Origin of the sequence: Kitasatospora sp. NPDC091276 (assembly GCF_040684355.1) — a bacterium.
In the GTDB taxonomy this organism is placed as follows: domain Bacteria; phylum Actinomycetota; class Actinomycetes; order Streptomycetales; family Streptomycetaceae; genus Kitasatospora.
Map to the genome: position 1 here is coordinate 1 of NZ_JBFBFU010000035.1, position 57,671 is coordinate 57,671.

A 57,671-nucleotide genomic window follows, 5' to 3' on the forward strand; every position below is an offset into this window, starting at 1 on the left:
TACCCCCAAACCCACTTCCCCTACACCACGCACCTCCTAACCCACCCCCGCCCCCCCCCCCCCGCCGCCCCGCACCCCCGGCGGGCCCGCCGCGTCGCGGCTGCGGCCGGCCGCAGCCGCGACACGGTCACCCCGCCTCCTCGCGCACCGCCACGCCCACATGCACCCGGCCCGTCCACGCCGACGGCCCGCCCCCACCCACCTCCGCTCGATCGGAGCCACCGCATGTCACGACGGATACCCCTGCTGCTCAGCGCCGCCCTCGCGGCCGCCGTGCTGGGTGCCGCCCCCGCCGCCCACGCCGGGCCGCAGGCGCCCACCACCCCGGCCGCCGGCACCCCGGGCACCCAGCCCTACGCCTCGTACTGGTACCCCTCCACCATCCTCAACTGGGACCCGGCCACCGACCCGGACGCCCGCTTCAACCGCTCCCGCGTCCCGCTCCAGCCGCGCACCAGCGACCCCGCCCTCAAGGCCAACCCCAACGCCCGCACCGGTGAAGGGAAGATCGCCTCCCTGGTCTCCTTCGGGCCCACCTCCAACAACCCCTCCCAGGGCTCCGCCGACCCCAACTACTACGCCTTCGGCTACTGGCAGTACGTCGACAAGCTGGTCTTCTGGGGCGGCTCGGCCGGCGAGGGCCTGATCCTCGCCCCCAACCCGACCGTCATCGACGCCGCCCACCGCAACGGCGTCAAGGTCTACGGCACCGTCTTCTTCCCGCCCGCCGCCTACGGCGGCCAGCTCCAGTGGCTCCGCGACTTCGTCCAGAAGTCCGGCAACACGTACCCCGTCGCCGACAAACTCGCCCAGGCCGCCCAGTACTACGGCTTCGACGGCTGGTTCATCAACCAGGAGACCGGCGGCGGCGATTCGGCCCTCGCCACCGAAGTGCGCAACCTCATGCAGTACAGCAAGGCCAAGAGCGGCACCGAGTTCATGTGGTACGACGCCATGACCACCTCCGGCTCGGTCAACTGGCAGAACGCCCTCACCTCCGCCAACTCCCCGTTCCTCCAGGACGGTTCGAAGCGCACCTCGGACTCGATGTTCCTGAACTTCAACTGGAGCTCCGGCGGCCTGAACTCCTCCCGTGCGCTGGCCCGGCAACTCGGCCGCAGCGAGTACGACCTCTACTCCGGCATCGACACCGAGGCCAACGGCTACAACACCGGCGTCGACTGGAAGTCCCTCTTCCCGACCGGCCAGCCGCACACCACCTCGCTCGGCCTCTACCGGCCCGAATGGACCTGGAAGTCCGCCACCGACCGGGCCGACTTCTACGCCAAGGACGCCCGCTACTGGGTCGGCGCCGACAACGACCCGTCCAAGGCCAACCCCTCCGACAACTGGCCCGGCCTGGCCGGCTACGTCGCCGAGTCCTCGCCGATCACCGCCAAGCCCTTCGTCACCAACTTCAACACCGGGCAGGGGGACTTCTACAACTCCGCCGGCACCCGGGTCGCCACCGGCGGCTGGAACAACCTGTCCCTCCAGGACGTCCCGCCGACGTACCGGTGGATGGTCGACTCCAGCGGCAGCAAGCTCACCCCGTCCGTCGACTTCACCGACGCCTACCAGGGCGGCTCCTCGCTGCGCCTCACCGGCACCCTGGACGCCGCCAACACCGTGCGGCTGTACGAGACCAAACTGCCCGTCGCCGCGAACACCAAGCTGGACCTGGTGGTCAGGACCCCGGCCGCCGGGCCCACCAAGCTCAAGGCCGCGGTCTCCTTCACCGACGCGCCGAACAGCTTCACGACGATCGACGTCGGTGCCAACTCCGGTACCGGCTGGGAGCGGCACACCCTCGACCTCGCCCCGTACGCGGGCCGTACCATCGCCCAGCTCGCCCTCCGGGCCGACGGCTCCGACCCCGCCTACGACGTGCGGATCGGCCAGATCTCCGTCCACGACGGCGACGTGGGCGCCCCGGCGGCGCCCAGCGGCCTCACCGTCCTCGGCGCGAGCGACGTGACGGCGGGCTCCAGCCAGTCGCTGCGGCTCTCCTGGACGGCCGCGCCCGGCGGCGACGTCCACCACTACGAGGTGTACCGGCGCAACGCCGACGGCAGCCGGACCTTCCTCGGTGCGACCCCCAACGACGCGTACTACGTCGGGCGGCTCGACCGGGCCGGCACCGAGGACGCCACCACCCTCGACGTCGAGGCCGTCTCCACCACCTACGGCCGCTCCACCGCCGCCTCCACCACCGTCGGCTGGACGGGCACGCCGCCCGCGACCGGCGGCAACCTGGCGCTGAACCGCCCGGCCACCGCCTCCGGCCAGTGCAACGCCAACGAGGGCCCGGCCAAGGCCGTCAACGGCAGCGTCAACGGCGGCACCGGCGACAAGTGGTGCAGCCTGAACAGCTCCAAGTGGCTTGAGGTGGACCTCGGTTCGGCCAAGCAGCTGTCGAAGTTCGTGGTCAAGCACGCGGGCGCGGGCGGTGAGAGCGCGGCCTTCAACACCCGCGACTTCTCGATCCAGGTCCGCTCGAACACCACCGACCCCTGGACGACGGTCGCCGACGTCACCGGCAACACCGCGGGCACCACCACCCACCCGGTGACCACCACCGCCCGCTACGTCCGGCTGGTCGTCACCAAGCCCACCCAGAACACCGACCCGGCCACCCGCATCTACGAGTTCGAGGCCTGGGGCCAGTAACCGGGCACGTCAGCACCTCCCGCCGGGCGCGGCACCCAACCCCGCGCCCGGCCCCCGCACCTGCACCGAAAGGACCCTCCCCGTGCCGGTCACCATCACCGCCGTCGAGAACACCGACCTCTTCACCGGTCCCGAGGAAGCCCCGCGCCAACTGCTGCGGGTCACCCTCGACGGCCCGGCCGCCCGGATCACCGTCAGCGGTCCGGGCGTGCGCGGCGAGGCGACCGGCACGGGGCTGGTCGAAGTCCCGTTGGAGCTCACCGGCGCCCCCGAGCCGGGCACCGAACTCCCCGTCACCGTCGAGGCGGAGGGCGCCTCCGTGGACGCCCTGGTGGAGGTAGCCGAACCCGGCTGGACGATGTTCCTGGTCTCGCACTTCCACTACGACCCGGTCTGGTGGAACACCCAGGCCGCCTACACCTCCCCCTGGGAACTGCTCTCCGCCGACGCCACCACCCGGCCGCTCTGGGAGCGCAACGGCTTCGCGCTCGTCGACGCGCACATGGACCTCGCGCTGCGGGACCCGGTGTACAAGTTCGTCCTCGCCGAAGTCGACTACCTCAAGCCGTACTTCGACCAGCACCCCGAGCGCCGCGAGACCCTGCGCACGCTGCTGGAGCGCGGCCAGGTCGAACTCGTCGGCGGCACCTACAACGAGCCCAACACCAACCTGACCGGCGCCGAGACCACCATCCGCAACCTCGTCTACGGCATCGGCTACCAGCGCGACATCCTCGGCGGCGACCCGCAAACCGCCTGGCAGCTCGACGTGTTCGGGCACGACCCGCAGTTCCCCGGCCACCTCGCCGCGGCCGGCCTCACCGGCAGCGCCTGGGCCCGCGGCCCCTTCCACCAGTGGGGCCCGATCCAGAAGAACTTCCGCGAGGCCAAGGACGACGCCCGGGTGATGCAGTTCCCGAGCGAGTTCGAGTGGATCGCCCCCTCCGGCGAGGGCGTGCTCACCCACTACATGCCGCACCACTACTCGGCCGGCTGGTGGATGGACTCCTCCCCGGACCTCGCCACCGCCGAACAGGCCGTCTACGAGCTGTACCGCAAGCTCAAGCCCGTCGGCGCGACCAGGAACCTGCTGCTGCCCGTCGGCACCGACTACACCCCGCCCAACAAGTGGGTCACCGAGATCCACCGCTCCTGGGCCGCCAAGTACCTCTGGCCGCGCTTCGTCTGCGCCACCCCGCGCGACTTCCTCGACGCCGTCCGGGCCGAGCTCGCCGCCACCGGCCGCCGGCCCAGCCCGCAGACCCGCGACATGAACCCGGTCTACACCGGCAAGGACGTCTCGTACATCGACACCAAGCAGGCCCAGCGGGCCGGCGAGGTCGCGGCCGCCGACGCCGAGAAGCTCGCCACCCTCGCCGCCGTCCACGGCCTGGGGCAGTACCCCACCGCCGCCCTCGACAAGGTCTGGCGCCAACTCGCCTACGGCGCCCACCACGACGCCATCACCGGCTCCGAGTCCGACCAGGTCTACCTCGACCTGCTCGGCGGCTGGCGAGAGGCGCACGACCTCGCGGCCGCCGTCCGGGACCAGGCGCTGGACGCGCTGACCGCGCGGATCTCCACCGCCGGCGTCGGTCCGGAGGGGGCCGGCGGGTCGGCGGTGGCCGCCGGTTCGGCCGTGGTCGTCACCAACACGCTCTCCTTCGACCGGACCGACCTGGTCGTCGTCCAACTGCCCCCGCAGACCGGGGCGGTACGGGTGCTCGACGACCGGGGCGAGCCCGTGCCGAGCACCGTCGACCGGGGGGCCCTGCGCTTCCTCGCCGCCGACGTCCCCGCGCTCGGATGGCGCACCTGGCGGCTGGTGGAGGGCCCGGCGGCGGAGCCCTGGACGGCGGCCGAGGGGGTGGTGATCACCAACGACCGCTACCGGGTGAGCGCCGACCCCGTCCGTGGCGGCGGCCTGTCCTCCGTCCACGACCTCCTGCACGACCGGGAGTTGATCCAGGGCGGCCGGATCGGCAACGAACTGCGGGTCTACGAGGAGTACCCGCAGCACCCCGACTTCGGCGAGGGCCCCTGGCACCTGGTGCCCAGCGGACCGGTGCGCGGCTCCGGCACGGCCCCGGCCGACGTGCGCCGCGAGACCGGCCCGCTCGGCGAGCGGCTGGTGATCGGCGGCACCGTCGACGGGATCCGCTACGAGCAGACCGTCACCCTGTGGCGCGGCCTCGACCGGGTCGACTGCCGCACCCGGGTCGTCGACTACTCCGGCGCCGACCGGCTGCTGCGGCTGCGCTTCCCCGTCGACCTGCCCGGCGCGCTGCCGGTCAGCGAGGTCGCCGGCGCCGTCGTCGGGCGCGGCTTCGCCCTGCCCGACGTCGACTCCGCCGAGGCGCCGTGGACCTTGGACAACCCGGCCAACACCTGGTTCGGCCTCGGCGCCACCGCGCGCGCCGTGCTGTCTGATCCGGCCGGATCGCCGCTGGGGGAGCGGGCGTTGGGCGTCGCCGAGGTGGTCGTGCCGAGCCTGGACGACGCCGCCGACGCCCGCCCGCTGGTGGTCGCCCTCGCCCGGGTCGGCGTCACCGCCACCACCTCCGGCGCCGACTGGGCCCGGTACGGCTGGCTGGACGTCGACTCCAACCTGCCCGACTTCCGGATCGTCCTCGGCGGGCCGGAAGAGAACGACGCCGCCCGGGAGTTGATCGAGCGGGCCGGCGAGGAGTACGCGAGCGTCCTCAAGACGCACGGCGCGGTGTGGGTGCCCGCACTCACCCCGCTCGCCGAGGTCTGGCAGCCCGGCGCCGACCTGCGGGACCTGCGGGCGCTGCCCGCACTGGTCGTCACGGACGCCGCCGCGCTCGTCGCGGACCTCGCCGACGCCCGGATCGGAGCCGTCTGCCCGTCCGAGGTCGTGGACCAACTCGCCGACCACACCGTCGCGTTGCTCAGCTTCGGCCTGCCCGGCTTCGCGGTCGACACCACCGGAGCCCTGCACCTCTCCCTGATGCGCTCCTGCACCGGCTGGCCCTCCGGCGTCTGGATCGACCCGCCCCGGCGCACCCTGCCCGACGGCGCCTCCTTCCAACTCCAGCACTGGACCCACGAGTTCAGTTACGCACTGGTCGGCGGCCCGGGCGACTGGCGGAGCCAGACCCTGCCCGCCCAGGGCCAGGAGTTCAACCACCCGCTCTACGCCCGGATCGCGCCGCCGCAGGACGGCCCGCTGCCGGCCACCCTCTCCTGGCTGCGGATCGAGCCGCAGCGCGAAGTCCTGCTCGGCGCGCTCAAGCCCGCCGGCAACCCCATCGCGCACGGCTCGGCGGCGGCCGTCGGGCGCGAACTCGCCGTCCGGCTGGTCGAGTCGACCGGCCTCGGACGCACGGCGGAACTCGGCGGCGCACTCGGGCTGAGCCACCTGCGACCCGCCGACCTGCTGGAACGCCCCCTCGGCGAGGCCGTCGAACGCGTCGACCTCGCCGGCTCGCAGATCGCCACCCTGCTCGCCGCCCCGGGCGTCGCCGCCGAGCCCGGCGGCCCGGTCCTCGGCCCGGTCGCCGAACCCGCGCAGCCCGTCCACGCCCGCTACTGGCTGCACAACCGGGGCCCGGCGCCGCTCGGCTACCTGCCGGTCTCCGTCGGCGCCTCGCCCGGCCTGCTGCGGACGGACGGCGAGGCGGTCGAACTCTCCGTCGCCCTGTCCTCGCAACTGCGCGACGCGGCGGTCGAGGGCACGGCCGTCGTCCTGCCGCCCGAGGGCTGGCAGACCAGCCTCGGCAGCCGCCCCTACCGGCTGGAGCCCGGCGGCCACCTGCGCTTCCCGGTCACCCTCACCCCGCCCGCCGAAGTCCTGCCCGGCCTGCACTTCGCCGCCGTCCGGATCGTGCACGACGGCCAGGAGATCGAGGACGTCGTGACCATCGCCGTCGGCGACCTCCCCAACCTGCTGCCCGTCCCCGGCGACACCCCCGAGGACTGGACGATCGCCCAGGGCACCAAGGCCACCACCGGCCGCGACACCGGCCTGGACGTCGCCGTCTCCGAGGAGGCCCTGCGCGTCACCGTGGGCGGCCGCACCACCCTCGGCCTCACCCTCACCAACCGCACCCGCGGCGAGATCCGCGGCGAACTCCAACTCGTCTCCCCCTGGGGCACCTGGGACGCCATCGCCGACCCGGTCCGCGGCTTCACCGTCCCGGCCGGATCGTCCTCGACCGTGGCCTTCGAGATCGCCGCCCCCGAATCCACCGACCCCGGCGCGTACTGGGCGCTGGCCAAGGTCATGTGGTTCGGCCGCTGCCAGTACGCCCCGACCGTCGCCCTGGAGGTGGAGGCATGACCCTCGGTCTGCTCGACGGAAAGCCCCTCCCGCGCGCCGCCCTCGACCACCGCCTCGCCGCCCTCCGCACCGGCCTGCGCTCCACTGCCCTGCCCCAGCCCGGCAGTTCGGAGGACCGCCAGCTCAGCCGCTGGGTCGCCCAGGTGCTGCTGACCGAGGCGCTGTGCGAGGCGGTCGCCACCGAGCGCGCCCTGCCCGTACGGTCCACCGGCCCGGCCCGCCTGGATCAGCAGGCCGCCGTCGAACTCGGCTCCATCACCGCCGCCGCCTACGAGGGCAGCCCAGCCGTCCGGGCCGTCTACGCGGCGGTCACCGCCGACGTCGAACCCTCCGCCGCCGACGTCGCCCACTACCGCACCCTGACCACCCGCGCGCCGTCGGCCGTCTGGCACCTGGCCCTGCCCGACGGCGAACTCGACGCCGACCCCGACACCCTCCCGGCCGCCCTCGCCGAAGCCCTCCGCGAGGCTCCGCCCGGCACCTGGGTCACCGCCGGCCCCTGGAGGGCCGCACTCCGCTCCGTGCACACCGTCACCGAGGAGCACGACCCCACCGCCGACCTCACCGAGGCCGCCCGCCGCGCCGCCTTCGTCCGCTGGCTCGACCACGAGCGCGCCCGACGCCTCACCCTCGTCGAGGGATTGGAACACCCCGGCGACCCGGCCCAACCCGACAACCACCACCGCCACTGAGACGTCACCGCTGCCGACCTCGCCGGGATCACCAGCGAGGTCGGCAGCGGGACGGGCGGTCAGACGATCTTGCAGGGCGCGTACGCGGCGCCCAGCTGAACGGCCGCGCCCAGGCGGTGGTTCCCGTCCTGGATGCTGATGCCGCCCCCGTCGACCCGGATCTTGATCGGTTCGAGCGCGGCGCTGTTCTTCATGCCGGTGACGGCGGCGCTGAGCCGCTTCTCGTCGAGCCCGCCCGCCACCGTCTGCGCACGACCGCTGGCCTGCCGCAGCAACGCGACGCTCACTTCGACCAGTTGGCCGGTACGCACGCCCTGCGCGGCGAAGTCCTGCAACTGGTCGATCTGCGCGCCCTGGAAGGTCCCGGCGCCGGCCCGGACGTGGTAGCTGGAGTCCCGCTGCCGGTTGACGTGGCCGCTCAGGTCCGCCTGGGCCTGCTCGGGGCCGATCTCCATGTTGACGAGCTTGTAGTAGGTCTCCAGGTCGTCGTCGGCCTTGATGTACCCGTAGCTGCCGTCCTCGTCGAAGATCACGCGTTCCTCGGTGCCCGCGAGCTGGTAGATCTTCTCGTAGTGCTCGTCGGTCAGCTTCTGGTCCAGGATGAGCCGCAAGCCCGGATAGTCGGCGTCGACGTGGGTGTGGTCGCCCTCCTCCTCGGCGGGCTTCGCCGTGGGGCGCCGCTGCACCGAGGGCTCGCCGGCCTGCGTGCCGTGCGCGTGGGCCGCGTGCTCCGCTTCGGACTCCCGGGCGAGCGGCTGGGACAGCACCCGGGAGGCGTTCGCCTCGGCCTCGCGCTCGAAGCGGTCCGAGGGGTCGCTGACCCGTAGCCCGCTCCCGTTGTCGGTGCCCGCGACGGGGCCGCTGCGCTGCTGGATGACGTGGGTCAACTCGTGCGCGAGCGTGTGCTTGTCGCCCCCTCCGGCGCCGAGCACGATGTGGCTGCCCGAGGTGTACGCGCGGGCGCCGATCCCGGCGGCCGACTCCCGGGCGGTCGCACCCGTGTGCAGCCGGACATCGGAGAAGTCCGCGCCGAGCCGGGTCTCCATCTCGGCCCGGATCCCGTCGGCCATCGGCGTGCCGGGGCTCCGCAGCACCTCGTGGACGGCCGAGCGCTGCACGTCGGCCACGGCGTGCTGTTCCTGCTCCAGCATCCGGCTCACCGTGGCGTTACCCACGGCCCGCTGCATGGCGGTGAGCGCCGCCGGCGTCACGACCCCGGCACCGGACGGGCGCCGCACAGGAGTCATCGGCCGACTGCTACGGCCCGGTCGTCGGTCGGCGGCAAACGCACTACCGGAGTCATGGGCACGCACAGGAAAGGCCCCTTCGTGGGATCGGCGACAGTCCCTCCCAGTCTGTTCGACCCCGCACCTCCGGCGGAAGGTACGCCAGGGCAACGTCCGATGTCCCCCGGGGCCACCTCCCCCGTCAGCCCGCCGAGCTGGGTGCTCGGCGGGCCGGGTTCACGACGTGGTGTGCGACGGATCGCGGCGATGGGATGTGTCGGGGCAGCTCAGGGCAGCAGCGAGACCTGGTAGTGGGCGATGGACCAGCCGTCGTCGGAGCGCCGCAGCAGGACGCCGAGGTTGACGGTGAGGGTGGGGCGGTCGGGGAAGGCGAAGTCGACGCTGTGGTAGCCGAGGAGGAGGGTCGGGGTGAGCCGCCGGGACTCCAGGATGCGGTAGTCGGCCGTCATGCCGGGGGGCTGGGAGGCGTAGTAGGCACTGATGCCGGCCCGCCCGACGGTGTACGGGTGGAGGCCCTGGAAGATCGCGTCCTCGGTGAAGCAGTCGGCTGCCTGCTCGGGTTGGTGGGCGTCGACGGCGGCCTTCCAACGGTTGAGGACGCCGCGCAGCACGGCTTCGTCGCTCATCGGGCGCCTCCCGTGCCGGGGTCGTTGGGGTGCGGGGAGAGCGGGGTGACGGTGTCCTGGCGCCATACCCGCAGGGGCATGGAGGCGAGCGCCTGTTCCAGCCGCGTCTCGTCGGGGGCGCTGAACAGACCCCAGGTGCGCCATTCGCCGGGCGCGAGCGGCGGGCGCCAGAGCCGCAACAGGGCGCCCTGGGCGGCGAGTTCGTGCGACCGCCGGGCCTCGCGGGCCCGGATGTCGGCGACCGCGTCCTCGGTGGTTCCGTCCGGGACGGTGGTCACCATGTCGACCAGGAATTCCATCGGTGTCCTCTCGTACGGGGCTTACCGGAGTATCGAGGGACGGCGCGGTCGCCAGTGCGGAGGCACGCCGGTCACGGCCGGGCGTCGTGGCCGGCGCGCAGACTGAGGACGGAGCCGGCCAGGAGCAGGCCGACCAGGGTCAGCAGCGGGGCCGTCCAGGAGCCGGTGGCGGTGTGGAGGGCGGCGGTGAGGGCGGGGCCGGTGGCGGCGAGGAGGTAGCCGCAGGTCTGGGCCATGGTGGAGAGCGCGGCGACGTGGTCGTGGTCGGTGCCCCGGCGGGCGAAGAGCACGGCGGCCAGGGCCTGGCCGCCGCCCATGCCGATGCCGAGGATGCCGGCCCAGAGCGGAGCGCCGGTGGCGGGGGCGAGCACGACGCCGAGCAGGCCGAGGACGCAGACGGCCACCACGGCGAGCAGGTGCGGCCGCTGGTCGGCGCGGGCGGCGGCGAGGACGGGCGCGAGAAAGCCGCCGACGGCGAGGCCGAGGATGAGGACGGCCTGGTCGGTGCCGGCGGCGGTGCGGCTGAGGCCCGCGTCGACCAGGATCGAGGGCAGCCAGGCGAGGGTGGCGTAGAAGACCAGGGTCTGGATGCCGAAGAAGGCGGTCAGGCTCCAGGCGAGCGCGGTGCGGCCGACGGGCCGGCGGTGCACCGGCACGGCGGCGGCCGGTATCCGCCGTTCCACCCGCAGCTGCGGCGCCATGCCCGCCGCCGCGAGGACGGCCGGGAGGACGGCGAGGCCGATCGCGGCCTGCCAGGACCACGCGTCGGCGACCGGCGCGACCAGGGCGGCGACCACGGCCGACCCGGCGCCCATCGCGAGGGCGTAGACGCCCATCATGGTGCCGATCCGCCGGGGCGCGAAGCGGGCCCGGACGAACACCGGGATCAGTACGTTGACGACCGCCACCGCGATGCCCACCAGCACCGTCCCCGCGTAGAGCCCGGGCAGGCCCGCCGTGCGCAGCAGCGCCCCGGCGACGAGCAGCACGCTCGCCCAGAACAGCCCGCGCTCCTCGCCGATCCGCCGCCGGGCGAGGGCGCCGAGCGGCGCGAACAGGCCCATGCACAGCGGGGGCAGCAGCCCGAGCACGGTGACGGTGCCCTGGCCCCAGCCGGCGACCGGCGCGAGCGGTCCGACCTGTCCGAACGCGACTCGGGTGTTGAGGCTGAGCAGGACGAAGCCGACGACGAGCAGCGCGCCGGAGGCGGGGGCGGCACGGCCGGGTGAGGTCCGGCTGGGGGCGGAGGCGGTGCTGAGCGGCATGAGTGGCGAACCCTTCGCTGCGGCAGGAAGTTAGGCTTGCCTGAGCTTTCACGCTCAAGTGCGCTTGAGTGCAACCCGCCGGCCGTGAAGGAGACGACGCGTGGAGCAGCTCTACTCGATCACCGAGGTCGCGAAGGCCTTCGGCCTCTCCGTCCCCGCCCTGCGCTACTACGAGGACTGCGGCCTGATCACCCCCGCCGCCCGCCGCGGCCGGGTGCGCCAGTACGACCGGGCGGCCCTGGAACGCCTCGCCCTGGTCCAGCTCTGGCACGTGGACGGCATGATCCCGCTCGCCGGGACGGCCGCCGTGATGGCCAGCGAGCAGGCGGCGGAGCGGAAGGCGCTGCTGGCGGCGCAGCGGGACGAGATGACGGCCCGCGCCCGCCGTCTGGAGCGCGCCGCGGCCGTCCTGACCCACATGCTCGACTGCCACCGCGACCGCCCACTGGACTGCCCGGTCACCCACGCGCACATCGACGCCCGCGTCGACGCCGCCCTCGCCGGCGAGGAACTGGCCGACGACTTCCTCCCGCCGGCGACCGGGACCGCGACCGGGATCGGTCAGCCCAGCACCGCCGGCGTCGGCCCGTCGGGTCGCACGGTGATGCTGTAGGCGGAGCCGGTCGGGACGGAGCGGAACCGCACGGTGTGGGCGGGCAGCAGGAGTTCGAGCAGCGCGGTGGTCTCGCGGACGGCGAACTGGGTGCCGAGACAGGCGCGGGCGCCGAGGCCGAAGGGGAGGTACGCGCCGAGCTGGGCGGGGCGGGCGCCCGTGGCGGTGAAGCGGGCGGGGTCGAAGCGTTCGGGGTCGGGCCACAGGGCCGGGTCGCGGTGGGTGAGGTAGGGGCAGACCAGGACGTCGGTGCCGGCGGCGATGCGGTGGCCGTCGATCACGTCGTCCTCGACGGCGTGCCGGGGGAGCAGCCAGGCCGGGGGGTAGAGCCGCAGGGCCTCGCTGACCAGGGCCTGCGGGTCCGCGCCGCGCGCCTCGGGGTGGCGGTCGAGGAGGAGGAAGAGCCAGGTCAGGGTGGTGGCGGTGGTCTCGTGCCCGGCGACGAGCAGGGTGACGAGTTCGTCGCGGATCAACCGGTCGGTGTACTCGGGGTGTTGGGCCGCGGCGTCGAGCAGGGCCCGCAGCACGCCGGGCTCCTCGGCGTCGGTCGCCGAGCGCGCCGCGTCGATGGCGGCCAGCGCGACGGCGTCGATCCGGGCGAGGTCGGCGGCGACGGCGTCCCGGGCGTCCCCGGCGTCCGTGGGCAGGGTCGGCATGGCCGCCACCACCCTTTCCACGGAGCGGAGTTCATGGTCGGTGCGGTCGTCCAGCGGCAGCCCGGTGAGGGCCCGCCAGACGGTGTCGAGGGCGAATCCGCGCATCTCCTCGCCGAGGTCGAAGGTCTCGCCGCTGCGCGCGTACCCCTCCCAGCGGTCGGCCGTCCGGCGGGCGGCGGCGGCGATCCGCTGCTCGTAGCGGCGCATCCCGGTGCCGGTGAACTGGGACTGCAGCAGCCGCCGTTGGCGCTTCCAGGCGTCCCCGGTGGCGGAGAGCACGCCGTCGCCGACCAGCATCCGCGCGCGGTGCGAGCGCTTGACGTAGCGGTCGGGGTGGCGGCCGAGCACGTGCTGCACGGCGGCCGGGTCGGTGACCAGCACGGTGGGCGTGGGGCCGAGCCGGAAGGCGGCGATGCCGCCGATGCCCCGCTGCGCCCGGGCGAGCAGGTCGACGAGGTCGGCCTCCTCGCCGCGCCACTGCTCGACGGCCTCGGCGGCCAGCTCCGGTACGGGGCGGGTGTCGGTGGTCACCAGGAGTCTCCTCGGGGGTCGGCCGTCGTGGGCGGGCGGCCCGCCCCGCAGCCGACTGTACGTCAGCCGAGTGGCGGTCCGGTTACGCCCGGTGACCCGGGGGTGCGCCCGGCACACGGCTGCGCCGCGATCCGTCCCCCTCGACGGACCGCGGCGCAGCGGCTTACGGGGTGTCAGGCGGGTGCCCTGCGGGTCACACGGCCTGCCACAGGGCGGGGACGATCGGCGGCTCCCAGCCGACCTGGGCGGTGTGACCCTGGAGGCAGCGGTAGCTGACCCCGTTGTAGGTCACGACGTCGCCCGCCTGGTAGGTGGTGCCGGGCGTCCAGGTGCCGCCGGGGTTGGTCGGGCCGTTGCCCACGACCAGCGAGAAGCTGGTGCTGTGGGTGGCGGAGCCGGTGCCGGTGAGCGTGATGCTGTAGGTGCCGGCCGCCGTGTTCGCGGCGGTCGCGATGGTCAGCGAGGCCGAGGCGCCGGACTGCACCGAGGACGGGCTGAAGGAGACCGTGACGCCCGCCGGGGCGCCGGAGGCGGTCAGGTTGACCGTCTGGGCGGAGCCGGAGGTGGTGGCGGTGGAGACCGTCGCGGTGGCCGAGTCGCCGGGGTTGACGGTGGCGGTGGCCGGGTTCACCGCGAGGGAGAAGTCGTTGGCGGGGGTGGTGCCGCCGACAGAGGTCTTCCAGATGGTGTAGGCCACGCCGTCGGCGCTGCGGTTCAGCGCGGTCGGGTCGATGTTGCTGGTGGTGTCGCAGGACTGGTGGTAGCAGGAGTCGTACGAACGGCCCGCGCTGCCGCCCCACTTGGTCGCCTGGCCGGAGGTCTTGACGGCGTCGGCGCCGGCCGCGTAGCCGGAGGTGGGGATGCCGGCCTGCTGGAAGGAGTAGTCGTCCGAGCGGCCCTGGCCCTCGACGTTCTCCTCCGGCTGGAGGTTGAGGGAGTCCCAGTAGGCCTTCATCGGCGCGGCGGCGGCGGAGGTGATGTTGTTGATGAAGTAGCCGGCGTTGGGCGATCCGACCATGTCGAAGTTGTAGTAGGACTTGATCGCGGAGCGCTGGGTGGAGCTGAGCTGGCCGACGTAGGACTGCGAGCCCTGGAGGCCCTGCTCCTCACCGGTCCACCAGGCGAACCGGACGTGCCGGGTCAGGGTGGGGTTCTGCTGGGCGAGGACGAGGGCGTTCTCCAGCAGGGTGGCCGAGCCGGAGCCGTTGTCGTTGATGCCGGGGCCGGCCGAGACGCTGTCCAGGTGGGCGCCGAACATGGTGACCTGGTCGGCGGGGCCGCCGGGCCAGTCGGCGATCAGGTTGTTGGACTGGTAGGTGCAGGAGGTGCAGGTCTGCTCGGTCACGGTGTAGCCGGCGGCCTGCAGCTTGCCCTTGATGTACGCCACGGACTGGCTGTGCCCGGCGCTGCCGGCCCGGCGGTTGCCGCCGTTCTGGCTGGCGATGGTGTTCAGCTGGGTCAGGTGGGCCTGGACCTTGGCGACGTCGATGTCGGGCGCGGGCCCGCCGGGGGTGCCCCCGCCGCCGACGGTCAGGGTGTACTGGGCGGTGTGGGTGGCCGCGCCGGCGGTGCCGGTGACGGTGATCACGTACGTCCCGGCCGGGGCGCCCGAGGAGGCCGACAGGGTCAGCGTCGCGGACGAACCCGTCTGCACGGAGGAGGGGTTGAGCGTCGCGGTGACCCCGGTCGGGGCGCCCGAGGCGGTCAGGTTGACGGTCTGCGCGGTGCCCGAGGTGACGGCGGTGGAGACCGTAGCCGTGGTCGAGGCGCCGGGCTGGACCGAGCCGGAGGCCGGGCCGAGCGCGAGCGAGAAGTCGTTGTTGCCGGACGGGGTGCAGGTCGGGTCGCCGCTCTGCGCGGGCACGCTGATCGCGTCCCAGGCGGCCTTGGTCCGGTTGAAGTAGTTGCAGGTCGGGTCGAGGTTCTTGGCGGCGGTCAGGGTGGTGGTGCGGTACCGCTTGTAGGTCATGCCGCTGGTCTTGAGCAGCATGCCGCCGTAGAAGACCTGGCCGGCCTGCTTGACGCCGATGCCGGTGACCGAGGAGTTGTTGCAGGTGGGGCTGGACGGCTTGCCGCCGCCCGGGTTGGAGCCCATCGACAGGAGGTAGAACCAGTGGTTCAGCGGGCCGGCCGCCGCGTGCACCTCGGTGCTGGGGATGGAGGAGGAGTAGCAGTTCGGGTCGTTGTTGACCAGTGAGGGCTGGTAGAGGTTGCGGATCGGCCCCTGGCCGACCAGGTTGACCTGCCGGCCGACCTGGTAGTCGGGGTAGTCGTAGGGCGCGGGCTGGTTGGCGTACTCCTTGGTGAGCGCGCCGAAGATGTCGCCGGTGCCCTCGCCCAGGCCGTTCTCGTTGTTGGCGCCGCCGGGGGTGTACTGGTCGATGCCGTGGCCGAACTCGTGGCCGACGACGTCCTGGGCGGCGATCCACTCGTTGTTCTGGTTGTGGCCGATGGAGACGGAGCTGCCGTCCCAGTAGGCGTTGACGTCGTTGAGGCCGACCTTGACCGGCCAGCTGCCGCCGTTGCCGTTGTGGCCGTTGCGACCGAGCCAGTCGCGGAGCATGTCCCATTCCTTCTGGGCCGCCCACATGGCGTCGGCGCAACCGGTCTCCTTGCTGGAGGGGTTGCCGGTGCCCCAGGAGTCCGAGGACTTGCTGAACACCTGGCCGCTGCTGTAGTCGGAACAGGTCAGGCCGGGCCGGTTCGGGTCGCGCAGCGAGTACGAGCCGCCGGAGTTGGTGGTGCTGATGGTCAGCGGGCCGGGGCCGTTCCACTTGCTGTTGATGGTGCCGGCGCGGACATCGTCGTAGCTGTCGATCACCTCGCCGCTGGCGGCGTCCACGAAGACGTGCAACGTGCTCGGCGCGCTCTCGGTACGGCCCTTGAGGACGGTCTCCCAGGCGAGCCGGCTCGCACCGTCCTTGACCCGGACGACCAGGCGGCGCTCGGCCACCGAGTCCACCGCGGCCAGCTTGGTGCGCGCGGTCTTCTCCGCGTTCGCCGCGCTGACCTGCGGGGTTATCGAGCCGCCGACCGGCCCGGTGGCGGCCGACTGGAGGCCGCGGACCTTGCCCTGGCCGTCGGCGAGCACCACGGCGTCGCCACCGACCACCGGCAGGCCGCGGTAGCTGCGGTCGTACGCGACGGAGTAGAGGCCGCCGAGCCAGGGGGTGACGGCCCGGCGCTCGTAGGTCTCGCCGGGGCCCTTGGCCAGTGCGTCCAGGCCGGCGGCCGCAGCCGCGTCGGCGGCGTTGACGGCTGCCGCGAGGGCGCTGGGTGGTGCGGGAGAGGGGGTGGGCGCGGCGGTGGCCGGCCCGGCCGTGGCGGCGATCATGCCGGCCAGCACGGTCAGGGTGGTCGCCGCGGTCAGCAACCGTCCTGTGGAAACTCTGCGTTGCATCGAGGCTCCTCGCATGTGGGGGTCCTCGACCGCGGACGGCAGGGCTGGTGGCCCACCGCAGGGCCGTGTCTGGGGGACGGCCGTGCGGGCCGTCCGCGCTCGGGTGCCGGAACCCTCACACGGCGTCATGCTCTGGTCAATGGCTGGTGCACGCGATGCATAGGGTTGGCAAATTCCGTCAAGCTGGGCTTTTGCCCGAGTGGTTGAGACCACCTCATGTACGGACCGGGTGTCATCGAGTACCGTCCTGATGGTCGGAAGGTTGGCGAGGGGCCCGGGGGAAGCGACCGGAGGAGGCAGCCGTGCACCGGAACCGCGTGGCCGTGGCACCGACGTCCGCACCTCCGTCCCCACCCGTCGCCCCGCCCGCCCAGGAGTTGGGCGCCTGGCGGGACTTCGGCGCCCGGCTGCGCCACTGGCGGCGCCGGGCCGGCCTCACCCAGGCCCAACTCGGCGCCGGAATCGGCTACGACCACACCGCGGTGAGCAAGATCGAGCACGGCGCCCGCCGGGTCACCCCTCGGATAGCCGACCGGATCGACGAACTCCTCGGCGCGGGAGGTGAGTTGCGGGCCGCCTGCCAGCGGGCCGAGACCGCCGAACTGCCCTCCCTGGCGCCCCTCGCGCCCGCCCTGCTGCGGCCCCCGCTGCCCACCGCGGCCGCGAACGGGCCCGGCGGCCCGGCCCGCTGGAGCGCCCCCGCCCAGCCGCCGCCCCGGCTGCCCGACTACGGCCTGCTCTGCCCGCTGCACGGCGCCGACGGCTGCGACGTCCCCGACCCGGTCGAACTCGCCGCGCTGCACGCCGAGTTCTGTGCCGCGAACCCGGCCGGCGCGCCACCCCTGGACGCCGCCACCGCACACGCCCTCACCGGGCTGCTCGCCGCCCACCTGCGCTCCGGCGAGGCCGGCGGCCTGCCCGGCCTGGCCGCCGCCGTCGAACGCACCTTGCAGGCCGTGCTCGCCCGGCTCGCCGCCGCCCCCGCCGCGCAGCGCCGTCCGCTCGCCCGACTGGCCGCCGAGCACGCGCACGCCGCGGGCGCGCTGCGGATGCAGGACGGCCGCAACGCCACCGCGATGGCCTGCTTCGACCGCGCGCTCGCCTGGGCGGAGCTCGCCGGGGACCAGGCCACCCAGGTGGCCGCGCTGAGCGACATGAGCACCCTCGCCCGGATGGACGGTGACCCGGCCGCCGCCCTCGGCTACGCCCGGGAGACCGGCCGCGCCGCCCCCGGCCGGCACTGGGCCGGCGCGATGGGCCAGATCGGCCAGGCCCGTGCGCACGCCCTCACCGGCGACGTCCGGGCCACCATTCGCCACCTCGGCCGCGCCCGGCTGCACCTGGACCACATCGGCGCCCGGGACGAGGACGACGCGCCCTGGCTCTCCATCGCCTCGATGCGGCTGCGGGTGGAGTCCGGCGCGGCCGCCGCGCTGCGCGACCTCGCCGCGGTCGTCGGCGACCCCCGGCTGGCCCGCCGGGCGCTGACCGCGGCCGAGACCGCGCTCGGCCTGCTCGGCCCGGCCCAGCTCCCCTCCAGCCGTCTCCTCTTCACCGTCCGGGTGGCGGACTGCCACGCCTGCGCGCACGACCCGCAGACGGCCGTCCAGCTGCTCGGGCCCGCCCTGGAGACCGCCCCGGCGGCGGCCCTGCCGGCCCTGGTCGGGTACGAGCTGCGCGGCCTGCGCGACCGCCTCGCGGCGTACCGGCCGGAGGCGGCGTGGCGGCTGGCGGAGCTGGCGGGATCCTGACGGGCGGCGCCACCCGCACGGCCCGCGCCCTCGCGCCCGGCTCGCGCTCGCCCGGTGCCACCCGCGCCGCCCTCGCTGGACCGGGGGGCCGGATCCGGGTCCGGACCGCCCCCTGTGTCAGGGGGCGTGCGACCTCGCCCGGCGTGGGCCCGACCCCGCTGCGCTCCGGTTTCTCCAGCGCCTGCGAACAAACGCGCCCCTTTCACGCCGGTCTGGTGTCAACTTCGTGCGCAGATCTTCCTCCGATCGGGTTATTTATGGCGTTAACACGTCGAATGACTGCCGTAGCTGACCTCTCCCGCTAGAGTCTCTGACGTTTCCAGTCATTAGTTCGCGAATAACCAAGGGGGCGCGTGCTGTCCGCCATTGCACGCCGGCTCGCTCATCCGCTTCTGCTCCTGGGGGTGCTGTGCACGGCCGTCGCCACACTGCACTTCCACTGGGAGCCCGACCGGGTCTCCCCCCTCGTGCTGGTCGGCGTCCTCGGGTACCTGGCGGTACTGGAGCGGGTGATCCCGTACCGGACCGACTGGCACCCGAGTGGGCGTGAACTGCGCTGGTACACCGTGTACTTCGTGCTGAGCATGGTCGGCGGTGCGCTCGCCCAGGGGCTGGTGACGGCGCTGGTGCAGGAGCTCGGGGCGGCCCATCCGGTGCTCCCGTTCGCCCTGGAGATCCCGCTCGCGCTGCTGGTCGGATCGCTCGGCGACTACCTCGTCCACCGCTGGTCCCACCACAACCGGTGGCTCTGGCGCCTGCACGGCGTCCACCACGTGCCGGACAAGGTGAATGTCGCGAACAACGGTGTGAACCATATTCTCGACGTGTTCGTCGCGCAGTCCGTGGTGCAACTCCTGCTGTCGCTGATCGGCTTCTCGGCGGAATCCGTGTTCGTGGTCGGAATATTCATTCTTGCGCAGGGGTATTTCGTTCACGCGAACATCGACGTCCGCCTCGGGTTCCTCGGCCACCTGCTGGCCGGCCCCGAGCTCCACCGACTGCACCACAGCACCGACCTCGCTGAGGCCGGGCACTACGCCTCCGACCTCTCGCTGTGGGACCACGTGTTCGGCAGCTTCACCTGGCGCCCCGGCCGGGTGCCCACCGCCGTCGGCCTCGCCGATCCGGCCGCCTTCCCGGCCACCGGCGAAGTGGGTGCCACCCTGCTGCACCCCTGGCGCCAGGTGAAGACCACCGAGCCGTCCGTCTGACCCTGCCCGCGAGGCCGCTCCTCCTCCGCCCGTGTCCGCGCCGCCACGCCATCACCCTCGGATTGGATCATGAACACCTCGCCCTTCGCCGTGCCCTGCGACCGGATCGCGATCACCGGCATCGGCTGCCGCCTGCCGGGACACGCCAACGACCACCGGACCTACTGGCGCAACCTCGTCGAGGGTCGGGACTGCCTCACCGCGACACCCGCCGACCGCTACGACACCGGCACGCTCGGCAGCCGGGACCGGTCCAAACCGGGCCGCCTGGTCGGCGGCCGGGGCGGCTACATCGACGGCTTCGACACCTTCGACCCGGACTTCTTCGGCATCAGCCCGCGCGAGGCCGAGCACATGGACCCGCAGCAGCGCAAGCTCCTGGAGGTCAGCTGGGAGGCCCTGGAGGACGGCGGCCTGCGCCCCGGCGAGCTGGCCGGCCGCGACGTCGGCGTCTACATGGGGGCCTTCACCCTCGACTACAAGATCCTCCAGTTCGCCGACCTCGACTTCCGCACGCTCGCCGCGCACACCGCCACCGGCACCATGATGACGATGGTGTCCAACCGGATCTCGCACTGCTTCGACTTCCGCGGCCCCAGCGTCTCGATCGACACCGCCTGCAGCTCCTCCCTGGTCGCGGTGCACCTCGCCTGCCAGAGCCTGCTCCGCGGCGAGACCGAACTCGCCCTGGCGGGCGGTGCGTTGCTGCACATGGCGCCGCAGTACACGATCGCCGAGACCAAGGGCGGCTTCCTGTCCGCCGACGGCCGCTCACGGGCCTTCGACGCCTCCGCCGACGGCTACGTCCGGGCCGAGGGGGTCGGCGTGGTCGTCCTCAAGCGGCTGTCGGACGCGCTGCGCGACGGCGACCCGGTGCACGCCGTCATCCTCGGCAGCGGCGTCAACCAGGACGGGCGCACCAACGGCATCACCGTCCCCAGCGCGGACGCCCAGGTCACCCTGATCGAACGGGTCTGCGCCGAGGCCGGGGTGCTGCCCGGCAGCCTCCAGTACGTCGAGGCGCACGGAACCTCCACCCCGGTCGGCGACCCGATCGAGGCGGCCGCGCTCGGCCGGGTGCTGGGCAACGGCCGCCGCCCGGGCGACCGCTGCTACGTCGGCTCGGTCAAGACCAACATCGGGCACACCGAGGCCGCCGCCGGCGTCGCCGGGCTGATCAAGACCGCCCTGGCCCTCAAGCACCGGCGGATCCCGCCGCACCTCAACCTGGAACGGCCCAACCCCGGCATCGACCTGGCCGCGCTGCCCTTCGACATCCCGACCGCCCCGATCGACTGGCCCGAGCACGAAGGACCGGCCCGGGCCGGCGTCAACTCCTTCGGCTTCGGCGGCACCAACGCGCACGTCCTGCTGGAGGAGCCGCCGAGCACCGGGCCCGCCGCCCCGGCCCCGCAGCCGGCCCGCACCGTGCTGCCGCTGAGCGCCAAGGACGCCGCCGGGCTGCCCGAACTCGCCGCCGGAATCCGTCGGGAGCTCGCCGCCGGGGTGCCGCTCGACGACCTCGGCCACACCCTGGCGCACCGGCGCCAGCACCTGCCCGAGCGGCTCGCGGTGGCCTACTCCACTCGGGACGACCTGGACGAGGCGCTGGCCGCCCACGAGCGCGGCGAGGCGCACCCCCGGGTGCTCCAGGGCCGCGCCCGGGAACGCCAACAGCGCCGCCTCGCCTGGGTGTTCACCGGCATGGGCCCGCAGTGGTGGGGCATGGGCCGGGGCCTGTACGAGAACGAACCGGTCTACCGGGCGGCCGTCCAGGCCTGCGACCGGGAGATCCGCGAGCAGGCCGGCTGGTCCCTGCTCGACGAACTGCACCGCGACGAGGCCGACTCCCGGATGGCCGAGACCTGGCTCGCCCAGCCCGCCAACTTCGCCGTCCAGCTGGGCCTGTCCGCGCTCTGGCGCAGCCACGGCCTGCGCCCCGACGCGGTGGTCGGGCACAGCACCGGCGAAGTCGCCGCGTTCTACGAGGCCGGGGTGTACGACCTGGCCGACGCCGTCCGGGTGGTGCTGGCCCGCAGCCGCCTCCAGCAGCGGCTGGCCGGCACCGGCACCATGCTCGCCGTCGGCCTCCCGGAGGCCGAGGCGGAGCGCCGGATCCGCCCGTACCGCGCCCGGGTCTCGCTGGCGGCCGTCAACAGCCCCTCCACCGTGACCCTGGCCGGCGACACCGACGCGCTGCGCGAACTCGCCGAGGAACTGCGCGGGCAGGAGGTGTTCACCCGCTTCCTGGAGGTCGAAGTCCCGTACCACAGCGTGCGGATGGACCCGATCAGGGACGAGCTGACCGCCGCGCTCGCCGCGCTCAAGCCCAACGAGGCCCGGCTGCCGCTCTACCTCACCGCCCGCGAGGGCCTCGCCCGCGGCCCCGAACTCGACGCCGGGTACTGGTGGCACAACGTCCGCAACCCGGTGCGCTTCCGCGCCGCCGTCGAACGGATGGCCCAGGACGGGCACGGCCTGTTCCTGGAAATCGGCCCGCACCCGGTGCTCGGCCACGCGATCCGCGAGTGCGTCGACGGCGCGCACGCCCTGCCGTCCATCCGCCGGCACGCCGACGAGCCCGCCTGCTTCACCCGGTCGCTCGCCGAACTGCACACCCTGGGCGTCGAACTGGACTGGCGCGCACTGCACCCGGCGGGCCGTCCGGTGCCGCTGCCCGGCTACCCGTGGCGGCGCGACCGGTACTGGGTCGAGCCGAGCGCCGTCCGGCAGGTCCGGCTCGGCGAGGTCGACCACCCGTTGCTCGGCCGCCGCACCGCGAGTGCCCAACCCGCCTGGACCACCGCACTCGACCCCGAGCGGCTGCCCTACCTGGCCGACCACCGGATCGAGGGCCAGATCGTCTTCCCGGCGGCCGGGTACCTGGAGATGGCCGCCCAGGCCGTCCGCGCCCTCACCGGCGGCACCGAGGTGGTGCTCGCCGAGATCGAGCTGAACCGGGCCCTGTTCCTCTCCGACACCGAGCCCACCCCCGTCCAGCTCGGCTACGCCCCGGAGGACGCCCGCTTCACCATCGCCTCCACCCCGGCCGGCGGCGAACCGGTGGTGCACGCCGGCGGCCGGGTCCGCACCGGCCAGCGCCGCGCCCACGGGCCGGCGCTGGACGCCGAGGCGATCCGCTCCCGCGGACAGCGCTTCGACGGCCCCGACTGCTACCGGCTCCTGGCCGCCCGCGGCTACGACTACGGGCCCGCCTTCCAGGCCGTCCAGGAGGTGTGGACGAGCCCCGGCGAGGCACTGGCCCGGATCAGCCCGACCGACCGGCTCGGCCCCGAGTCGGCCGACCACCAGCTGCACCCGGTGCTGCTCGACGCCTGCTTCCAGACCCTGCTGGCCACCCGGTTGCTCACACCCGAGGACGGCGGCGTCCGGCTGCCGGTGTCCATCGAGGAGGTCCGGCTCGACCAGGCCGGCGACCGGCCGCTGTGGGCGCACGCCACCGTCACCCGCGAGGGCGGCGGCGAACTCGTCGGCGACCTCGCCCTGTACACCGAGGACGGCACCCCGGTCGGCCGGATCACCGGCTTCCGGGTCGCCGACGTCGCGCAGGCCCCCGCCTCGGTCGGCCTTGCCACCATCGACGGCTGGCTCACCGAACTCGCCTGGACGGACGCCCCGGCCGCGCCCGCCGACCAGGACCTCGGCGACCTGCTGCTGTTCGCCGACGCCGGCGGCCTCGCCGAACGCCTCGCCGCGCTGGCAGCCGAACGCGGCGCCTGCTGCCACCTGGTCCGGCCCGGCACCGACTACCGGCCCGGCGACGGGCGCTCGACCGTCCGCCCGGACTCCGCCGAGGACCTCACCCGGCTCCTCACCGACCTCGGCCCCGGCTACCGCACCGTCGTCCAGCTGTGGAACCTCGACCAGCCCGCCCTCGACACCACCACGGCCGACCGGCTCGACCAGCTCGCCACCCTCGGCGGCTACGCGCTGATCGCCCTCGCCCAGGCCCTGCCCGCCGCCCTCCCGGACGCCCGGCTGCACATCGTCACCCGGGGCACCCAGGCCGCCGCCCCCGACGACCGGGTCGAACCGCTCGGCGCACCCGCCTGGGGCATCGGACGGGTGCTCTGGCAGCAGGAACTCGTCGCCCAGCGCGGCACCCTGATCGACCTCGACCCCGCCGCCGAGCCGCTCGACCAGGCCGAGGCGCTGCTCGCCGAACTCGCCTCCCGGGACGAGCAGGAGATCGCCCTGCGGGCCGGCCACCGCCGCACCAGCCGGCTCCGCCGGGCCGAGGGCCTCACCCGCCCGCTGCCGCCGGTCCTGCGCCCCGACGGCAGCTACCTGGTCACCGGCGCGTTCGGCGCGCTCGGCCGGCTGCTCTGCCGCACCCTGGTCCGGCGCGGCGCCCGGCGGCTGATCCTGGTCGGCCGTACCGCGCTGCCCGAGCGCGACCAGTGGTACCGGACCGACCCCGCCAGCCCGGCCGGGGAGCGGATCGCCTTCCTGCGCGAACTCCAGGCGCTCGGCGCCGAACCGCTGCTCGCCCCCGTCGACGTCACCGACGAGACCGCCCTCGCCGCCTGGCTCGCCGACTACCGGCAACGCCAACGTCCGCCCATCCGCGGGGTGTTCCACCTCGCCGGGCAGGTCAAGGACGTGCTGGTGCCGCAGATGGACCGGGCCGCCTTCGACGCCGGATACGCCCCCAAGGTGGTCGGCGGCCACCTGCTGCACCGGCTGCTGCGCGACGAACCGCTCGACCACTTCGTGCTGTTCGCCTCCGTCGCCTCGCTGCTCACCACCGCCGGGCAGACCAACTACGCGGCCGGCAACGCCTTCCTGGACGCCCTCGCCCACCACCGCCGGGCCGCCGGCCTGCCCGCGCTCAGCCTCGACTGGGGCCCCTGGGCCACCGGCATGATCGAGGAGCTGGGCCTGGTCGCCCACTACCGCGACGCCCGCGGCATGAGCTCGCTCCCGCCGGACGCCGGCACGGCCGTGCTGGAACGCGTCCTCGGCCAGGACCGCGCCCAGCTGCTGGTCGCCACCGTGGTCGACTGGCCCACCTTCCTCGCCTGGTACCCCGCGCCGCCGCCGCTGGTCGCCGACCTGGCCGCCGGCGCCGCCGAGCAGGCCCCGGCCGAGACCGGCGGCTTCCTGGACGCCTACCGCACGGCGGATCCGCCGACCCGGCACCGGCTGGTCACCGAGCGGTTCACCGCCGCCGCCGCGGCCGTGCTGCGGATCGGCGCCGAGCGGATCGCCCCGGACACCAGGCTCGGCGCGCACGGCCTGGACTCGCTGCTCGCGATGGAGCTGCGCGCCCGGGTGCACGGCGAACTGGGCGTCGCCCTGCCGGTGGTGGCGCTGCTCAGCAACGGCACCGTCGGCGACCTGGTCGACCTGCTCGTCGCCGGCCTGGCCGAGCGGCTCGACGCCGAGGGCGGCCCCGAACAGGCCGAGGTCGAGCTGCACACCGACGAGGCCCGCTACCCGCTCACCCACAACCAGCAGGCGCTGTGGTTCCTGCGCCAGCTGCACCCGGACGGCTTCGCCTACAACATCGGCGGTGCGGTGGAGGTGCGCGCCGAGCTCGACCCCGAGCTGGTCTTCGCCGCCTTCCGCGCGCTGGTCGCCCGGCACCCCGGGCTGCGGGCCGCCTTCACCGCCGAGGAGGGCCGACCGGTCCAGCGGATCCGCCCGGAGGCGGTGGCCGACACCGGACTGTTCGACGTCGAGGGCCGCCCCTGGGAGGAGATCCACGCGCTGATCGTCGCCGAGTACCGGCGGCCGTACGACCTCGCGAACGACCCGCTGGTCAGGCTGCGACTGTTCCGGCGCGGACCGGACCGCTGGGTCCTGATGAAGGCCGTCCACCACATCGTCTCGGACGCGATCTCCACCTTCACCTTCATCGAGGAGCTGTTCGAGGTCTACGAGGCGCTGCGGCACGGCCGCACCCCCGAACTCCCCGCCGTGGCCGCCCGCTACCTCGACTTCCTCAACCACCAGAACCGCTTCCTGGCCGGCCCCGACGCCCGGCGGATGCTCGACTACTGGCGCGGCCACCTGCCGGCCGAGATGCCCGTCCTCGCCCTGCCCACCGACCGGCCCCGGCCGGCCGTGCAGACCCACAACGGCGCCTCGGCGTTCTTCCGGCTCGACGCCGACCTGACCGCCCGCGTCCACGAGCTGGCCCGCGCGCACCACGCCACCCCGTTCATGGTGCTGCTCAGCGCCTACTACCTGCTGCTGCACCGCTGGTCGGGCCAGCAGGACATCGTGGTCGGCAGCCCCGTCACCGGCCGCACCCAGGAGGAGTTCGCCTCCGTCTACGGCTACTTCGTCAACCCGCTGCCGCTGCACGTCAGCCTGGCCGGGGAGCCGACCGTGTCCGAGCTGCTGGCCCGGGTGCGGGAGAGCGTGCTCGGCGGCCTGGACAACCAGGAGTACCCGTTCCCGCTGCTGGTCGAGCAGTTGGGGCTCCAGCACGACCCCAGCCGCTCGGCGGTGTTCCAGGCGATGTTCATCCTGCTCACCCACAAGGTCGCCGTGGAACGCTTCGGATACCGCCTGGAGTACATCGAACTCCCCGAGGAGGAGGGACAGTTCGACCTGACGCTGTCCGCCTACGAGGACCGCGCGGACGGCTGCTTCCACTGCGTGTTCAAGTACAACTCCGACCTCTTCGACGCCGCCACCGTCGAGCGGCTGGCCGCGCACTACCGCAACCTGCTGGACGCCATGACCAGCGCCGGTGCCGACCGCCCGGTCGGCCGGCTGCGGATGCTCGACGAGGCCGAACGCCGCCGCATCCTCACCGGCTTCAGCGGCGCCGACCGGCGGGCGGACCACGACACCCCGGTGCCCGAACTCGTCGCCAAGGCCGCCGCCGAACACCCCGAGGCCGTCGCCGTCACGGCCCCCCGCCCGGACGGCGCCCGCCGCCTCACCTACGGCGAACTCGACCGGCGGGCCCAGCGGACGGCCCTGCGGCTGCGCGAACTGGGCGTCGGCGAAGGCTCGGTGGTCGCGGTCTGCCTGGACAAGTCACCCGAGCTGATCGTCGTCCTGCTGGCGATCTGGCGGGCCGGCGCCGCCTACCTGCCGCTCGACCCCGGACACCCGGCCGACCGGCTCGCCTACCAGGTGACCGACGCCGGAGCGGCCCTCGTCGTGGTCGCGGAGCGGAACCCGTTCGGCACCGAACCGCCCGTCCGCCCCGTCACCCTGGACGAGCTCGACCGGCCCGCCGCCGAGAGCGGCCCGCTGCCCGCCGCCGACCCGGACCGCCCCGCCTACGTCATCCACACCTCCGGCTCCACCGGCCGCCCGAAGGCCGTGCGGGTCGACCACCGCAACCTCGCCGCCGTCACCGCGGGCTGGCGCGCCGAGTACCGCCTCGACACCGAGGCCCGGGTGCACCTCCAGATGGCCGGGACCGCCTTCGACGTGTTCTCCGGCGACCTCGCCCGGGCGCTGAGCACCGGCGGCACCCTCGTCCTGGTCGACCGCGACCTGCTGTTCGACACCGCCCGGCTGTACCGCACCATGCGCGAGGAAGCCGTCGACTGCGGCGAGTTCGTGCCCGCCGTCGCCCGCGGCCTGCTGGCCCACTGCGAACGCGAGGGCCTGCGGCTGGACTTCCTGCGGCTGCTGGTCGTCGGCTCCGACTCCTGGAAGGCCGCCGAGCACCGGCGGCTGCGCGACCTGTGCGGGCCGGACACCCGGCTGGTCAACTCCTACGGCCTGACCGAGGCCACCATCGACACCAGCTACTACGAGGGCGGCGCGGACGCCCTGGAGCCCGGCCGGATGGTGCCGATCGGCCGGCCCTTCCCCAACAGCGCGCTGTACATCCTCGACCACTACGGCGAGCCGGTACCGCCCGGCGTGCCCGGCGAGCTGTGGATCGGCGGCGCCGGTGTCGCCGCCGGCTACCCGAACGACCCCGAGCAGACCACCCGGCGCTTCACCACCCTGGAACTCGACGGCCCGCCCGTCCGGCTCTACCGCACCGGCGACCTCGGCCACTGGGACGCCCACGGCACCGCCCACCTGCTCGGGCGGATCGACAACCAGGTCAAGGTGCGCGGCCACCGGATCGAGATCGGCGAGATCGAGGCCCACCTCACCGCCCGGCCCGAACTCGCCCAGGCCTGTGTGACGGCCCGTGAGGATTCCACCGGCGAAGCCGTGCTGGCCGCCTACCTGGTCCCCGCCGAGGGGACCACCCTGGACCGCCGGGAACTGCGCCGCCACCTGGCCGAGCACCTGCCCACCGTGATGATCCCCTCCCACCTCACCGAACTGCCCGCCCTGCCGCTCACCCCCAACGGCAAGGTCGACCTGGCCGCCCTGCCCGAGCCCCGGATCGACACCGGCGGCGCGCAGCACGAACCGCCCGTCACCCTCTACGAGATCCGCACCGCCGAGCACTGGAGCAACCTGCTCGGCGTGGCGGAGGTCGGCCTCCAGCACGACTTCTTCGAGCTCGGCGGCAGCTCCATCCGGCTGATCGAGCTGATCCACCACCTGCAGACCGAGTTCAACATCAGCATCCCGGTCGGCCTGCTGTTCAAGGTCACCACCCTGCACGGGATGGCCCGCACGCTGGAGCAGATCATCACCGGCGAGGTCGCCGGCGGCCAGCCGTACCTCTGGTTCAACCCCGGGGCGCCCGAGGGGCGGACGGTGTTCTGCTTCCCGCCGGCCGGCGGCCACGGCCTGGTCTACCGCCAGCTCGCCGCCCACCTGCCCGACCACCGGCTCGCCGCCTTCAACTACCTCACCGGCGACGACAAGACCGCCCGCTACGCCGACCTGGTCGAGGACCTGGAGGAGGCGGGGCCGTACGTCCTGCTCGGCTACTCGCTCGGCGGCAACCTCGCCTTCGAGGTGGCCCGGGAGCTCGAACGCCGAGGCCGTACGGTCGGTTCCGTCCTGGTGGTGGACTCCTACCGGATCCCCGAGCCCTTCGAGCTCGGCGAGGAACACCTGGCCGTCTTCGAACGCGAACTCCACGAGCACCTGCACCGGCACACCGGCTCCCGGATCGTCGCCCAGGAGACCCTCGAACAGGCCCGGGACTACCTGGCGTTCTGCAGCAGGACCCCCAACCTGGGCGTCCTGAAGGCCCCGCTCAACGTGGTGTGCGAACGGGACCGGCTGGCGCTGCACGCGGGCGGCGAGCACGGCTCCTGGCACGGCGCCTCCAGCGCCGGAACGGCCGTCCACGCCGGGCACGGCAGCCACGCCGAGATGCTGGACGCCGAGTTCGCCGCCCGCAACGCCGAACTGGCGGGCGCCATCCTGGCCGGAGGCACCGCCGATGGCCGGGCCTGAGCGCGGGCCGGACTGGTCGAGCCGGGAGCGGGCCCCCGGCGGCCCGCCCCGGGTCATCGTGATCGGCGCGGGCATCGGCGGGCTCTCCACCGGCTGCTACGCGCAGATGAGCGGGCTGGAGACCCGGATCTTCGAGAAGCACGTGCTGCCGGGCGGCTGCTGCACCGCGTGGTCCCGGCACGGCTACCTGTTCGACTACTGCATCGACTGGCTGATCGGCACCGCCGAGGGCACCGGGGCGAACCAGGTGTGGCGCGAACTCGGCGCCCTCGACGGCAAGTCGATCACCCGTTTCGACGTCTTCAACCGCGTCGTCGACGAACACGGCCGCGCCGTCACCTTCTACGGGGACCCGGACCGGCTGGAACAGCACCTGCTGGCCACCGCCCCCGGCGACGCCAAGCCGATCCGCGCCTTCTGCCGGGACCTGCGCCGCTTCGCCGCCATCGACCTGCCCTGGGACCTCACCCCGCCGCCGCTGCGCGGCCCGGCCGAGCGGCTGCGCACCCTGCGCACCGTGCTGCCCGCGTTCCGGCTCTTCTGGCGGACCGCGACGACCCCGATGAGCGGCTTCGCCGAGCGCTTCCAGGACCCTCTGCTGCGGCGGGCGCTGCCCAACATGTTCCTCCAGGAGCCGGCCGGCTTCCCGCTGCTGCCGTACCTGTACACCCTGGCCGCCGCGCACAACGGCAACACTGGCTTCCCGCAGGGCGGTTCGCTCGGGCTGGCCCGCTCGGTGGAGGAGCGCTACACCTCGCTCGGCGGGGTGGTCGGCTACCGCTGCCGGGTGGAGCGGATCCTGGTCGAGGGGGACCGCGCCGTAGGCGTCCAACTCCGGGACGGCTCCCGGCACTTCGCCGACCACGTGGTGGCCGCCTGCGACGGGCCGACGGTGCTCGACCGGCTGCTCGAAGGCCGCTGGTCCAGCCCCGCCACCGACCGGCTGTACGGCGAGCTGCTGGACAAACCCGGCAACCTGTACCCGGCCGTGGTCTCGGCCTTCGTCGGCGTGGACGGCCCGCTGCCCGAGGGCGAACCGCACAGCACCACCTACCTGCTGTCGCCCGAGCAGGGCACCCGGCTGCCCGGCTCGCTCCAGCACAGCCTGGTCGTCCAACTGCGCTCGGACTACGCGGAGGGCTTCGCGCCGCCCGGCAAGTCGGTGCTGCACTGCACCTACTTCAGCGACTACCGCTCCTGGAAGGACCTGCGGGTCCGCGACCGCCGCGCCTACCGGGCGCGCAAGCAGGAAGTCGCCGAGTTCGTCCGGGAGTTCCTGGAACGGACGTACCCGGGGCTGGGTCGCCGGATCGAAGTCGTGGACGTCGCCTCCCCGGTGACCACCGAACGGTTCACCGGCAACACCTACGGCAGCATCCTCGCCTGGCAGGCCTTCTCCGAGGCCGAGGACGCCGCCAACCGGCTGGTCAACCGGGACCGGATGCGGCTGCCCGGTCTGCGCGGCTTCTCGATGGCCGGGCAGTGGGCCGGCCTCGGCGGTCTGATCCGCGCCGCCACCAGCGGCCGGTACGCCGCGCAGTACCTCTGCCGGGAGCTCGGCCGGCCGTTCCGGGCCTGGCCCAGTGACAACCAGGAACCTTGGCATGCGGGCAAGTTGGGCAAACTGCCGCAACTCGACCGGGCCACCGTGGGAGTGCCGGAATGACCGGAATGAGCACCAGCAGGCAGACCATGGTGATCGTCGGGGGCGGGCTGGGCGGCCTGTCGACCGGCTGCTACGCACAGATGAACGGCTACCGCACCACCGTCCTGGAGATGCACGAACTCCCCGGCGGCTGCTGCACGGCCTGGGACCGCGGCGAGTTCACCTTCGACTGCTGCGTGAGCTGGCTGCTCGGCAGCGGCCCCGGCAACGAGATGCACCAGATCTGGCTCGAACTCGGCGCGTTGCAGGGCAAGGTGATGCGCAACTTCGACGTCTTCAACGTGGTGCGCACCCGGGACGGGCGCGCCGTCTACTTCTACTCCGACCCCGACCGCCTGGAAGCGCACCTGCTCGACCTCGCCCCGGAGGACGCCCGGCGGATCCGGCAGTTCTGCGAAGGACTGCGCAAGTTCCGCCGCGCCCTGGTCCGTTACCCCTTCCTCAAGCCGGTCGGACTGATGGGCCGGGCCGAGCGCTGGCGGATGCTCGCCTCGTTCCTGCCGTACTTCAACGTCATCCGGCGCTCGATCACGGTGCTGATGAGCGACTACTCGGCGCGCTTCCGGAGCCCGCTGCTGCGCGAGGCGTTCAACTTCGTGCTCTACGAGAAGCACCCCAACTTCCCGGTGCTGCCCACCTACTTCCAACTCGCCTCGCACGCAGGGCAGTCGGCCGGGGTGCCGGAGGGCGGTTCGCTCGGGCTGGCCCGCTCGATCGAGCAGCGCTACCGGCGGCTCGGCGGTGAGATCAGCTACAACACCAAGGTGGCCGAGATCCTGGTCGAGCAGGACCGGGCCGTCGGGGTGCGGCTGAGCGACGGCCGGGAGATCCGGGCGGACATCGTGGTCGCCGCCTGCGACGGACGCACCACCATGCTGGACCTGCTCAAGGGCCGCTACCTGAACGACACCTACCGCCGGTTGTACACCCGGACCATCACCGAGCCCGGCATGGTCTTCCCCGGCTACCTCACCGTCTTCCTCGGCCTGCGCCGCCCCTTCCCGGCCGGGGACCCGTGCACCACCTACCTGCTGGAGGACGAGGTCGCCGACCGGCTCACCGGCATCCGCCACCCCAGCATCAACGTCCAGTTCCGCAGCCGCCACTACCCCGAGCTGTCGCCCGCCGCGACGACCGTCGTCTACGCCAGCTACTTCTGCGACATCGCCCCCTGGCGGGAGTTGAGCACCGGCCCGGAGCAGGCGCCACGGTTGCGGCGGGGTGAGGAACTGCACACCCTGCCGGTGGGGCGCGGGCGCGAGTACCAGCGCGAGAAGCGCCGGGTGCGGGACGCCATCGTGGAGTTCCTGGACGGGCACCACCCCGGTCTGAGGGACGCCGTCGCCGTCAAGGACGTGTCCACCCCGCTCACCCAGGTCCGCTACACCGGCAACTACGACGGCACGGTGCTCGGCTGGCAGCCGTTCGTGGAGAGCGGCGAGACCCTGGAGGACGAGATCAAGCGCAACGGGCCCGGGCTGCCCGGCCTGGCGAACTTCTACCTCTCCGGCGTGTGGGCGACCACGGGGGGACTGATCCGGGCGGCCGCAGCCGGCCGGCACGTCGTCCAGTTCATCTGCCGCGACGACGGTCGGCCGTTCACCGCCGCCGTGGACGACAGCGCGCCGCCGCCCACCCTGGTCATCGAACCGGTCGGGCCCGCCGACCGGCGGTTTGGAGTCACCTCATGAGGGTCGAGAAGTGGGTCGTCCGCGAGCACGTGGACGGCGTGCCGGACGTCGAGCGGATGTACCGGAAGGTGGTCGAGGAGGTGGACGTCCGCCTCGCCGCGGACGAGATGCTGCTGCGGACCAGGTACGTCTCGGTCGACCCGTACCTCCAGGGGATCGCCCTGGACACCCCGATCGGCGACCACATGGGCGCGGACTCCATCATGGAGGTGGTGGAGGCCGGGCCGGACGCCGCCTTCGCCGTCGGCGACCTCGTGCAGGGCTTCGGCGGCTGGCGCACCCACGTGATCAGCAACGGCGCCCCGGCGTTCTGGCAGACCGGCACCTTCCCGATGGTCTTCCCCGCCTACCGGCGGCTGGACCGGAGCGACTACGACGACGCCCTGCCGATCTCCACCGCCCTCGGTGTCCTCGGTGGCCCGGGGATGACCGCCTGGGGCACGGTCGAGAAGTTCCTGGAGGTCCGGCCGGGGGACACCGTGCTGGTCAGCGGGGCGTCCGGGGCGGTCGGCTCGGTGGTCGGACAGCTGGCCCGGCACCGGGGGGCCCGGGTCATCGGCACCACGGCCACCCCGGCCAAGGCCGCCCGGCTGCGTGAGCTGGGCTTCGACGCGGTCCTGCTCTACCGCGACGGCGACGACCCCGAGCGGCTTCGGGAGGAACTCGCCAAGCTCGCCCCGGCCGGCATCGACCGCTACTTCGACAGCCTCGGCGGGGCGCTCACCGACGCGGTCTTCTCCCTGCTCGCCGTGGACAGCCGGGTCGCGGTCTGCTGGCAGTGGGGCAGCCAGGTCGGCGGCGACTGGGCGGGCCCGCGGCTGCTGCCGATGATCATGTTCCCGCGCACCACCATCCGCGGCATCTTCTCGCTGGAGTGGTTCACCGAGGAGAACTGGTCGGCGCTGCGGCAGGAGCTGGGCGCCCTGGTCCGCAGGGGGGACCTCGGCTACCAGCAGACCGTCCACCGGGGCTTCGACAACATCCCGGCCGCCTACCGCAGCCTGTACGTGGACCGCTCCGCGAGCCGGGGCAAGGTGCTCGTCGAACTCTGAGCCGGGCGGTCGGCGGGGCCCGGCCGGGGCGGGCGGTTCGTGTGCCCGCCCCGGCCGGGCGCAGGTCAGTTCAGGGTGAACCAGGTGGAGCGGGACTTCTTCCACTCCGGCTGGGCGAGGTCCTTGGCGGCGGTGCCGTCGCCGTACAGGTCGGCGGAGCCGTCGTCGGTGATCAGCTGGGCCCGGGCGCCGGGGGCGTCCAGGTTCGGCACGTCCGGGACGGCCTCCCAGGCGCCGGCGTCGCTGGTCGGCAGGTCGACCAGCTTGACCGGCTGGGAGCCCGGCTGCCCGTTCCAGCGGTAGAGGGCGTACGGGGCGGAGTTGTCCTCGGCGGACCAGGAGCCGGCCACGATCAGGTACTGGCCGAGGTCGTTGCGGCGCAGGTCGCGGATGGAGAGCCCGCCGAGGTCCAGCTCGACCGGCTCGCCGAAGGTCGCGTGCGAGGCCGAACCGGACAGCAGCGACGGGAGGTTGGTGACCGGGACGAGCAGCGCGCGGCCGCCGGTGACCGCCGGGGTCAGCGGCGCGCGGAAGCCGATGTACGCGGTGGTGGTGCTGCCCGGGGCGAACTCCAGCCCCTCGACGTTGAATCCGTCGATCTGCTTGGGCGCCTGCCCGTCCGCCGCGCCCGCCGCGAAGCCGTAGCGGTCGCCGTGGGCGCCGTCCCAGGCGATCAGGTCGTCGCGCAGGCCGTGGTACGAACCGGCCAGCGAGAGCTGGGTGTCGGCGCCCGAGCCGGTGACCTTCGTGGTGAACACGGTGTGCCGGTCCGGCTTGACCTTGCCGTCCTTGTTGTTGCCGAGCGAGCCCGTCCAGTAGATCGTGTCGCCGACCCGGGCCGCGGCCTCGATGTCGATCTCCTTGGAGACGCCGAGCGCGGAGCTGAAGTCCCAGGTGCGGACCGGCGCGCCGGAGGCGTTGCGGTCGTACAGCCGCAGCACGTTGGACTCGTCGTCGCCGACCAGGATGTAGCCGCCGCCCGCGTCCACCGCGGCGGAGGCGTCGCTGGAACCGGTCAGGTAGCGGCTGGCGGCCGGGAACCGGACGGCGGGGGAGGCCGCGTAGTGCAGGGTGCGGGTCGCGCTCTTGCCGCCCAGGCCGGTCACCTTGATGGTGAGGTCGGTGTAGCCGACGCCCTGCGCGGCGACCGCCAGGGTGCGGGTGCCGCCGGTGCCCGTCACCGCCACGTCGCCGGTCCGCGCGACGGCACTGCGGGTGCTCGCCGAGGCGGCGACGGTCAGCGCCGAGGCCGCGGCCCCGCTCTGCGCCACCGCCACGGACACCGTCGGATCGCCGGTGGCGCCGACCGCGCCGGACAGGTAGCCGGCCGAGAAGGTGATCGTCGGAGTGCCGTACGAGGCCGCGGCGGCCGGGACCACCGGCAGGGCGAGCACGGGCACCGCCGCGACGGCGACGGCCAGCGGGAGCAGACGGCGGGGGGAACGGGACACGGTGACAGCCCTTCGACGCACGGAGAGGAGCGGGGGCGGTGCGGATCCGGACCAGCCTGGGCGGCCGCGGCGAACGCCAACCCTACGCCGGAGAACCGGACGGCGAACAGCAGGCCTCCAACGCCGGGCGTGAGTCGGGGGAGCCCCGTTAGCCGCGGATTCCGGCCGCGTGCAGCCGGCGGCGGACCTCCTCCCACTCCGGGGTGACCGGCGCGGTCGACCGCGCGCCGACGCCCCGGTCCTTGAAACCGCTGGACGTCGACACGCACACCACCGACCCCTCGGCCTCCCCGAGGCCCTCGACGCCGCCGAGGCTGCGCAGCCCGGCGAGCCCGGCCGCCGCGGACAGCTCCGTCCAGAGCCCGGAGCGGGCCAGTTCGGCCTGGGCGGCCGCGAGTTGGCCGTCGTCCAGGGTCAGCACCCGGCCGCCGCTCTCGCGGACCGCGACCACGCCCCGGTAGCCGCAGACCGGGGAGGCGATCGAGTACGCCTCGCTCGGCCCCACCGTCACCCGGGCCGCCGGCAGGCCCTGGCGGACGGCCAGGGCGAGCGGCGCGCCGGACGCGGACTCGCAGGCGACGATGCGCGGCACCCGGTCGGCCAGGCCGAGCCGGTGCAGTTCGCTGAAGCCCTTCCAGACGCCGAAGAGCAGCTCCCCGTAGCCGGTGGGCACGAACACCGCGGCGGGCACGCCGATGTCCCGGAAGATCTCGTACGCGACGGTCTTGTAGCCCTCGGGGCCGTACGCGTGGCCGGTGTGGGTGGTGGTGAGGTTGCTGACCGGGTGCAGGCCCAGCCGGTCCACGACCTGCCGCAGCAGTGGCCAGCGGGCCTCCCACGGCACCGGCAGCACGACGGCGCCGTAGGCGTTGAGGAACGCGTCGACGGCCGGCGGCAGGTCGGGCCCGGTGATCACCACGCAGCGCAGCCCGGCCCGGGCGGCGTAGGCGGCGGCGGACGCGCCGTGGTTGCCGGAGGAGGCCACCGCGATCCCGGGCGCGCCGACGCCCACGGCGGCGCTGGTGGTGCAGCGGTTCAGCCGGTCCTTGTGGCTCCAGGTCGGGTTGCGGGCCTCGTCCTTGACGTACACCCCGGGTTCGAGCTCGACCAGCGGCGTGCCACCCTCGCCCAGGCCCGGCGCGAGCAGCGGCGGCAGCAGGGGGGCCCACCGCTCCAGCCCGCCGCGCGGCGCCCCGGCGTCCGCGCCCGGGGCGAACAGGGCGGCCGCGTCGGCCTCGCGGTAGGCGTAGTCGACCTCGACGGGGTAGGAGACGTCCTCGGTGCCGGTGCGGGGACAGCCCGCGGTGAGCGGGGGCCACAACGGGTAGTCGAGGGTGGGATCGCCGAGGGAGCGCTGGCCGGTTGCGAGGGAGCCGTCTGTCGCCATGTCAGGAGCCTAACCGGGCCTGCGCCGCCCGGTCCGGCGGATTCCGGGGCCCGGTGGGCCGCTCCTGGCTCCTGCGGCCGCTACTGGGCCTGTCGGACGGCCGAGACGTCGAACTCCAGGACGACCTTGTCGCCGACCAGGACGCCGCCGCCCTCCAGGGCCGCGTTCCAGGTCACCCCGAAGTCCTTGCGGCTGATCGTCACCGAACCCTCCAGGCCCACCCGCAGGTTGCCGTAGGGGTCGACGGCGTTGCCCGTGTACTCGACGTCGATGGTGACCGGGCGGGTGACGTCCTTCACGGTGAGGTCGCCCGTCACCCGGAACTCGCCGTCCCCGCGCGGCTCGACCGCCGTCGTGGCGAAGGCGATGGTCGGGAAGTTCGGCACGTCCAGGAAGTCGTTGGTGCGCAGGTGCTGGTCGCGCTGCTCGACGCCGGTGTCGATGCTCTCCGTCCGGATCGTCACCCGGGCGGTGGAACGGCCCGGGTCGGCGCCGTCCAGGTGGGCGCTGCCCTCGAAGGCGGTGAAGGAGCCGCGGACCTTGGTCACCATGGCGTGGCGCGCCACGAAGCCGATCCGGGTGTGGGCGGGGTCGAGGACGTAGTCCCCGGTGAGCTCGGACAGGGAGACGGTCATGGTCGGCTTACCTCCTGGGCGGGTGTGGGGCCTCTCCGGGGAATCGCGGGGGTCCTAGGGGGCCGCTGACGCCTGGGTCGGCCCCGGACCACGCTAGGTGCTGCGCCCCGTCCCCGCCCGTCGGGCCCGGGCCGCTGTCTTCCACGCGGGTGCCCCCGCCCGGGTGGACGGGGGCACCCGCGGCCGTTTCAGGGCACGGGCTCAGCGGTGGCTCGGGAACTGCACCACCTGCTGGTAGGTCGGACGGTTCTGCCAGGTGGTCTTGTCGTCCGTGACACCGCCGAGCGGGCGCTGGATGATCGTGTCGGCGCACCACTGGTCGCCGGCGGAGCAGTCCGCGTCGCCCGGGTAGACCTGGGCCGGGGTCTGTGCGGCCGCCCGCTTCAGGGTGTCCAGCAGCACGCCCCGGCAGGCCGCCAGATCGCCCCCGCCGCAGTACGGGCGGGCCAGCGGGCCGGCCACCTGGTCTCCCAGGACGGACCGCAGGTCCTTGTCCAGGTAGCTCCACCAGCCGTACTGGAAGGCCGAACCCTTGTGCGGGATCGCCTCGTTGGCGCTCACCGGGCCGCCGCTGCCGGGACCGGTCTGGCCGCCGGAGGGCGACTCGTTGATCTGCAGGGCGCCGGTCAGGGCCGTGAACAGCTGGTCCCCGAGGCCGGGCCGCATGACGCCCTCCGCGACCAGCGGCCACCAGGCGTCCAGGACGCGGATCGCGGCGGCGTCCGCGTAGCCGTGGCTGCCGGGCGACGTCTCCTTCCGCTGGGCGCCGCCCGCCAGCCAGGCCTCCAACTGCTGGAGCGCGGTGGCGGCGGCCGGATCGGTGACGGGGGCGCTGCGCAGCACCCGGATCAGGTCCGGCAGGACGTCCTCGGCGCGCAGGTCGGCCAGGGCGGCGCTCGCCATGGCCTGGGTGAGCGAGACCCGGCTCGCCTTGCCGCCGTTGCGCAGCAGCGCCTTGACCCGGTCGTCGAGCAGGTTGCCGCGGTGCACCGAGCCGTTGCCGAACCCGGCCGAGGTGAAGCCGTCGGCCTGCTTGTTGTTCCAGGAGATGTAGTAGTCCTGGTTGACGGACTGCGGGTGCTCGGCCGCCGGGGTGTACCGGGCGGTGTTGGTCGCGGGGTCGAAGTCGGCCCACTCGTACGCCGGTTCGGCGCGCAGCGGCAGGCCGGCGTCGACCCCGGGGGCGCGCACCGGGTTGCTGCCGGAGTTGTAGTACGCGATGTCGCGGGAGTCGGCGTAGAACCAGTTGAAGGTGTAGTTGATGTCCTGCGCCGCCTGCTGGAAGCTCGACGCGTCGTGCACCGCGCCCGGGTCGTTGAGCTCCTGGAAACCGATGATGGAGTCCGCCTCGTGCCGGTAGGTGGAGCGCAGCGAGGTGAAGGCCACGGGGGCGCCGCCGACCGTGCCGCGGGCGGTCACCAGGCCGTACCTGCTGCGGTACATGACCAGGGTGTAGGAGCCGGCGGCGGTGGAGTCGGCGGTGGTCGGGTTCCAGGTGTTCTTGCGTTCCAGCCGGTCGAAGGGGACGCACTGGCCGTGCCAGAGGTAGGAGTCGGCGGCGGTGGTGGCCGGGGAGCCGTCGGTGGTGCAGAGCGGGACGGCGTAGGTGTCGGTGATGTCCTGCCCGGCGGAGGTGGCGCTCCAGGCGTAGTCCTGGCCGCGGCCGAGCTGCACGTAGAAGCTCAGGCCGGCGAAGGCCGCGCCGCGCGCGCTGATGCCGGGGCCCTGGATCTCCTCCAGCATCAGCAGCTGCGGGGCGAAGTAGCCGGTCTGCGGGCCGAACACGGCGACCGGGTGGCCGTCGTCGGTGTGGGCGCCGGAGACCAGCAGGGCGTTGGACATGCCGTGCTTGGCGGTGAGCAGGTTGCCGGGCAGCACGCCCGGGGCGGCCGTCCTCGCGGCGCCGGCGCCCGTGCCGGTGGCGTCGTAGATCATCCGCTCGGGCACCACCGAGCCGGGGTCGGGCAGTGCCTCGCCCTGCGGGGCGTCGGGGACGGGGGCGTAGGGGAAGCGCTGGCCGTCGTGCAGGGTCTGGACGGCCTCCGGGTCGTCGGCCTCGCGCAGCGACTTCCAGACCGCGTCCCCGGCGTCCTTGCCGTAGCGGGCCTCGGCGGCCGACTTGACCTGGGCGGAGGCGAGTTCACCGCCGCCGCCGGAGCCGAACAGGGCGCCGACCACGGAGGCCAGGGCGACCAGGTCGGTCAGCTTGAACGGCTCGATCGACCCGGCGTTGGTGATCGGGTCGATGTGCCCGGTCAGGTCGTACTCGCCGGGGAAGGTGCGGGCGTTGTAGGACTCCTTGGCGTACTGGTTGATGCCGTCGAGGTAGGCGTTCGCGTCGGTGAGGGCCTGGGCGGCCCGGCCGCCGCGGGCCGCCAGGGCGTCGATCTGCTGTTGCAGTTCCGCCTCGGTGTACGGCGCGGCCTGCCAGAAGCTCTGCTCCAGCTGGCGGTTGGCGGCGGCGCCGCCGGCGAAGCCGGACAGCTGGCCGCGGCCCACGTGCCGGAACAGGTCCATCACCCACAGCCGGTCCTGGGCGGCGGCGTAGCCCGCGCCGTACTCGGTGCCGTAGCGGGTGGTGCCGGTGATGTGCGGGACGCCGGTGGCCTTGTCGCGGACGATGGTGACGTCGGCGCGCGGGCTGATGGTGCTGGCCACCTGGTCGGCGGGGACACCGAAGGAGGCGTCGTTGAAGAAGTCGCGCAGCTTGGCCTCGGTCAGGCCCGGGTAGCCGGAGGCGAGGGCGGCGTACGGGCCGAGCTGGTCGTCGGTGTGGGCGGGGCGGCTGCCGAACATCCGGTTGAGCAGGATCTCGGCGAGCGTGGCGTTGCCGTTCTCGCCGGGCGGCAGGATGTCCCGGCAGTGGCCGCCGCAGTAGTCGGCCGCGGTGGCGGTCGGGGCGGCGGGGGCGGCGGCGGTGGGGGTGGTGGTCAGGGCGGCGGTGACGAGCAGGGCCGACGCGACGGCGGCGGCCGGGAAGCGCAGGGGGTGGGGGCGTAGGCGCAAGGGGAGCTCCTCCGTCGAAGCCACGGGAGCTCGACGGTAGGGGCGTTACTGACCGGTTGGCTAGTGGCGTGCATGCCATTTCCGGTGGGGCGCGGCCGGGTTGGTGATCCGTCTGGCCGTCTACCGCCCGGCGGCGAGGCGGGTGGCGAGGTGGGCGGCGGCGGTGGCGGGGTCGGTGCGGGGGAGGCGGGGGTGGAGGTCGGCGAGGAGGTGGTGGAGGCGCTCGCGGATCGGGCCGGGGGCGGTGGCCACCGAGCCGGTGAGGACCAGGGGTTCGGTGGGGGCGGCGGTGGCGCGGGCGAGGGCGGCCAGGTGGTCGGCGGCGGTGTCGGCGATGGCGCGGGCGGGCGGGTCGCCCTGCGCGGCGAGCCGGGAGACCAGCGGGGCGAGGGTGGCGAGCCGGCGGGGCGGGCCGGCGTAGGCCCAGCGGAGCAGGGCGTCGGGGGAGTCTGCGGCGCAGCGGGCGCGGACGGCGGTGCCGAGCGGGCCGGCCGGGTCGGCGTGGGCGTGGCGCAGGGCCTCGCGGCCGAGCCAGAAGCCGCCGCCCTCGTCGCCGAGCAGCCAGCCGAGCCCGCCGGTGCGCGCGAGCGTGCGGGCACCGGCGAGCCGGACGCAGACCGCGCCCGTGCCCGCGATCAGGACGGTGCCGTGGCCGTCGGTGACGCCGCCGGAGGCCAGGGCCGGGACGGTGTCGGGAACGAGTCGCACCGGGTGGCGCAGGCCGAGGGCGGCCCGGCAGCGCTCGGCGAACGCGTCCGGGTCCGGTAGGGAGCGGTACCCGGCGAGGCCGATCAGGCAGGCGGCGATGCGGCCCGGGGCGCGGGCGTCGAGGGCGGCCGTGACGGCCGCCGCCAGCCGGTCGAGCGCCGGCTCCGGGCCCTCTCCGGCGGGGTTGGCGCCGGGGCTCTCGCCGCGGCCCCGGACGGCGCCCGCGGCGTCCAGGAGGACGGCGCGGGTGCGGCTGCCGCCGGCGTCGACGCCGAGGTGGAGGGTGGTCATCGGGCGGCTCCGGTGCGGGCTCGGCGGGTGGCCGGGGTGGTGGTGAGCGGCATCAGGTCGGCGGTCGGCGGGGCGCCGCGGACCTGCCCGAGCGGCTGCCGCCGGCCCTCGGGGCTCCGGAGGGGGCGCCCGTGGGCCGACCGGTCCTCAGCGTAGAGGGATCGCGGCGGAAGGGTGGGCGGTCGTCGCCGTCACGGCCGCGTGCGCGGCCGTGACCAGTGCGGGGAGGTGCTGCTCCTCGGTGAGCCAGGCCAGGTGCCCGTCGGGCCGGACCAGGGCGGCGGTGACGCCGCGCCAGGCGGGCCGCGACGCGGCGAGCGGCGCGCTGTGCACCGTCACGCCCGGGCTGGTGGCGTGGGCGAGGGCGGCGAACTCGGCGCCGGCCCGGCCGGTGAGGTCGAGCAGGACGTGGCGGCCCGGGCGCAGCAGCGTGAACAGGCCGGTGCCGTCCGCGGGCCCGGCGAGCCTCAGGTCGGGCGCCCGGGAGCCGGTCAGCGGGTGCGCCCCGTCGGCGGGGTCGGCCGGGTAGGCGGTCGCGAGGCCGGCCGCGCGGCCGGCCAGTTCGTCCGAGAACTCGTCGACGCCGGTGATGAGTTCGGCGAGCAGGCCGCGCAGGGCCAGTGTCGTCCGCGAGTGGTCGGTCATCAGCCCGGACTGGGCGTGGGTGGAGCGCAGCAGCTCCACGCCGACCGGGTGGCGCTCGGCGTGGTAGCTGTCGAGCAGGCCGTCGGGGGCGGCGCCGGTGATGGTGCGGGCGAGTTTCCAGCCGAGGTTGGCGGCGTCCTGCATGCCGACGTTGAGTCCGGGCCCGCCGGCCGGGAAGTGCGAGTGCGCGGCGTCGCCCGCCACCAGGACCCGCCCGTGCCGGTACCGGTCGGCCTGGCGGGAGGCGTTGCCGAAGGTGGAGATCCAGCCGGCCTCGCGCATCCCGAAGTCCGTCCCGGTGATCCCGCGGACCTTGGCGCGCAGCTGCTCGAAGGTCAGCGGGCCGGGCTTGGTGTGGACGGTCGCCGTGTCGTTGCCGACCACCCGGTGCACCCCGCCGGGCAGCGGGAAGACCATCACGGTGCCCTGCTCGTTGGAGACGGAGCGCCAGCGCGGTGGCGCGTCGAGCACGGCGTCCGCCATCCAGGCCCAGGCGGTGGCCGGGGTGCCGGGGAAGCCGATGCCCGCCGCCTCGCGCACGGTGCTGCGGGTGCCGTCGCAGCCGACCAGGTAGGCGGTGCGCAGCCGGTGGGGGCCGTCCGGGCCGTGGACGTGGACGGTGACCGCGTCGTCGCCTTGGTCCAGTCCGGTGACGCGGTGTCCGCGCAGCAGCCGGGCGCCGGTCGAGCGGAGGTGTTCGGCCAGCAGTGCCTCGGTGCGCACCTGGGGGAGTGCGAGCGTGAACGGGTACGGCGTGTCCAGCCGGCTGAAGTCCAACCGGGGCGGCAGTGCGGCGAAGTGCCCGCCGGGGATTCGGACGCCCTCGGCGAGGAAGGGCTCCACCAGGCCGCGGCAGGCCAGCAGTTCCAGGGTGCGCGGGTGCACGGTGGTGGCCCGCGAGTGCGGGTCGGGTTCGGTGCGGCTCTCCAGCACGGTGACCTCGATGCCCTGCAGCCGGAGTTCGGCGGCGAGCCAGAGCCCGACCGGGCCCCCGCCGGCGATGACGACCTGTTCCATGACTCATCCCTCTCTTGGTCAGTGACCAATGACTTGGCTCCAGTAGACTAGGTCAGTGACCAAGAAGCAAGCCCCGGACGCCCCCCGGACCCGACTCGACTCCGACACGGTGGTCCGCGCCGCCCTCGACCTGCTGGACGACAAGGGCGCCGCCGCCGTCTCCGTGCGCGGCGTCGCCGAACGGCTCGGCGTCCGGATGAACACCGTGCTCTGGCACGCCAAGACCAAGGGCCGCCTGCTGGAACTCATGGCGGACGCGATCGTCGGTGAGATCCCGCTCGACGACCTGCCCGCGCCCTGGTGCGAACGGGCCCGCGAGCTCGCCCACCGCTACCGCCGGTGCCTGCTGGCCCACCGTGACGGCGCGGTCATCGTCGCCGGCACCTACGCCGCCGAGCCCGGCACCCTGCGCTTCACCGACGCCATGATCGCCGCGCTCCTCGACGGCGGACTGGACGAGCGCCACGCGTCCTGGGTGTTCTGGACCATCCAGTACCTGACCCTCGGCCTGGCCCAGGAGGAGCAGGCCCTGGCCGCCCAGGACGGCGTGCACACCCTCGGCCCGGCCCTCGCCGGCGGCGACTACCCGGCGCTCGCCCGGGTCGCCCCGCACCTGGAGGACGCCGCCTTCACCGAGCGCTTCGAGTTCGGCCTCTCCCGGATCCTCTCCCCGTCCGGCCCCACCGCCCCCTGAATTCCCGGCAGCCGCCCCTCGTTGCCCCGGCCGCTCCACACGCCCCCCCTCGGGACCGCCTTGACCGGTGCTCGGCGAGCGGCGGGTGGGGCGGCCGATCGGCCCTGTGGCGGCAGGTATTCCACCGACCGGCGGCGATTTTCGGCCCTCCTCCCGCACCGGGCGATCCCGGCCGCGCCGCCCCGCCGGATGGGCCCCCGCCGTTCCCCGGCCCGGGAACCCGCTGGGCAGGCGCGAGATCACCGTTTGTGAGGCTTGCCTAACCTGCTCCCCGCCGCGACCGGAGGGCGCTGTCCGCTTCGGGGTGTTGGCCGGATCGGGCGGCACGCGGACTTCTTGACAGGCGGGAGCCCGTACGCCGAAGCTCATCGCAGTTGGCGAATTTCTCACCGAACTCCCGCTCCGCTTCGGCCTCTTCACGAGGCGTTTTTCTCAGCAGTGGCTTCGTCATGAGGGAAAGTGAGATCCGCTTGACGTTCGTGACCGCGGAAACCCGCGCGGAACCGGCCCGCCCGGTGAAAGCGAGACACCGGGACAGTGGCGTTCCGGACCACGGGCGGATGTACGGGCGGGCCGATGTCGAATTCCACACCACAGTGCGGGAATTCGGGTTTCCCGACCGCGCCGTCCCGGCGCGCCCCGTCCCGGCGTGCCCCGCGCACGTGACCGCACCTCCTCCGGCGACGGCCTGATCCGGAGGGCCCCGCCCGGTGCGGACGACCGCGCCGGGCCGCCCGCCCCTGCCCGTCCGGGACCTACCCGTCCGGCCCCGACCCGTCGCCGCCGTACCACCACCGCCGCACCACCGCCTCCGTACCACCGTGTCCGTACCACCGCACGGAAGGAACAGCCATGTCGCAGAACACCTGGGACAAGGAACCGCGCCCCGCCAGGCTGGAGGAACGCCTGGACGACGGCGTGGTCCGATGTCATCTCAGCCCCCGGAACTGCCGGATCCGCCCCGGCCAGCACGGATTCTGCATGGTCCGGGCCAACCGGGACGGCCGCCTGGTGACCCTGAACTACGGGCGCTCGGTCCACGCCACCGAGGAGACCATCGAGACCGAGGCGGTGTTCCACTACGCGCCCGGCGCCCGGATCCTCTCGATGGGGAACGTCGGCTGCATGCTCAACTGCGACTACTGCCACAACTGGAAGACGTCGCAGGCGCGCCACGTGGAGGACAAGGACGTCTACCACTACACGCCCGAGGAGGTCGTGGACATCGCCGTCCGGCACGGCGTGAAGGTGATCTCCTGGACCTACAACGACCCGGTGGTGTGGCACGAGTTCGTGGTGGAGACGGCCGCCCTCGCCAAGGCGGCGGGAATCGTCAACCTCTACAAGTCCGCGTTCTTCATCAGCGGCGAGGCGATCGAGGAACTGATCCCGGTGATCGACATCTTCTCGGTGTCGATCAAGTCCCTGGACCCGAAGTACTACCGGAAGATCACCAAGGGCTGGCTGGAGCCGGTCCTGGAGGGCACCGAGCAGGTGTTCCGGGCCGGGAAGCACGTCGAGGTCTCCACGCTGATGGTCACCGACCTCAGCGACGACGAGGCGACCGCCCGGGACATGGCGAGGTTCGTCGGCGAGCGGCTCAGCCCGGACGTGCCCACGCACTTCGTGCGCTTCCACCCGGACTACAAGATGACCAACACCATCCGCACCCCCGTCGACCGGCTGGAACGGGCCCGCAAGGTCGCCATGGACATGGGGCTCAACCACGTCTACCTGGGGAACGTGTACGACACGGAGTCGACCAACACCTGGTGCCACCGGTGCGGGCAGCTCCAGATCACCCGCTACGGCCTGAACGCCGACCTGGTCGGCCTGGACGCGGCCGGCGCCTGCGTCGGCTGCGGGGCCCGCTCGCCGATCGTCCTGCTGCCCGACGCCCGCCCGCGCGCCCGGGTGCCGGAACTCCCCGCCGCCGAGGGCCTGGACCTGGCCCGCTTCGACTGGCACGGCGACGTCCGCGCCCTGCACGTCCAGGTGCGCAACACCTCCGCCGCGCCGGTGCGGGCCTACCACCGCCGCTACGGCGACCCGGCCGCGGACCAGGGCTGGCAGGTCATCGACCTGGCCCCGCAGGAGAGCTTCCGGTACATCGCGGCCAAGAGCACGGCGGGCGAGGTCGGCGTCCAGGTGGCCGTACCGCCGCAGTGCACCTCCAGCCTCCACCAGGTCTTCGACCGCGCGCACTTCCCGACCGTGGAGGCCTCCGCCGGAACGCTGAACGAGGACGTCTCGCCGCTGCCGCTCTTCCAGCCCCGCGCCAGGTCATGACCGGGCCCGCGAGCGCGACGGAGCAGGCGGGTCCGATGCGGCACGGGACCGACTACCGCGTCCTGCCGTTCAGCGACGACCTGTCGGCCGTCCTCATCACCGGGAGCCACCGGCTGCTGCTCGCCCCGGCGGACACCGCCGAGCGGCTGGCCTCCGGCGTCGACCACCTGCGGCTGGACGAGCGGCGGGCGTGGGAGCGGTTGCAGGCCGGCGCCGCCACCGGCCGGGAGGCCAACCGCATCCGGCTCCGGGAGAGCGCGCTGTCCGACGGCGCCGACTTCGCGGTCAACGTCAACCTGACGAACGTGTGCAACCTCGCCTGCACGTACTGCTTCGCCGAGGGCGGGGACTACGGCCGGATCACCGAGGCGATGGGCGAGCACTCGATCGCCTGGATCTTCGACTTCATCCACCGTTACGCCGCGCCCGGGCAGCGGGTCCGCTTCGAGTTCTTCGGCGGGGAGCCGCTGGCGAACTTCACGGTGATCCGCAAGATCTGCGAACGCGCCCGAGACCTCGCCGGGCGCTCGGGCACCGAGTTCGTCCACCGGATCTCGACCAACCTCACCCTGATGCCCCAGGGCGTCGAGGAACTGTTCCGCGACCACCGGTTCATCGTCTCGGTCTCGATCGACGGCGGCCGCGAGGTCCAGGACGCCAACCGCCCGTCCAAGAACGGGAAGGGCTCCTACGACCGGATCATCCGCAACCTGTTCCGGCTGCGCGAGGCGTGCGGCGACGACGTCACCCTGGTGGCCCGGATGACCATCGCGACGGCGCAGCCCAGCCTCACCGAGAGCGTGCTCGACCTGTGGGGGCTCGACCTCTTCGACTACTTCCAGATCTATCCGGGCGTCTACCCGGTGGAGCAGGGCACGACGGTGCCGATCGCCCTCACGCTGGGGGACCGGAAGCTGTCCGAGCCGAAGGGCATCCAGTACATCAACCACTTCCTCCAGCCCGGCATCGTCGAGCAGTTCAAGGACTTCCTGGTCCACTACCCGCGGCTGTTCGCCCCCGACAACCGGTTCAAGGGCGTGCTGGAGTACGAGCGGGCCGTGCAGATGGTCACCGAGGGCGCGGCGGCGCTGGCGTTCTGCTCGGGCGGCCGGACGTACTACACGCACTCCCCGGACGGCAGCGTCAGCCCCTGCCACCGCCTGGTCGGCGACCAGGGCTTCGACGTGGGCACCGGGGCCGAGGGCCTCACCCGGGACCACCCCGAGTGGCGGCGCACCGTCGACGAGCACCGGGTGTGCGGGTCCTGCTGGGCCCGCTACCTGTGCGGCGGGGGCTGCCGGCAGGAGAACCACGTGGCCTCGGGCGACGTGAACGTCCTCAACACCGAGTCCTGCCAGTACCAGTTGATGCTCGCGGAGGAGGTCGTCAAGATGCTGGCCCGCTCCGCCGCCGACTACCGCGAGCGGTCGCGGGCGCGCTACGACGACCTCTTCGTCTCGTGCGGGCGCCCGGTGGTCCCCAACGACCGGCCGGACCTCGACGCGGACGCCGACGTCCGTCCGTTCCAGGTCCTCTGCTGACGGCCTCCGCCCCCGGACCCGTCCACCACCACGCCAGGCCGGCCCCGACGAAGGAGCGACAGCAGATGGCCGAGAAGATCATCCGACGGAACATCCACACGTACCCGTTCAAATACCGGCACCACGAGTACGACGAGTACTTCCGCCCCGAGAACGCGGTGCTCTACCTGCACGTCCCGTTCTGCATCACCAAGTGCGGATTCTGCGACTACACCGTCTACATCAACCGGAACGAGCAGCACTTCGCCCAGTACGTCGACGTGCTCGAACGCGAGATCCGTGCCTTCGCCGCCAATCGGGCCTTCCCCGCGTTCCGGGTCGACGCGGTGTATTTCGGCGGCGGTACGCCGGGCATCCTCACCGGCGACCAGACGGCCCGGCTGCTGGACGCCTGCCGGGAATCGTTCGAATTCAACGAGGGCGCGGAGATCGGCCTGGAATTCGACCCCTCGACGGTCGACGAGGCCAAGATCGCGCGCATGCGGGAGGCCGGATTCACCCGGCTCAGCGTCGGCGTCCAGGCCTTCGACGACCGGCTGCTGGAGATCTGCAACCGCTCGCACGACCTCGCCACCGCCGAACGCGCCTTCCGCACCGTCGTCGACGGCGGTTTCACGCACACCAACATCGACCTGATCTTCCCGCTGCCCGGCCAGTCCGTGGACGACTGGAAGCGCAGCGTCGACCGGGCCATCGAACTCGAACCGGCCTGCATCACGGCCTACGGCCTGGAGATCTGGCCCAAGACGGCGTTCCACTCGCTCATCACGTCCGGGAAGATGGCGCTCCCCTCGGCGCAGGACGAGCGCCGGATGTACGAGTACGCCATCGACGCGCTGGAGGCGGCGGGCTTCGCCCGGCGCAGCTCGACCGGGTACTACCACCCCGACCGCTGCGCCGACTACTCGCGCTTCCTGGAGTACTACTGGCGGACCTGGCCGATGATCGGATTCGGCGTCTCGTCGAAGAGCGTGATCCACGACCGGCTGTTCGTCAACGTCAAGCCGCTCAAGAAGTACTACGAGATGGTCGGAAGTGGTCAAATCCCGCTGGATTTCGCCACGTACCTCACCAAGGAACAGGAAATGCGCCGCGTCATGATCCGCGGCCTCAAGATGTGCGAGGTCAACCGGCCGGACTTCCACGACCGGTTCGGCGTCACCATGGAGGCCGTCTTCGGGGCGGAGATCGAGCAGCTCGTCGACAAGGGATGGCTGGAGGAACGGGGCACGGACGTGTACGCGCTGACCAGGCTCGGTCAGTTGTTGTCGACCAACGTGTACGAGCTGTTCTACGCGCCGGAAGATCTCAGTCCCGCCGAAGGGGATGAGGTACGGTTCGGCATATCGGAGCTCGTCGAGTGACCTGATCGGCGGGTGTTGTGACGAGGGGCAGAGCGAATTGTCGCGCACGTGCTCGCACCAGGCCTTCCGCCGGGCCTTGAGCCGGGACTTCCACCGGGGCTTTCGTGGGGACTCCCGTGGGGACTTCCGCCCGGACTTCCACCGGACCGGAATGATCGCGGTGACCTGCGGGGGACCGCGGTGAACATCCTCCCCGCGTGGTTCGCCGGGCTCAGCCTCGGCTTCCTGGTCGCCCTGCCCCTCGGCCCCATCGGCCTGCTGTGCGTGCGCAGCGTCCTGCGCGACGGCTTCCCGACCGGCTGGGCGATCGGCCTGGGTGCGGCCCTGGTGGACATCGCCTACGCCGGCCTGGGCCTCGCCGGGGTCGGCAGGCTGCTGGACGTCCCCGCGCTGCGCACGGCCCTGGGGCTGGCCGGGGCCGCCGTGCTGGTGTACATCGGTGCGCGCTCGCTGCGCTCCGCCTTCCGGGTCCGGGCGGCCACCGAGGACGAGCGGAACCCCGAAGTGGTCCGCCCGCTGGCGGCGTTCCGCACGGCGCTGGCGGCCACCGCCTCCAATCCGGCGACGATCGGCTACTGGGCCGCCGCCTTCGCCGCGGCCACGGCGGCGAACGTCACCGGGACGCTGCCCGCCTCGGTGTCCATGCTGGTCGGCGTCGGCTGCGGCACGCTCCTGTGGTTCACCCTGCTGAGCACGGGCGTGGTGGTGTTCCGCCGGCGCTTCAGCGCCCGGCTGCTGAAGGGCGTCGACCTGGTCGCCGGGATCGGGGTCATCCTCTTCGGCGGCTTCCTGGCCTACCAGTCGCTCGCCTGAACCGGCCGCGGTGACGGCGTCGGGCGGCGGCTGACCGAGGCCCTTCACCGAACTCCCAGCTGTGTGGCGGGAGTTCGGCGGCGGGCCCCGGCTTCCGAACAGCCCGGTGTCCGCGCCGCCGCCCGCCTCCGCGCCCCGGGGGCGGCAGCGGGCCGGACGCCCGTCCCCCTGGAGGAACCGATGGCGTCCCACCGTCCCCCTGGCGTCGATCCGAACGGAAAACCTTGGCGGCTGGGGGAGTTACTTCCCAGGGCGCTGGTGTACCTGGCCGGCTGCGTGGTCTTCTCGACGGGTGCCCACTTCTTCATCCAGTCCGATCTGGGCACCGACCCGCTCGACGTCTTCTCGCTGGGCGTGCTCAAGCACCTGCCGCTCACCATCGGCCTGTGCCAGGCGGCCGTCGCGGTGGTGTGCATCGGCGCGTGGGCGGCGTGGAACCGCAAGCGCCCGGTGGTCTCGCCCTTCGTGACCTTCTTCCTGTGCGGCAGCCTGATCGACCTCTTCCAATGGCTGCGGCCTGCCGCCTGGTTGGGGCTGAGCAGCTACCCGCTGATGCTGCTCGGCGCGCTGCTGTGCGCCTACGCCTCGGCGCTGATCATCATGAGCGGTTTCGGCATCCGGGCCATCGACCTGCTGGCGATCACCATCCGGCACCGCTGGACCTGGCCGTTCTGGTGCGCGAAGGGACTGATCGAAGGGGTGCTGCTGCTCTGCGGCTGGCTGCTGGGAGGCCCGGTGGGCATCGGCACGGTGGCCTTCCTGGTCTTCGTGGACCTGCTCATCGAGCCCTTCGTCCGGTTCAACCGGCGCTTCCTCGACATTCCGGACCACGGCTTCGCGGTCGCCCTGGCCGTGCCCTGACCGGCGGCGGTCCGGCCCGCTCCGGCGGCGGTCCGGCCCGCTCCGGCGTCGGCCGGTGGCGGACCGGTTGCCGGAGTACCGTGGGAGGGGTCGAGGCACCGCCGCCGCCGGCGGTTGCCGCAGGTGTCCTCGACCCGTGGCGAGCCCGGCGGCCCGGGCCTTTCGGAGGCGGTGGTGGCCGGTGACCGTCCACGGTGCAGGTGCGGCGGACGTGGTGCGACGTGGTGCGACGCGGGGACCGGAGGCGCCGGTGGCGCGAGAGAGCATGCCCGCGGTCGACGACTCCCGGCAGAGCCCGGTCGGAGCCGTCGGCAAGGTGACGGTGCCCATTCCGGCGGGCGGCCCGGGCGAGGTCCTGGTCGCCCTCCGGGGTGGTTCGGAGGTGTTCGCGGCCTGGTGCTCGGAGCCGGTCGGCCGGGACGTCCGGGTGGTCGTGGTGGACGCGATCTCGGCCCGCTCGGTGATCGTCGAGCTGCTGCCGCCCTAACCGCGGTTTCGGATCCCAGCTGGTCAGGTGGTCGGTCATGTTCTTCTGGCACGTTCCCGCACCCAACGAGGCGATGCTCATCTCCGGGTCCAAGCACCAGGCGCAGGACACCCAGTTCCGCATCGTCACCGGGCACGGCAGCCTCGTCCTGCCGGTCAAGCAGAAGGTCCGCATGCTCTCCCTGGCCCTGCGGGAGGCGGAGATCGCCGAGGACTGCGTGACCCAGCAGGGGATCCGGCTCACCGTGCGCGCGGTCTGCGTGTTCAAGGTCGGGGACGACGCCGTGTCGATCGCCAACGCGGCCCGCCGCTTCCTCTCGGAACAGGACCAGATGGAGGAGCTCGTCGGCCGGATCTTCGCCGGCCACCTGCGCTCGATCATCGGCGGGCTGACCGTCGAGCAGATCATCCGGGAGCGCAGCCGGGTCGCCCAGGAGGTGATGGCGGGCAGCCACGGCGAGATGGAGAAGCTCGGCATCGTGGTCGACGCGCTGCAGATCCAGGAGATCGAGGACTCGACCGGGTACATCGACAACCTGGCCGCGCCGCACGCGGCGGCGGTCGCCAGCCAGGCCCGGATCGCCCAGGCCAAGGCGGACCAGGAGGCCACCGAGCGGGAGCAGCAGGCGGCCGCACTGAAGGCCGAGTACGAGCGGAACACCGCGATCAAACGGGCCGGGTTCCTCGCCGAGACCGAGCAGTCCAGGGCCCGGGCCGCCCAGGCCGGGCCGCTCGCCGAGGCCCGGGCCTCCCAGGACGTCATCGAGGAGCAGACCTCGCTCGCCCAGCGCCGGGCCGCGCTGGCCGCCCAGCAACTGGAGGCCGAGGTGCGGCGCCCGGCGGACGCCGAGGCATACCGGCAGCGGACGCTGGCCGAGGCCGCGCGCGACCGGGTGAAGTTCGAGGCGGACGGCAGCGCCTACAGCGAGCGGGCGCTCGCCCAGGCGCAGGCGGACGCCAACACCGCCCGGGCCGACTCCCTGCGCGGCGGCAACCAGGAGCTCATCGCGGCCAACCGGATCGTGGAGAACCTGCCGGCCCTCGCCGACGCGGCGGCCCGTGGCATGTCGGGAGCGGAGCTCACCGTCCTCAACGGCAGCGACGGGGTCAACCAGATGGCGGCGGGCATCGTCAGCCAGGGCCTCGCCATCCTGCACTCGCTCCAGCACTCGACCGGCCCGTTCGGCGACGGCAAGTCCAAGCCCCGCTTCCCGGAACGGACCTGAGGCGCGCCGGGGCCTGCGGGCCGGGGCGTCAACGGGCGGCGACGAGGCCGTCCACCAGGGCCCGCAGGCCGTCCAGGTAGGTGTCGTCGGTGGTCAGCGCGGCCCAGCGGTCCGCGACCTGTGCGAGGCGGGGGAGTTCGTCCGGGTCGAGGCCGCCGAAAACCTGCTCCCGGTAGGTGGCGCGCTCGTCGTCCGCGCGCCGCCGGGCCGCCGCCGCCCGGACCACCAGCTCGCCGGCGGTGTAGTACCAGATCGTGCGGTACCCCTGTACGGCGCGTTCCGGTGTGAGGCCGCACGCGGTGAGGCCGTCGACGATCTGCTCGACGAACCACAGCGCGGACGCGGACATCAGGTCGTCGGCGGTCAGCACCTCGACGATCCAGGGGCAGCCGGCCAGCGCCTCGTGGATCGCGGCGGCTGACCCGACGACGCGGTCGCGCGGGTCGGCGGGCAGCTCGGGCCGGCGCAGTGTCCGCGCCGCGTAGTCGTCCAGCAGCAGGACGAGCAGTTCCTCCTTGTCGCGCACGTGGTGGTAGAGCGCCATCGGCGTACTGCCGACCTCGGAGGCGAGGCGGCGCATGGTCAGCCGGTCCACGCCCTCCTCGGTCACGATCCGGCGGGCCGCCTCGACGACCTGCTCACGGGAGATGCGGGGCGGTCGGCCCGAGGTCCTGCGCGGTGCGGTCGGCATGGGTCCATCATTCCCCGGGGTCGACAGCGGCGGTCGTGCGGGGTTAGTTTTCTTACGCGTATAGAAATCGCTGACCGGAAGGAACACCGCCATGACGCCCACCGTCGTCGACCTGTTCGCCTCGGCCCTGCACTTCCACCCCGACGGCGAAGTCCGAGCCGCCGGGCGGCAGATGGCCGGCGGCGCGCCGGGCACCTGGCACCTCGGCGCCTTCCACGTGGAGACCGACGCCGACGTCCACGCCGACCACTGGGAGATGCACCCGGAGGCCGACGAGGCGGTGTGCTGCCTCACCGGCGGCGCGCGGCTCCACCTCCGCCCCGCGGACGGGGACGGGGGCGGCGCGGGGGAAGGCGCCGACGAGATGGTGCCGCTGCCCGCCGGCAGCGCCGTGGTCGTCCCCCGGGGCCGCTGGCACCGCCTCGAACTCGACGGCCCCAGCGACCTGATGTCGCTCACCCTGCGCCACGGCACCCGGCTCGAAAAGCGCACCGACACCCCCTGACCGCGGGCGCGGCCCGGTGGCACCGCCGCCGGGCCGGTCAGGACTCCCCGCTCCACGACCGCCAGAGCGCCGCGTACCGCCCGCCGGCGGCGACCAGCTCGTCGTGGGTGCCCAGCTCGACGATGCGGCCCGCCTCCATGACGGCGACCCGGTCCGCGTCGTGCGCGGTCTGGAGCCGGTGGGCGATGGAGATGACCGTGCGGTCGGAGCGCACGGCCGCCATCGCCCGCTCCGCCTGCCGGGCCGTGGTCGGGTCGAGCAGGGAGGTCGCCTCGTCCAGGATCAGGGTGTGCGGATCGGCCAGCTGGACCCGGGCCAGGGTGAGCTGCTGGGCCTGCGCGGCGCCGAGTTCGGTCCCGCCGGTGCCCAGGAGCGAGTCCAGCCCGTCCGGGAGGTCGCGCACCCAGTCCGCCTCCACCAGGGCGAGCGCGGCCAGGACCGCCGCGTCCTCGGCGTCCGGGGCGGCCAGCGTCATGTTCTCCCGGAGCGTTCCCATGAAGACGTGGTGCTGCTGGGTGATGAGGACGACGCGGTTGCCCAGCTCGCCCGCCGCGGCGAGGTCCGCGACCGGCACGCCGCCGACCAGGATCCGCCCCGCGTCCGGGGCGTCGACGCCGGCGAGCAGCTTGCCGAGGGTCGACTTGCCGGCGCCGGACGGGCCGACCACGGCCAGCCGCTCGCCCGGCCGGACCACCAGGTCGACGTCCGTCAGCACGTCGTGCGAGCCGGTGTAGGAGTACCGCACGCCGACGGCCTCGATCCGGTCGTCGGCGGGGCGCGGGCCGGTGGCCGGCGGCTCCTGCGACACCAGGCCGACGCCCTTGATGCGGGCGAACGACGCACCGCTGCTCTGCAGTTGCTCGACCCAGTTGAGCGCCCGGTCCAGCGGGTCGACGAGCTGCCACATGTAGAGGCCGCCCGCCACCACCGCGCCCAGCGTCACCGAGCCGTGGAGGTAGCCGAGGCCGCCCACCAGCAGGATGAGGGCCGTCGGCAGCGCGTGCGCGAACTCGGTGACCGGGAACAGCACGGTCCGCAGGAACAGGGTGCGCACCCGGGCCCGGTATGCGGTGTCGACGGCCCGGTCGACCACGCCGTCCTGGCGCGCCCCGACCCCGTACGCCTCGATGGTCCGGGCGCCGTGGGCGGTGGAGTTGAGGACCTCGGTGACCCCGCCCGCCGCGGCCCCCTCGGCGAGGTAGGCCTCCCGGGCCCGGGACAGGTACCAGCGGCTCACCGCCCAGACGACCGGCAGGCCCACCAGGGCGCAGAGCCCGATCAGCGGGTCGAGCAGGAACGTCGCGGTGAGGATGACCAGCACCTGGACGACGGCGATGAAGACGTCCGGGGCCGCGTTGCGCAGGGTGGCGGCCACGGTGCCCACGTCCAGCGAGGAGCGGGTCACCAGGTCGCCGGCGCCGACCCGTTCCGCGTACCGCCCGGGCAACGCGAGCGTCCGCTCGACGACCTCCTCGCGGAGCCGGGCCAGGGCGCGTTCGCCGAACCGGTGGGAGAGGCGGCGGGCGTAGCGGGTGAGCACCAGCTGGGCGAGGGCGAACCCCAGGACCGCCGCGGCGAAGCCGTCCACCTGGCCGACCGTCAGCTCGCCGTTCTCGACCCGGGTGACGATGCGGCCCAGCAGCCACGGCCCGGCGACGCCCGCGAGGGCGGCGAGGCAGGTGAGGGCGACGATCGCGCCCATCGCCCGGCCGTCGTCCGCCAGCAGGCGCCAACTGGCCCGGCGCACCGTCGCGGTGTCGGCGACCGGGAGGCGGTGGGGGGCGTGGTGGTCGTCGGGGCCGTCGGGGCCGTCGGGGCCGTCGGGGTCGCTCATCGGGCCAGTCCTTCCTCGGTGTCCGCGGCGACGCTCCGCGGGCGGTCGGCGCCTGCCGGGATGGTCCGCGGGCGGTCGTCGGTCGCGGCGCCCGCCGGGCGGGCGTCGGTGCTGCCGCGGAACACCAGCGCCGCGTAGCCGGGGTCGCGGGCCAGCAGCTCGCCGTGGGTGCCGGTGGCCCGGACCTTGCCGTCCACCAGGTGGACCACCTCGTCGGCGCGGCCGAGCACCAGGGGGGAGGTGCTGACGACCAGGGTGGTCCGGCCGCCGCGCACGGCGCCGATCCGGGCCGCCACGGCCGCCTCGGTGAGCGCGTCCAGCGCCGAGGTGGGCTCGACCAGCAGCAGCACCTCGGGATCGGCCAGCAGCGCGCGGGCCAGCCGCAGCCGCTGGCGCTGCCCGCCCGAGACGTTGCCGGCGCGGTCGTCGAGCGGTGCGTCCAGGCCGCCCGGCAGGGCGTCGACGATGTCCTCGGCCGCGGCGGCGTGCAGGGCGCGCCGCAGTTCCTCCTCGATGCGGTCGCCGCGGATCGACACCGCGGAACGGAGCGTGCCGCCGAACAGGTACGCGTCGTCGTCCGACACCAGGACGTGGCGCCGCAGCTCGGCGGGCACCCAGTCGGACAGCCTGGTGTCGCCCCAGGTGGCGTCCGAGTCGGTGTAGCCGGCCAGCCGTTCGACGACGGCCCGGGCCTCCTCGGGCCGGGCGGCGGCCAGCGCGGTGAGCCGCCCGGGCCGCAGCAGCAGGCCGGAGTCGGGGTCGCTCAGCACCGCCGGCGCTTCCGGCGGGTCCGTCAGTGTCCGGCTGCGCGTCGAATCCGGCCGCAGTGCCAGGATGTCGGTGACCCGGCGGGCGGAGACCAGCCCGCGCGGCAGGTCGTCCGCGCCCTCGATGAAGGCGGAGACGGGCACCAGCAGGGCCGCCACGTAGCCGTAGACGGAGACGAGTTCACCGACCGTGATCGAACCGGCGGCCGCCATCCGGGCGCTGAGCCAGGTCACCACGGCCAGGAAGATTACCGGCAGGCAGGCGCCGAGCGCCTGCACCCAACTGGTGAACGAGGCCACCCGGTAGCCGAGCGGCACGAGGGCCTGCGAGCGCTCCCGGTAGCGCCGGGCGAACATCGGCTTGCCGCCGATGCCGTTCAGCACGCCCAGCCCGGCGACCAGGTCGCCGGCCAGGGCCGTCAGCGCCCCCTGCTGCTCGCGGTAGCTTCCCTCGGCGCCGTGCAGCTTCCCCAGCAACGGGCCGACGGTGAGGGCCAGCAGCGGCACCCCGAGGAGGATCACCGCCGCGAGCAGGACGGAGATCCGGACCAGCAGGACGGCGGTGGCGAGGTAGGCGATGACCGCGCCGACGCCGGGCCCGGTGATGGTCAGTGTCTGCGCGATCCGGCCGATGTCGCCGGCCTGGAGGTGGGTCAGCTCGCCGGCCGACACCTGGCGCGGCAGCGTCGTCCCCAGCCGGTTGACGTGCCGGGCGATGACCTGGACGGTGCGGTACGCGGCGTCCACCCGGATGAAGGTCATGGTGCGGTGCCGCAGGATCCCGAGGACGGCGATGAGCGCGCCGACCGCGAGGACGGCCGACACCCAGAAGACCAGCGCGCCGCTGTCGCGGGCCCGGAGGCCCTCGTCGATCGTCCTGGACATCAGGTAGGGCGGCAGCATCAGGGCGCACATCCACAGGCTGCCCCAGGTCGCGCCGAGCAGTACGCGGCCGCGCTGCCTGCGCACCAGCCACCAGAGGAAGCGCAGCGGACTCCGGTGGTCCGGCACCCCGGGATCGCGGTAGGGGACCCGGCGCGCACCCGCGGGCAGGTCCGGTCCGGTGCCGGTCATCCCGCCTGCCCTCGGACGGGGCCCCGGGCCGCGAACTGGTCCAGGATTCGCTGATGTCTCATTCCCGGAGTCTGGCAGACCGCCCCACCACGGAACTGACGCACCCACAGGTCGGGGGGCGGCGGGCCTGCCGCCCCCCGAAGTGCTCAGCCGGCGCCGGGGGCCGCCAGGTTGCGGGGCGGCAGGGCTCAGGCGATGCCGCGCGGGTTGAGGACGGTGAAGCGCCAGCCGCCGTCGGCGTCGCGGCGGGCGATGTTGGCGGTGGTGCCGGTGGGGGCGATCCGCTCGCCGTCGGGGCCGTCGATCTCCAGGGTCCAGTCGGTGACCAGGAGGGCCGTGTCCGCGCCGATGACCTTGTGCCGCGGGACGTTCGTCAGCCTGCCGCGGGCGGCGACGGTTCCGCCGATCTCCGCACGCAGTGCCTCGACGCCGGTGAGGAGCTCGCCGGCCACCGTGCGCATGGTGGCACCTTCGGCGAACAGGGCCAGCACGTGGTCGACGTCGCCGGCGTTCAGCGCGTCCTGGAACACGGTCGGCAGCTGCGTGGGGTCGGTGATGACAGGGAGCATGGTGAGGGGTCCTCAGGTCGGGAACGGGTGGTGGTGACGGCCCTTCGGCGCGGCGCCCGGTGTGGTGCTCGCTGTGCTGCCGGGCGTGGCGCCCGGTGCGGCGCTCGCTGCGGTGCTCGCTGCGGTGCCCGCCGTTCGGCCGTGACTCCACGATGCCGCCGCAGCCACCCCTCGGGCGAGGTAGAGTCGGGACTCGACATGGTCGAAAGTGGACAGCGCGACGTCGTCGACATCGCCTACGACAACCCCGACCGCTTGCGGACCGGCATCGAGGTGCTGACCTTCGACGCACTGAAACCGCGCCTGAAGAGCGCGGTCGCCCGTCGGCCGAGCCGCCTGGACTTCCACCAGCTCATCCTGGTGCGCGGCGGCGAGGGCACCGCCATGGTCGATTTCGTCACCTACCCGTGCACCCGCGGCACACTGCTGCACCTGCGGCCCGGCCAGGTACAGCGCCTGCCCTCGGACGCGAACGGCCGCCCCGCGGACCTTGACGCCGTCCTGCTGCTGTTCACCGCCGACTTCCCGCCGCCGCTGCCCGCGACGCAGCAGATGCTCGACGGGTTCGGCCCCGTCGCACGGCTCCTGCCGCCGGCCGAGCTCGACGCCTTCGACCGCGCCGTGACGGAACTGGACACGGAGTACCGGAGGCTGCGGGACGGGCAGGCCCCCGGCCCGACAGCGCCCGTCGATGCCGATGCCGATGCCGGTGCCGGTGCCGGTGCCGGTGCCGGTGCTGATGTCGATGCCGAGCTGACCGGAGTGCTGCTGCGCCAGCTCCTCGGCGCGCTGCTCATCCGCATGGCGCGCCTCCCGGACCCGGCCGGACGCC

Annotated in this window: 36 protein-coding genes (1 of these 36 running past the window's edge); 20 read left to right on the forward strand and 16 right to left on the reverse strand. The window is 73.7% G+C overall.

Annotation, left to right across the window (positions count from 1 at the left end; translation table 11 throughout):
* The first annotated feature begins 225 nt into the window (after window positions 1-225).
* From AB0O19_RS32265 to AB0O19_RS32275, 3 genes are all read left to right on the forward strand, one after another.
* Window positions 226-2,670, forward strand: coding sequence for a discoidin domain-containing protein (locus tag AB0O19_RS32265; protein WP_363624670.1), 2,445 nt, complete (start codon window positions 226-228; stop codon window positions 2,668-2,670).
* An 82-nt stretch (window positions 2,671-2,752) separates the two neighbouring features.
* Entirely contained in the window at window positions 2,753-6,973 is a 4,221-nt protein-coding gene (locus tag AB0O19_RS32270) for an NEW3 domain-containing protein (protein ID WP_363624672.1), read from the forward strand.
* Complete coding sequence (locus AB0O19_RS32275; RefSeq protein WP_363624674.1) at window positions 6,970-7,665, forward strand: hypothetical protein; 696 nt, start codon at window positions 6,970-6,972, stop codon at window positions 7,663-7,665. Before AB0O19_RS32270 ends, AB0O19_RS32275 begins: the two co-directional genes overlap by 4 nt.
* Window positions 7,666-7,724: 59 nt before the next feature.
* Here the strand turns inward: AB0O19_RS32275 and AB0O19_RS32280 are convergent, their stop codons facing one another.
* The 4 genes from AB0O19_RS32280 to AB0O19_RS32295 all read right to left on the reverse strand — a co-directional run bounded on the left by AB0O19_RS32280 (window position 7,725) and on the right by AB0O19_RS32295 (window position 11,102).
* Complete coding sequence (locus AB0O19_RS32280) at window positions 7,725-8,912, reverse strand: DUF4157 domain-containing protein (protein ID WP_363624676.1); 1,188 nt, start codon at window positions 8,910-8,912, stop codon at window positions 7,725-7,727.
* Between the two features lie 266 nt (window positions 8,913-9,178).
* A complete protein-coding gene (locus AB0O19_RS32285) occupies window positions 9,179-9,538 on the reverse strand; it encodes a nuclear transport factor 2 family protein (RefSeq protein ID WP_363624678.1) in 360 nt (119 codons plus the stop codon).
* A complete protein-coding gene (locus AB0O19_RS32290) occupies window positions 9,535-9,837 on the reverse strand; it encodes a muconolactone Delta-isomerase family protein (protein ID WP_363624680.1) in 303 nt (100 codons plus the stop codon). The genes AB0O19_RS32285 and AB0O19_RS32290 overlap by 4 nt, the downstream gene beginning before the upstream one ends.
* Window positions 9,838-9,908: 71 nt before the next feature.
* Window positions 9,909-11,102 carry an MFS transporter gene (locus AB0O19_RS32295; RefSeq protein WP_363624682.1) on the reverse strand — a complete coding sequence of 398 codons (1,194 nt, stop codon included), beginning with the start codon at window positions 11,100-11,102 and terminating at the stop codon, window positions 9,909-9,911.
* Between the two features lie 100 nt (window positions 11,103-11,202).
* Between AB0O19_RS32295 and AB0O19_RS32300 the strand changes: the two genes are divergently transcribed.
* Window positions 11,203-11,715 (forward strand): MerR family transcriptional regulator, encoded by a 513-nt coding sequence (locus AB0O19_RS32300; RefSeq protein WP_363624684.1) that lies wholly within the window; start codon window positions 11,203-11,205, stop codon window positions 11,713-11,715.
* On the opposite strand, the gene AB0O19_RS32305 is transcribed toward AB0O19_RS32300, so the two are convergent.
* On the reverse strand, window positions 11,664-12,902 hold the full coding sequence (locus AB0O19_RS32305; protein ID WP_363624686.1) for a cytochrome P450: 1,239 nt from the start codon (window positions 12,900-12,902) through the stop codon (window positions 11,664-11,666). The two genes, AB0O19_RS32300 and AB0O19_RS32305, sit on opposite strands and share 52 nt — an antisense overlap.
* Window positions 12,903-13,095: 193 nt before the next feature.
* Window positions 13,096-16,236: a M28 family peptidase gene (locus AB0O19_RS32310; protein WP_363624753.1), complete on the reverse strand. Its 3,141-nt coding sequence runs from the start codon at window positions 16,234-16,236 to the stop codon at window positions 13,096-13,098.
* A 368-nt stretch (window positions 16,237-16,604) separates the two neighbouring features.
* Here AB0O19_RS32310 and AB0O19_RS32315 point away from each other — a divergent pair, with 368 nt between their 5' ends.
* From AB0O19_RS32315 to AB0O19_RS32340, 6 genes are all read left to right on the forward strand, one after another.
* Entirely contained in the window at window positions 16,605-18,053 is a 1,449-nt protein-coding gene (locus tag AB0O19_RS32315) for a helix-turn-helix transcriptional regulator (RefSeq protein WP_363624688.1), read from the forward strand.
* A gap of 392 nt (window positions 18,054-18,445) precedes the next feature.
* Window positions 18,446-19,264: a sterol desaturase family protein gene (locus AB0O19_RS32320; protein WP_363624755.1), complete on the forward strand. Its 819-nt coding sequence runs from the start codon at window positions 18,446-18,448 to the stop codon at window positions 19,262-19,264.
* A 69-nt stretch (window positions 19,265-19,333) separates the two neighbouring features.
* Entirely contained in the window at window positions 19,334-28,576 is a 9,243-nt protein-coding gene (locus AB0O19_RS32325) for an amino acid adenylation domain-containing protein (protein ID WP_363624690.1), read from the forward strand.
* Window positions 28,563-30,242, forward strand: coding sequence for an NAD(P)/FAD-dependent oxidoreductase (locus AB0O19_RS32330; protein WP_363624692.1), 1,680 nt, complete (start codon window positions 28,563-28,565; stop codon window positions 30,240-30,242). The genes AB0O19_RS32325 and AB0O19_RS32330 overlap by 14 nt, the downstream gene beginning before the upstream one ends.
* 26 nt (window positions 30,243-30,268) lie before the next feature.
* Window positions 30,269-31,933 (forward strand): NAD(P)/FAD-dependent oxidoreductase, encoded by a 1,665-nt coding sequence (locus AB0O19_RS32335; protein ID WP_363581915.1) that lies wholly within the window; start codon window positions 30,269-30,271, stop codon window positions 31,931-31,933.
* Window positions 31,930-32,985 (forward strand): NADP-dependent oxidoreductase, encoded by a 1,056-nt coding sequence (locus AB0O19_RS32340; RefSeq protein ID WP_363581836.1) that lies wholly within the window; start codon window positions 31,930-31,932, stop codon window positions 32,983-32,985. The genes AB0O19_RS32335 and AB0O19_RS32340 overlap by 4 nt, the downstream gene beginning before the upstream one ends.
* A 65-nt stretch (window positions 32,986-33,050) precedes the next feature.
* Here the strand turns inward: AB0O19_RS32340 and AB0O19_RS32345 are convergent, their stop codons facing one another.
* The 6 genes from AB0O19_RS32345 to AB0O19_RS32370 form a co-directional block, all read right to left on the reverse strand.
* Window positions 33,051-34,406 carry a hypothetical protein gene (locus AB0O19_RS32345; protein WP_363624757.1) on the reverse strand — a complete coding sequence of 452 codons (1,356 nt, stop codon included), beginning with the start codon at window positions 34,404-34,406 and terminating at the stop codon, window positions 33,051-33,053.
* A 178-nt stretch (window positions 34,407-34,584) separates the two neighbouring features.
* Window positions 34,585-35,823 (reverse strand): pyridoxal-phosphate dependent enzyme, encoded by a 1,239-nt coding sequence (locus AB0O19_RS32350; RefSeq protein ID WP_363624693.1) that lies wholly within the window; start codon window positions 35,821-35,823, stop codon window positions 34,585-34,587.
* An 80-nt stretch (window positions 35,824-35,903) separates the two neighbouring features.
* Complete coding sequence (locus tag AB0O19_RS32355) at window positions 35,904-36,458, reverse strand: YceI family protein (RefSeq protein WP_350880788.1); 555 nt, start codon at window positions 36,456-36,458, stop codon at window positions 35,904-35,906.
* Window positions 36,459-36,659: 201 nt separating this feature from the next.
* The gene (locus tag AB0O19_RS32360) at window positions 36,660-39,392 is read right to left on the reverse strand and encodes a penicillin acylase family protein (protein ID WP_363624758.1); all 2,733 of its coding nucleotides are present in this window, start codon (window positions 39,390-39,392) and stop codon (window positions 36,660-36,662) included.
* 192 nt (window positions 39,393-39,584) lie between these two features.
* Window positions 39,585-40,463, reverse strand: a complete 879-nt coding sequence (locus AB0O19_RS32365) for a BadF/BadG/BcrA/BcrD ATPase family protein (RefSeq protein WP_363624695.1) — start codon at window positions 40,461-40,463, stop codon at window positions 39,585-39,587.
* Between the two features lie 147 nt (window positions 40,464-40,610).
* Window positions 40,611-42,125, reverse strand: a complete 1,515-nt coding sequence (locus AB0O19_RS32370; RefSeq protein WP_363624696.1) for an FAD-dependent monooxygenase — start codon at window positions 42,123-42,125, stop codon at window positions 40,611-40,613.
* A 55-nt stretch (window positions 42,126-42,180) separates the two neighbouring features.
* Between AB0O19_RS32370 and AB0O19_RS32375 the strand changes: the two genes are divergently transcribed.
* The 8 genes from AB0O19_RS32375 to AB0O19_RS32410 all read left to right on the forward strand — a co-directional run bounded on the left by AB0O19_RS32375 (window position 42,181) and on the right by AB0O19_RS32410 (window position 51,399).
* Window positions 42,181-42,819, forward strand: a complete 639-nt coding sequence (locus AB0O19_RS32375; protein WP_363624698.1) for a TetR/AcrR family transcriptional regulator C-terminal domain-containing protein — start codon at window positions 42,181-42,183, stop codon at window positions 42,817-42,819.
* Window positions 42,820-43,671: 852 nt separating this feature from the next.
* Complete coding sequence (gene amrS, locus AB0O19_RS32380) at window positions 43,672-45,108, forward strand: AmmeMemoRadiSam system radical SAM enzyme (protein WP_363624700.1); 1,437 nt, start codon at window positions 43,672-43,674, stop codon at window positions 45,106-45,108.
* A gap of 35 nt (window positions 45,109-45,143) precedes the next feature.
* Window positions 45,144-46,649, forward strand: coding sequence for a radical SAM protein (locus AB0O19_RS32385; protein WP_363624701.1), 1,506 nt, complete (start codon window positions 45,144-45,146; stop codon window positions 46,647-46,649).
* Between the two features lie 65 nt (window positions 46,650-46,714).
* The gene (locus tag AB0O19_RS32390; RefSeq protein WP_363624702.1) at window positions 46,715-48,013 is read left to right on the forward strand and encodes a coproporphyrinogen-III oxidase family protein; all 1,299 of its coding nucleotides are present in this window, start codon (window positions 46,715-46,717) and stop codon (window positions 48,011-48,013) included.
* Window positions 48,014-48,193: 180 nt separating this feature from the next.
* Window positions 48,194-48,826 carry a LysE family transporter gene (locus AB0O19_RS32395; RefSeq protein ID WP_363624704.1) on the forward strand — a complete coding sequence of 211 codons (633 nt, stop codon included), beginning with the start codon at window positions 48,194-48,196 and terminating at the stop codon, window positions 48,824-48,826.
* A gap of 180 nt (window positions 48,827-49,006) precedes the next feature.
* Window positions 49,007-49,687 (forward strand): hypothetical protein, encoded by a 681-nt coding sequence (locus AB0O19_RS32400; RefSeq protein ID WP_208869047.1) that lies wholly within the window; start codon window positions 49,007-49,009, stop codon window positions 49,685-49,687.
* Between the two features lie 250 nt (window positions 49,688-49,937).
* Window positions 49,938-50,174 (forward strand): hypothetical protein, encoded by a 237-nt coding sequence (locus AB0O19_RS32405; protein WP_350880803.1) that lies wholly within the window; start codon window positions 49,938-49,940, stop codon window positions 50,172-50,174.
* Between the two features lie 37 nt (window positions 50,175-50,211).
* On the forward strand, window positions 50,212-51,399 hold the full coding sequence (locus AB0O19_RS32410) for an SPFH domain-containing protein (RefSeq protein ID WP_363581854.1): 1,188 nt from the start codon (window positions 50,212-50,214) through the stop codon (window positions 51,397-51,399).
* Between the two features lie 28 nt (window positions 51,400-51,427).
* On the opposite strand, the gene AB0O19_RS32415 is transcribed toward AB0O19_RS32410, so the two are convergent.
* Window positions 51,428-52,090, reverse strand: a complete 663-nt coding sequence (locus tag AB0O19_RS32415) for a TetR/AcrR family transcriptional regulator (protein ID WP_363624706.1) — start codon at window positions 52,088-52,090, stop codon at window positions 51,428-51,430.
* A 91-nt stretch (window positions 52,091-52,181) separates the two neighbouring features.
* Between AB0O19_RS32415 and AB0O19_RS32420 the strand changes: the two genes are divergently transcribed.
* Window positions 52,182-52,595 carry a cupin gene (locus AB0O19_RS32420; RefSeq protein ID WP_363624707.1) on the forward strand — a complete coding sequence of 138 codons (414 nt, stop codon included), beginning with the start codon at window positions 52,182-52,184 and terminating at the stop codon, window positions 52,593-52,595.
* A 37-nt stretch (window positions 52,596-52,632) separates the two neighbouring features.
* Here the strand turns inward: AB0O19_RS32420 and AB0O19_RS32425 are convergent, their stop codons facing one another.
* The 3 genes from AB0O19_RS32425 to AB0O19_RS32435 form a co-directional block, all read right to left on the reverse strand.
* On the reverse strand, window positions 52,633-54,429 hold the full coding sequence (locus AB0O19_RS32425) for an ABC transporter ATP-binding protein (protein WP_363624709.1): 1,797 nt from the start codon (window positions 54,427-54,429) through the stop codon (window positions 52,633-52,635).
* The gene (locus AB0O19_RS32430) at window positions 54,426-56,270 is read right to left on the reverse strand and encodes an ABC transporter ATP-binding protein (protein ID WP_363624711.1); all 1,845 of its coding nucleotides are present in this window, start codon (window positions 56,268-56,270) and stop codon (window positions 54,426-54,428) included. The genes AB0O19_RS32425 and AB0O19_RS32430 overlap by 4 nt, the downstream gene beginning before the upstream one ends.
* Before the next feature lie 188 nt (window positions 56,271-56,458).
* Window positions 56,459-56,839, reverse strand: coding sequence for a nuclear transport factor 2 family protein (locus AB0O19_RS32435; protein ID WP_363624713.1), 381 nt, complete (start codon window positions 56,837-56,839; stop codon window positions 56,459-56,461).
* Window positions 56,840-57,037: 198 nt separating this feature from the next.
* On the opposite strand from AB0O19_RS32435, the gene AB0O19_RS32440 reads away from it, so the two are divergent.
* Window positions 57,038-57,671 carry the 5' portion of a helix-turn-helix transcriptional regulator gene (locus AB0O19_RS32440; protein ID WP_363624715.1) on the forward strand. 338 nt of this gene lie beyond the right edge of the window, so only the first 634 of its 972 coding nucleotides appear in the window; it begins with the start codon at window positions 57,038-57,040; its stop codon lies off the right edge, out of view.

What these genes read in the sequence shown, in the direction of transcription:
- AB0O19_RS32350 (WP_363624693.1), bottom strand. Translation starts at nt 35,823, where the DNA reads ATGGCGACAGACGGCTCCCTCGCAACCGGCCAGCGCTCCCTCGGCGAT.
- AB0O19_RS32330 (WP_363624692.1), top strand. Translation starts at nt 28,563, where the DNA reads ATGGCCGGGCCTGAGCGCGGGCCGGACTGGTCGAGCCGGGAGCGGGCC.
- AB0O19_RS32385 (WP_363624701.1), top strand. Translation starts at nt 45,144, where the DNA reads ATGCGGCACGGGACCGACTACCGCGTCCTGCCGTTCAGCGACGACCTG.
- AB0O19_RS32390 (WP_363624702.1), top strand. Translation starts at nt 46,715, where the DNA reads ATGGCCGAGAAGATCATCCGACGGAACATCCACACGTACCCGTTCAAA.
- AB0O19_RS32430 (WP_363624711.1), bottom strand. Translation starts at nt 56,270, where the DNA reads ATGACCGGCACCGGACCGGACCTGCCCGCGGGTGCGCGCCGGGTCCCC.
- AB0O19_RS32410 (WP_363581854.1), top strand. Translation starts at nt 50,212, where the DNA reads ATGTTCTTCTGGCACGTTCCCGCACCCAACGAGGCGATGCTCATCTCC.
- AB0O19_RS32295 (WP_363624682.1), bottom strand. Translation starts at nt 11,102, where the DNA reads ATGCCGCTCAGCACCGCCTCCGCCCCCAGCCGGACCTCACCCGGCCGT.
- amrS (WP_363624700.1), top strand. Translation starts at nt 43,672, where the DNA reads ATGTCGCAGAACACCTGGGACAAGGAACCGCGCCCCGCCAGGCTGGAG.
- AB0O19_RS32290 (WP_363624680.1), bottom strand. Translation starts at nt 9,837, where the DNA reads ATGGAATTCCTGGTCGACATGGTGACCACCGTCCCGGACGGAACCACC.
- AB0O19_RS32400 (WP_208869047.1), top strand. Translation starts at nt 49,007, where the DNA reads ATGGCGTCCCACCGTCCCCCTGGCGTCGATCCGAACGGAAAACCTTGG.
- AB0O19_RS32370 (WP_363624696.1), bottom strand. Translation starts at nt 42,125, where the DNA reads ATGGAACAGGTCGTCATCGCCGGCGGGGGCCCGGTCGGGCTCTGGCTC.
- AB0O19_RS32325 (WP_363624690.1), top strand. Translation starts at nt 19,334, where the DNA reads ATGAACACCTCGCCCTTCGCCGTGCCCTGCGACCGGATCGCGATCACC.
- AB0O19_RS32435 (WP_363624713.1), bottom strand. Translation starts at nt 56,839, where the DNA reads ATGCTCCCTGTCATCACCGACCCCACGCAGCTGCCGACCGTGTTCCAG.
- AB0O19_RS32265 (WP_363624670.1), top strand. Translation starts at nt 226, where the DNA reads ATGTCACGACGGATACCCCTGCTGCTCAGCGCCGCCCTCGCGGCCGCC.
- AB0O19_RS32365 (WP_363624695.1), bottom strand. Translation starts at nt 40,463, where the DNA reads ATGACCACCCTCCACCTCGGCGTCGACGCCGGCGGCAGCCGCACCCGC.
- AB0O19_RS32420 (WP_363624707.1), top strand. Translation starts at nt 52,182, where the DNA reads ATGACGCCCACCGTCGTCGACCTGTTCGCCTCGGCCCTGCACTTCCAC.
- AB0O19_RS32425 (WP_363624709.1), bottom strand. Translation starts at nt 54,429, where the DNA reads ATGAGCGACCCCGACGGCCCCGACGGCCCCGACGGCCCCGACGACCAC.
- AB0O19_RS32355 (WP_350880788.1), bottom strand. Translation starts at nt 36,458, where the DNA reads ATGACCGTCTCCCTGTCCGAGCTCACCGGGGACTACGTCCTCGACCCC.
- AB0O19_RS32415 (WP_363624706.1), bottom strand. Translation starts at nt 52,090, where the DNA reads ATGCCGACCGCACCGCGCAGGACCTCGGGCCGACCGCCCCGCATCTCC.
- AB0O19_RS32275 (WP_363624674.1), top strand. Translation starts at nt 6,970, where the DNA reads ATGACCCTCGGTCTGCTCGACGGAAAGCCCCTCCCGCGCGCCGCCCTC.
- AB0O19_RS32285 (WP_363624678.1), bottom strand. Translation starts at nt 9,538, where the DNA reads ATGAGCGACGAAGCCGTGCTGCGCGGCGTCCTCAACCGTTGGAAGGCC.
- AB0O19_RS32310 (WP_363624753.1), bottom strand. Translation starts at nt 16,236, where the DNA reads ATGATCGCCGCCACGGCCGGGCCGGCCACCGCCGCGCCCACCCCCTCT.
- AB0O19_RS32335 (WP_363581915.1), top strand. Translation starts at nt 30,269, where the DNA reads ATGGTGATCGTCGGGGGCGGGCTGGGCGGCCTGTCGACCGGCTGCTAC.
- AB0O19_RS32280 (WP_363624676.1), bottom strand. Translation starts at nt 8,912, where the DNA reads ATGACTCCTGTGCGGCGCCCGTCCGGTGCCGGGGTCGTGACGCCGGCG.
- AB0O19_RS32340 (WP_363581836.1), top strand. Translation starts at nt 31,930, where the DNA reads ATGAGGGTCGAGAAGTGGGTCGTCCGCGAGCACGTGGACGGCGTGCCG.